General features: G+C 70.4%; 53 protein-coding genes, 1 tRNA gene and 2 pseudogenes (2 of these 56 running past the window's edge). 17 read left to right on the top strand and 39 right to left on the bottom strand.

Annotated elements, in window-relative coordinates; all coding sequences use genetic code 11:
* Nucleotides 1-3,689 carry the 3' portion of an ATP-dependent RNA helicase HrpA gene (hrpA, locus tag ACIO52_RS12570; RefSeq protein WP_402643712.1) on the top strand. The gene continues 523 nt to the left of window position 1, outside the view, so only the last 3,689 of its 4,212 coding nucleotides appear in the window; its start codon lies beyond the left edge, outside the window; it ends in the stop codon at nt 3,687-3,689.
* 10 nt (nt 3,690-3,699) lie between these two features.
* On the opposite strand, the gene nrdR is transcribed toward hrpA, so the two are convergent.
* From nrdR to ACIO52_RS12555, 3 genes are all read right to left on the bottom strand, one after another.
* Entirely contained in the window at nt 3,700-4,170 is a 471-nt protein-coding gene (nrdR, locus tag ACIO52_RS12565) for a transcriptional regulator NrdR (RefSeq protein WP_218716483.1), read from the bottom strand.
* A gap of 54 nt (nt 4,171-4,224) precedes the next feature.
* Complete coding sequence (locus ACIO52_RS12560; protein WP_402643708.1) at nt 4,225-5,445, bottom strand: hypothetical protein; 1,221 nt, start codon at nt 5,443-5,445, stop codon at nt 4,225-4,227.
* A gap of 150 nt (nt 5,446-5,595) precedes the next feature.
* The gene (locus tag ACIO52_RS12555) at nt 5,596-6,243 is read right to left on the bottom strand and encodes a hypothetical protein (protein WP_316575493.1); all 648 of its coding nucleotides are present in this window, start codon (nt 6,241-6,243) and stop codon (nt 5,596-5,598) included.
* Between the two features lie 305 nt (nt 6,244-6,548).
* Here ACIO52_RS12555 and lexA point away from each other — a divergent pair, with 305 nt between their 5' ends.
* Nucleotides 6,549-7,190, top strand: a complete 642-nt coding sequence (lexA, locus tag ACIO52_RS12550; RefSeq protein ID WP_374104813.1) for a transcriptional repressor LexA — start codon at nt 6,549-6,551, stop codon at nt 7,188-7,190.
* Nucleotides 7,191-7,209: 19 nt separating this feature from the next.
* Here the strand turns inward: lexA and ACIO52_RS12545 are convergent, their stop codons facing one another.
* From ACIO52_RS12545 to ACIO52_RS12515, 7 genes are all read right to left on the bottom strand, one after another.
* Nucleotides 7,210-7,953 carry a pirin family protein gene (locus tag ACIO52_RS12545; RefSeq protein ID WP_316575494.1) on the bottom strand — a complete coding sequence of 248 codons (744 nt, stop codon included), beginning with the start codon at nt 7,951-7,953 and terminating at the stop codon, nt 7,210-7,212.
* A 91-nt stretch (nt 7,954-8,044) separates the two neighbouring features.
* Nucleotides 8,045-8,902, bottom strand: coding sequence for a lysophospholipid acyltransferase family protein (locus ACIO52_RS12540; protein ID WP_308248318.1), 858 nt, complete (start codon nt 8,900-8,902; stop codon nt 8,045-8,047).
* Between the two features lie 142 nt (nt 8,903-9,044).
* Nucleotides 9,045-10,475, bottom strand: a complete 1,431-nt coding sequence (gene hflX, locus ACIO52_RS12535) for a GTPase HflX (RefSeq protein ID WP_255586520.1) — start codon at nt 10,473-10,475, stop codon at nt 9,045-9,047.
* Nucleotides 10,476-10,646: 171 nt separating this feature from the next.
* Nucleotides 10,647-11,528, bottom strand: coding sequence for a diaminopimelate epimerase (gene dapF, locus ACIO52_RS12530; RefSeq protein WP_218715885.1), 882 nt, complete (start codon nt 11,526-11,528; stop codon nt 10,647-10,649).
* A gap of 44 nt (nt 11,529-11,572) precedes the next feature.
* On the bottom strand, nt 11,573-12,409 hold the full coding sequence (locus ACIO52_RS12525; protein WP_402643704.1) for a TrmH family RNA methyltransferase: 837 nt from the start codon (nt 12,407-12,409) through the stop codon (nt 11,573-11,575).
* A complete protein-coding gene (gene miaA, locus ACIO52_RS12520; RefSeq protein WP_402643701.1) occupies nt 12,406-13,353 on the bottom strand; it encodes a tRNA (adenosine(37)-N6)-dimethylallyltransferase MiaA in 948 nt (315 codons plus the stop codon). Before miaA ends, ACIO52_RS12525 begins: the two co-directional genes overlap by 4 nt.
* Nucleotides 13,350-14,123, bottom strand: a complete 774-nt coding sequence (locus ACIO52_RS12515; RefSeq protein WP_402643698.1) for a hypothetical protein — start codon at nt 14,121-14,123, stop codon at nt 13,350-13,352. Before ACIO52_RS12515 ends, miaA begins: the two co-directional genes overlap by 4 nt.
* Nucleotides 14,124-14,386: 263 nt before the next feature.
* Between ACIO52_RS12515 and ACIO52_RS12510 the strand changes: the two genes are divergently transcribed.
* Nucleotides 14,387-15,766 (top strand): DUF349 domain-containing protein, encoded by a 1,380-nt coding sequence (locus ACIO52_RS12510; protein WP_218716475.1) that lies wholly within the window; start codon nt 14,387-14,389, stop codon nt 15,764-15,766.
* A 57-nt stretch (nt 15,767-15,823) separates the two neighbouring features.
* On the opposite strand, the gene ACIO52_RS12505 is transcribed toward ACIO52_RS12510, so the two are convergent.
* Complete coding sequence (locus tag ACIO52_RS12505; protein WP_218716474.1) at nt 15,824-16,399, bottom strand: hypothetical protein; 576 nt, start codon at nt 16,397-16,399, stop codon at nt 15,824-15,826.
* Between the two features lie 137 nt (nt 16,400-16,536).
* Nucleotides 16,537-17,997 (bottom strand): tRNA (N6-isopentenyl adenosine(37)-C2)-methylthiotransferase MiaB, encoded by a 1,461-nt coding sequence (gene miaB / locus ACIO52_RS12500; RefSeq protein ID WP_402644411.1) that lies wholly within the window; start codon nt 17,995-17,997, stop codon nt 16,537-16,539.
* 304 nt (nt 17,998-18,301) lie between these two features.
* Between miaB and ACIO52_RS12495 the strand changes: the two genes are divergently transcribed.
* From ACIO52_RS12495 to ACIO52_RS12480, 4 genes are all read left to right on the top strand, one after another.
* On the top strand, nt 18,302-19,030 hold the full coding sequence (locus ACIO52_RS12495) for an amino acid ABC transporter ATP-binding protein (protein WP_218716479.1): 729 nt from the start codon (nt 18,302-18,304) through the stop codon (nt 19,028-19,030).
* A 31-nt stretch (nt 19,031-19,061) separates the two neighbouring features.
* On the top strand, nt 19,062-19,898 hold the full coding sequence (locus ACIO52_RS12490; RefSeq protein ID WP_218716473.1) for a glutamate ABC transporter substrate-binding protein: 837 nt from the start codon (nt 19,062-19,064) through the stop codon (nt 19,896-19,898).
* Nucleotides 19,899-19,988: 90 nt separating this feature from the next.
* A complete protein-coding gene (locus tag ACIO52_RS12485) occupies nt 19,989-20,660 on the top strand; it encodes an amino acid ABC transporter permease (protein ID WP_218716472.1) in 672 nt (223 codons plus the stop codon).
* A complete protein-coding gene (locus tag ACIO52_RS12480) occupies nt 20,657-21,550 on the top strand; it encodes an amino acid ABC transporter permease (RefSeq protein WP_218716471.1) in 894 nt (297 codons plus the stop codon). Before ACIO52_RS12485 ends, ACIO52_RS12480 begins: the two co-directional genes overlap by 4 nt.
* Before the next feature lie 57 nt (nt 21,551-21,607).
* On the opposite strand, the gene ACIO52_RS12475 is transcribed toward ACIO52_RS12480, so the two are convergent.
* From ACIO52_RS12475 to ACIO52_RS12430, 10 genes and pseudogenes are all read right to left on the bottom strand, one after another.
* Nucleotides 21,608-23,374 carry an oleate hydratase gene (locus ACIO52_RS12475; RefSeq protein WP_316575498.1) on the bottom strand — a complete coding sequence of 589 codons (1,767 nt, stop codon included), beginning with the start codon at nt 23,372-23,374 and terminating at the stop codon, nt 21,608-21,610.
* A gap of 37 nt (nt 23,375-23,411) precedes the next feature.
* Complete coding sequence (locus tag ACIO52_RS12470; RefSeq protein ID WP_218716469.1) at nt 23,412-24,272, bottom strand: 3-hydroxyacyl-CoA dehydrogenase; 861 nt, start codon at nt 24,270-24,272, stop codon at nt 23,412-23,414.
* A gap of 174 nt (nt 24,273-24,446) precedes the next feature.
* The gene (locus tag ACIO52_RS12465; RefSeq protein WP_402643690.1) at nt 24,447-25,427 is read right to left on the bottom strand and encodes a glycine betaine ABC transporter substrate-binding protein; all 981 of its coding nucleotides are present in this window, start codon (nt 25,425-25,427) and stop codon (nt 24,447-24,449) included.
* A complete protein-coding gene (locus tag ACIO52_RS12460) occupies nt 25,424-26,197 on the bottom strand; it encodes an ABC transporter permease (protein ID WP_218716478.1) in 774 nt (257 codons plus the stop codon). Before ACIO52_RS12460 ends, ACIO52_RS12465 begins: the two co-directional genes overlap by 4 nt.
* A gap of 304 nt (nt 26,198-26,501) precedes the next feature.
* The gene (locus tag ACIO52_RS12455; protein ID WP_218716467.1) at nt 26,502-27,680 is read right to left on the bottom strand and encodes an ATP-binding cassette domain-containing protein; all 1,179 of its coding nucleotides are present in this window, start codon (nt 27,678-27,680) and stop codon (nt 26,502-26,504) included.
* Nucleotides 27,673-28,323 (bottom strand): ABC transporter permease, encoded by a 651-nt coding sequence (locus ACIO52_RS12450; RefSeq protein ID WP_218716477.1) that lies wholly within the window; start codon nt 28,321-28,323, stop codon nt 27,673-27,675. The genes ACIO52_RS12455 and ACIO52_RS12450 overlap by 8 nt, the downstream gene beginning before the upstream one ends.
* Nucleotides 28,324-28,731: 408 nt before the next feature.
* Nucleotides 28,732-28,890 (bottom strand): annotated as a pseudogene (locus ACIO52_RS12445) (recombination regulator RecX); the annotation flags it as partial.
* A 303-nt stretch (nt 28,891-29,193) separates the two neighbouring features.
* Nucleotides 29,194-29,736 (bottom strand): annotated as a pseudogene (locus tag ACIO52_RS12440) (regulatory protein RecX); the annotation flags it as partial.
* A gap of 420 nt (nt 29,737-30,156) precedes the next feature.
* Nucleotides 30,157-31,194: a recombinase RecA gene (recA, locus tag ACIO52_RS12435; RefSeq protein WP_189024126.1), complete on the bottom strand. Its 1,038-nt coding sequence runs from the start codon at nt 31,192-31,194 to the stop codon at nt 30,157-30,159.
* A gap of 178 nt (nt 31,195-31,372) precedes the next feature.
* The gene (locus tag ACIO52_RS12430; protein ID WP_218716466.1) at nt 31,373-31,822 is read right to left on the bottom strand and encodes a nuclear transport factor 2 family protein; all 450 of its coding nucleotides are present in this window, start codon (nt 31,820-31,822) and stop codon (nt 31,373-31,375) included.
* Nucleotides 31,823-31,949: 127 nt separating this feature from the next.
* On the opposite strand from ACIO52_RS12430, the gene ACIO52_RS12425 reads away from it, so the two are divergent.
* Nucleotides 31,950-32,465 carry a CGNR zinc finger domain-containing protein gene (locus ACIO52_RS12425; protein ID WP_218716465.1) on the top strand — a complete coding sequence of 172 codons (516 nt, stop codon included), beginning with the start codon at nt 31,950-31,952 and terminating at the stop codon, nt 32,463-32,465.
* A 13-nt stretch (nt 32,466-32,478) separates the two neighbouring features.
* On the opposite strand, the gene ACIO52_RS12420 is transcribed toward ACIO52_RS12425, so the two are convergent.
* The 3 genes from ACIO52_RS12420 to ACIO52_RS12410 form a co-directional block, all read right to left on the bottom strand.
* Nucleotides 32,479-33,705, bottom strand: coding sequence for a phosphotransferase (locus ACIO52_RS12420; protein WP_402643684.1), 1,227 nt, complete (start codon nt 33,703-33,705; stop codon nt 32,479-32,481).
* A 7-nt stretch (nt 33,706-33,712) separates the two neighbouring features.
* On the bottom strand, nt 33,713-33,904 hold the full coding sequence (locus ACIO52_RS12415; protein ID WP_218716463.1) for a DUF3046 domain-containing protein: 192 nt from the start codon (nt 33,902-33,904) through the stop codon (nt 33,713-33,715).
* A 76-nt stretch (nt 33,905-33,980) separates the two neighbouring features.
* Nucleotides 33,981-35,132: a glycosyltransferase gene (locus ACIO52_RS12410; protein WP_218716462.1), complete on the bottom strand. Its 1,152-nt coding sequence runs from the start codon at nt 35,130-35,132 to the stop codon at nt 33,981-33,983.
* Between the two features lie 127 nt (nt 35,133-35,259).
* Between ACIO52_RS12410 and ACIO52_RS12405 the strand changes: the two genes are divergently transcribed.
* Complete coding sequence (locus ACIO52_RS12405) at nt 35,260-35,967, top strand: HD domain-containing protein (RefSeq protein ID WP_402643680.1); 708 nt, start codon at nt 35,260-35,262, stop codon at nt 35,965-35,967.
* Here the strand turns inward: ACIO52_RS12405 and ACIO52_RS12400 are convergent.
* Together ACIO52_RS12400 and ACIO52_RS12395 are read right to left on the bottom strand one after the other, a co-directional pair.
* Nucleotides 35,892-36,602 (bottom strand): PIG-L deacetylase family protein, encoded by a 711-nt coding sequence (locus ACIO52_RS12400; protein ID WP_218716460.1) that lies wholly within the window; start codon nt 36,600-36,602, stop codon nt 35,892-35,894. The two genes, ACIO52_RS12405 and ACIO52_RS12400, sit on opposite strands and share 76 nt — an antisense overlap.
* 28 nt (nt 36,603-36,630) lie before the next feature.
* Complete coding sequence (locus tag ACIO52_RS12395) at nt 36,631-36,804, bottom strand: hypothetical protein (protein WP_218716459.1); 174 nt, start codon at nt 36,802-36,804, stop codon at nt 36,631-36,633.
* A 173-nt stretch (nt 36,805-36,977) separates the two neighbouring features.
* Between ACIO52_RS12395 and ACIO52_RS12390 the strand changes: the two genes are divergently transcribed.
* Nucleotides 36,978-37,673: a maleylpyruvate isomerase family mycothiol-dependent enzyme gene (locus tag ACIO52_RS12390; RefSeq protein ID WP_218716458.1), complete on the top strand. Its 696-nt coding sequence runs from the start codon at nt 36,978-36,980 to the stop codon at nt 37,671-37,673.
* A 72-nt stretch (nt 37,674-37,745) separates the two neighbouring features.
* Nucleotides 37,746-39,233: a carboxylesterase/lipase family protein gene (locus tag ACIO52_RS12385; protein ID WP_402643676.1), complete on the top strand. Its 1,488-nt coding sequence runs from the start codon at nt 37,746-37,748 to the stop codon at nt 39,231-39,233.
* A gap of 96 nt (nt 39,234-39,329) precedes the next feature.
* Here ACIO52_RS12385 and ACIO52_RS12380 read toward each other — a convergent pair whose 3' ends face one another.
* From ACIO52_RS12380 to pgsA, 5 genes are all read right to left on the bottom strand, one after another.
* A complete protein-coding gene (locus tag ACIO52_RS12380; RefSeq protein ID WP_255586907.1) occupies nt 39,330-40,184 on the bottom strand; it encodes a hypothetical protein in 855 nt (284 codons plus the stop codon).
* A gap of 158 nt (nt 40,185-40,342) precedes the next feature.
* Nucleotides 40,343-41,167 carry a PspA/IM30 family protein gene (locus ACIO52_RS12375; protein ID WP_218716456.1) on the bottom strand — a complete coding sequence of 275 codons (825 nt, stop codon included), beginning with the start codon at nt 41,165-41,167 and terminating at the stop codon, nt 40,343-40,345.
* 195 nt (nt 41,168-41,362) lie between these two features.
* Nucleotides 41,363-41,815: a helix-turn-helix transcriptional regulator gene (locus ACIO52_RS12370; protein WP_316575506.1), complete on the bottom strand. Its 453-nt coding sequence runs from the start codon at nt 41,813-41,815 to the stop codon at nt 41,363-41,365.
* A gap of 91 nt (nt 41,816-41,906) precedes the next feature.
* On the bottom strand, nt 41,907-42,398 hold the full coding sequence (locus ACIO52_RS12365; RefSeq protein ID WP_218717794.1) for a CinA family protein: 492 nt from the start codon (nt 42,396-42,398) through the stop codon (nt 41,907-41,909).
* Nucleotides 42,395-43,051, bottom strand: coding sequence for a CDP-diacylglycerol--glycerol-3-phosphate 3-phosphatidyltransferase (gene pgsA, locus ACIO52_RS12360; RefSeq protein WP_218717793.1), 657 nt, complete (start codon nt 43,049-43,051; stop codon nt 42,395-42,397). The genes ACIO52_RS12365 and pgsA overlap by 4 nt, the downstream gene beginning before the upstream one ends.
* A gap of 256 nt (nt 43,052-43,307) precedes the next feature.
* Between pgsA and ACIO52_RS12355 the strand changes: the two genes are divergently transcribed.
* Entirely contained in the window at nt 43,308-43,943 is a 636-nt protein-coding gene (locus ACIO52_RS12355; RefSeq protein WP_255587521.1) for an amino-acid N-acetyltransferase, read from the top strand.
* Between the two features lie 36 nt (nt 43,944-43,979).
* Nucleotides 43,980-44,264: a YciI family protein gene (locus tag ACIO52_RS12350; protein WP_218717792.1), complete on the top strand. Its 285-nt coding sequence runs from the start codon at nt 43,980-43,982 to the stop codon at nt 44,262-44,264.
* Between the two features lie 57 nt (nt 44,265-44,321).
* Here the strand turns inward: ACIO52_RS12350 and ACIO52_RS12345 are convergent, their stop codons facing one another.
* Nucleotides 44,322-45,302, bottom strand: a complete 981-nt coding sequence (locus ACIO52_RS12345) for a TerC family protein (protein WP_218717791.1) — start codon at nt 45,300-45,302, stop codon at nt 44,322-44,324.
* A gap of 424 nt (nt 45,303-45,726) precedes the next feature.
* Here ACIO52_RS12345 and ACIO52_RS12340 point away from each other — a divergent pair.
* Nucleotides 45,727-45,800 (top strand) — tRNA-Leu (locus tag ACIO52_RS12340).
* 161 nt (nt 45,801-45,961) lie between these two features.
* Here ACIO52_RS12340 and ACIO52_RS12335 read toward each other — a convergent pair.
* On the bottom strand, nt 45,962-48,523 hold the full coding sequence (locus ACIO52_RS12335; protein ID WP_218717790.1) for a DNA translocase FtsK: 2,562 nt from the start codon (nt 48,521-48,523) through the stop codon (nt 45,962-45,964).
* 297 nt (nt 48,524-48,820) lie between these two features.
* Here ACIO52_RS12335 and ACIO52_RS12330 point away from each other — a divergent pair, with 297 nt between their 5' ends.
* A complete protein-coding gene (locus ACIO52_RS12330; protein ID WP_218717789.1) occupies nt 48,821-49,204 on the top strand; it encodes a DUF4189 domain-containing protein in 384 nt (127 codons plus the stop codon).
* 37 nt (nt 49,205-49,241) lie between these two features.
* Complete coding sequence (locus tag ACIO52_RS12325) at nt 49,242-49,796, top strand: hypothetical protein (RefSeq protein ID WP_402643668.1); 555 nt, start codon at nt 49,242-49,244, stop codon at nt 49,794-49,796.
* 57 nt (nt 49,797-49,853) lie between these two features.
* Here the strand turns inward: ACIO52_RS12325 and ACIO52_RS12320 are convergent, their stop codons facing one another.
* Nucleotides 49,854-51,893 carry an RNase J family beta-CASP ribonuclease gene (locus ACIO52_RS12320; protein WP_316575509.1) on the bottom strand — a complete coding sequence of 680 codons (2,040 nt, stop codon included), beginning with the start codon at nt 51,891-51,893 and terminating at the stop codon, nt 49,854-49,856.
* Complete coding sequence (gene dapA, locus ACIO52_RS12315) at nt 51,890-52,798, bottom strand: 4-hydroxy-tetrahydrodipicolinate synthase (protein WP_218717787.1); 909 nt, start codon at nt 52,796-52,798, stop codon at nt 51,890-51,892. The genes ACIO52_RS12320 and dapA overlap by 4 nt, the downstream gene beginning before the upstream one ends.
* Before the next feature lie 149 nt (nt 52,799-52,947).
* On the opposite strand from dapA, the gene ACIO52_RS12310 reads away from it, so the two are divergent.
* A complete protein-coding gene (locus ACIO52_RS12310) occupies nt 52,948-53,394 on the top strand; it encodes a toxin-antitoxin system HicB family antitoxin (protein ID WP_218717786.1) in 447 nt (148 codons plus the stop codon).
* A 4-nt stretch (nt 53,395-53,398) separates the two neighbouring features.
* Here ACIO52_RS12310 and ACIO52_RS12305 read toward each other — a convergent pair whose 3' ends face one another.
* The 3 genes in view from ACIO52_RS12305 to ACIO52_RS12295 are tightly spaced (at most 40 nt apart) and all read right to left on the bottom strand, a layout consistent with a single transcriptional unit that may run on beyond the window.
* A complete protein-coding gene (locus ACIO52_RS12305) occupies nt 53,399-54,598 on the bottom strand; it encodes a winged helix-turn-helix domain-containing protein (RefSeq protein ID WP_402643663.1) in 1,200 nt (399 codons plus the stop codon).
* A 40-nt stretch (nt 54,599-54,638) separates the two neighbouring features.
* A complete protein-coding gene (locus ACIO52_RS12300) occupies nt 54,639-55,664 on the bottom strand; it encodes a hypothetical protein (RefSeq protein WP_402643660.1) in 1,026 nt (341 codons plus the stop codon).
* Nucleotides 55,657-56,337, bottom strand: the 3' portion of a protein-coding gene (locus ACIO52_RS12295) for an ATP-binding protein (RefSeq protein ID WP_316575511.1). 540 nt of this gene lie beyond the right edge of the window; 681 of the gene's 1,221 nt are visible here — the last part of the coding sequence; its start codon lies beyond the right edge, outside the window — the gene reads right to left on this strand; it ends in the stop codon at nt 55,657-55,659. The genes ACIO52_RS12300 and ACIO52_RS12295 overlap by 8 nt, the downstream gene beginning before the upstream one ends.

Below are 56,337 nucleotides of genomic sequence, written 5' to 3'. Positions count from 1 at the left end.
AGCGCGACCGGCTGCTGCGCCGCTACGACACGATCATCATCGACGAGGCGCACGAACGCAGCCTCAATATCGACTTCCTGCTCGGGTACCTCAAACAGCTGCTGCCCCAGCGCCCCGATCTCAAGGTGATCATCACCTCGGCCACCATCGATCCCGAGCTGTTCGCCCGCCACTTCGCCGACGCGCAGGGCACGCCCGCGCCGATCGTCGAGGTGTCGGGCCGGTCGTACCCGGTCGAGCTGCGCTATCGCCCGTTGTCACTGGAACTGCCCGGCACCGAGGACGACGACGAGGACACCCGCGTCGTCGATCGCGACCCCACCGACGCCATCGCCGACGCGGTCACCGAATTGTTCGCCGAGGGCGACGGCGACGTGCTGGTCTTCCTGTCCGGCGAACGCGAGATCCGCGACACCGCCGACGCCCTGCGCGATCTGAAACTCCCCCGCACCGAGATCGTGCCGCTCTACGCGCGCCTGTCGGCGGCCGAGCAGCACAAGGTGTTCGCCCCGCACACCGGCCGCCGGGTGGTGCTGGCCACCAACGTCGCCGAGACCTCGCTGACCGTGCCCGGCATCCGCTACGTGGTCGACCCCGGCACCGCCCGCATCTCCCGCTATTCGATGCGCACCAAGGTGCAGCGGCTGCCGATCGAACCGGTCTCGCAGGCCTCGGCGCGGCAGCGCTCGGGCCGCTGTGGCCGAGTCGCCGACGGCATCTGCATCCGCCTGTACTCCGAGGACGATTTCGAGTCGCGGCCCGCGTTCACCGAACCGGAGATCCTGCGCACCAACCTCGCCGCGGTCATCCTGCAGATGACGGCGCTGGGGCTGGGCGACATCGAGAGCTTCCCCTTCGTCGAGGCACCCGATCGCCGCGCCATCCGCGACGGCATCGCGCTACTGGAGGAACTGGGCGCGCTGGCCCACGGCAGCGCGAAAGCGGTGGACGGCGAAGCGGATTCGGGTGGCCGTCTCACGCTCACCCCGATCGGCCGGGAGATGTCGCAGCTGCCGGTCGACCCCCGGATGGCGCGCATGCTCGTCGAAGCGCATCGCAACGGGTGCCTGGACGAGGTGCTGGTGATCGTGGCGGCGCTGTCCATCCAGGATGTGCGCGAGCGACCGGTGGACCATCAGCAGGCCGCCGACACCCAGCACGCGCGCTTCACCGTCGACGGTTCGGATTTCCTGGCCTACCTGCGCCTGTGGGACTACCTGACCGAGCAGCGCAAGTCGTTGTCGTCCAACCAGTTCCGCCGGATGTGTCGCGACGAGTTCCTGCACTACCTGCGGATCAGGGAGTGGCAGGATCTGCACGGTCAGCTGCGCACCATCACCCGCGGGCTCGGCTGGAACGCCGCGGGCACGCCTCGCGAGAATGCCGTCGTCGCGGTCGAGGACGGTGCGACCCCGAACCGGAGTCGTCGCGGACGCGGACGCGCCGACCGCGCGCTACCGAAGTCGACCGCCGAGGACGGGCAAGGCGAGCAGTCATCGAGTCGGCCCGGCGGCGGCTCCGCCCGAGGCGGGCGCGGCGCAGCGGCATCGCGGCCCGGGCGGAATTCGATCACGAGCGCCGCGACGGCGAAAGGCGGTCGCGAAGCTGCGGATTCGGCGGCTGAGGCGGCGATGCCGTGGCCGAGCGCGCAGATCCATCAGTCCCTGCTGGCGGGCATGCTCTCGCATATCGGTGTGCGCGAGGCGGAGTCACGGGAGTTCCTGGGCGCGCGCAACGCGAAGTTCATGATCTTCCCCGGATCCTCGCTGGCCAAGAAGCCGCCGCGCTGGGTGATGGCGGCCGAGCTGGTGGAGACCTCGCGGCTGTGGGGCCGCATCGCGGCGAAGGTGGAGCCCGAGTGGGCCGAGCGGCTCGCGGGCGATCTGGTCAAACGCACCTACTCCGAACCACATTGGTCGTCCAAGCGCGGCGCGGCCCGGGCCTACGAGCGGGCCACGCTCTACGGCGTGCCGCTGGTCACCGGCCGTCCCGTCGACTACGGGCGCATCGATCCGGAACTGTCGCGCGAGCTGTTCCTCCGGCACGCCCTGGTCCAGGGCGAATGGCAGACCCGGCACGGCTTCTTCGCCCGCAACCGCGCGCTGATCGACGACGTCGCCGATCTCGAGCATCGCGCCCGCCGCCGCGACATCCTCGTCGACGACGAGGTGCTGTTCGAGTTCTACGACCAGCGCATCCCCGCCGACATCGTCTCGGTCCGGCATTTCGACAGCTGGTGGCGCAAGGCCGAACGCACCGACCCCGCCCTGCTCGACTTCGCCACCGAGACCGTGGTCAACGCGGGGACCGCCGCGCTCGACCCGACCGATTTCCCCGACGCCTGGCGCCAGGGTGAGCTCAGCTTCCCGCTGACCTACCAGTTCGAACCCGGCCAGGACGACGACGGCGTGACCGTGCGCATCCCGGTCGAACAGCTCGCCCACGTGCGGGCCGTCGGCTTCGACTGGCTGGTTCCGGGCATGCGCGAGGAACTGGCCGCGGCCTTCATCAAGACCCTGCCGAAGACCTTGCGCCGCCAGGTCGTTCCCGCGCCCGACTTCGCGGCGGCCGCGCTGCGCGAGCTGGTCCCCCGGTCCGAACCGTTGCGCACCGGGCTGGCCAGGGAGCTGTCGCGGCTGGGTTCGGTCACCATCACCGCCGACGATCTCTCGCCCACCGCGCTTCCGGATCATCTGCGGATGACCTTCGCCGCCGTCGACGGCCGGGGCACCGTCCTGGCCACATCGAAGAACCTGGCCCAGCTGAAAACCCAGCTGGCCGCGCAGGTTTCGGCGTCGGTGGCCAAGGCCACGGCGGGCGCCGAACGCCCGGCCACGACGGTGTGGACCTCCGAGTCGCTGGGCTCGGTGGCGCCGACGGTGCGCCGGGAGGTGGCCGGGCAGACCGTGACCGGGTATCCGGCGCTGGTGCCCGAGGGCGAGGGGGTGGCCGTGCGGGTGCTCAGTTCCCCGGCCGAACAGGCCGCCGCCATGCGCGCCGGCGTGCGCACCCTGCTGCTCGCCGCGATCCCGACCTCCACCCGCGCCGTCACCGCCGGACTGCCCGCCGCCGACCGCCTGGCGCTGAGCCAGAACCCCGACGGATCGCTGGACAAGCTGGTCGAGGACTGCCGGGTCGCCGCCGCCGACGAACTCATCGCCGCCGCGGGCGGGCCGGTCCGGACACCCGAGGAGTTCGACGCGCTGGTCGCCACCGTCCGGCCACAGCTGGCGGGCGCGGTGACCGGACTGATCCGGGCCGTCGCGCCGGTCCTGTCGGCCGCGCACCGGGCCCGCGCTGCCCTGGCCGACACCACCGAGGCCGACATCGCCGACGATGTCCGTCAGCAGCTCGACGACCTGCTGTTCCCCGGTTTCGTCGCCGAATGGGGTCGGGCCAGGCTACGCGAACTGCCCCGCTATCTGCTCGCCGCGGCGCAGCGCCTGGAATCGCTGCCCGGCTCGGCGGTGCGCGATCGCCAGGGCATGGTCGAGGTCGACCGGATGCTGGCGGCCTACGACAAGCTGGTGCGAAGTCTGCCCGAGGGCCGCAAGCATGCCCGCGACGTCACCGAGATCTGGTGGATGATCGAGGAACTGCGGGTGAGCCTGTTCGCGCAAAAGCTCGGCACGCCGTACCCGGTGTCGGTCAAGCGGATCGAGAAGGCGATCGGCGCGATCCGGCGGTGAGCGGGGCGCGTCAGTCGGTCGTCGCGACGGCCGCCGCGCGCGCCTTGCGCATCTCGGTGATCTCGCGTTCGAAATCGGCCGCGCTGGTGAAGGATCGGTACACCGAGGCGAAGCGCAGGTAGGCCACTTCGTCCAGGTCCCGCAGCGGGCCCAGGATGGCCAAGCCGACCTCGTGGCTCGGAACTTCGGGAGAACCCTTGGCGCGCACCGCGTCCTCGACCTGCTGGGCCAGCAGGTTGAGCGCGTCGTCGTCGACCTCGCGGCCCTGGCAGGCACGGCGGACACCGACGATCACCTTCTCGCGGCTGAACGGCTCGGTGACGCCGCTGCGCTTGACCACCGACAGGATCGCTGTCTCGACGGTGGTGAACCGGCGACCGCAGGACGGACACGACCGCCGACGGCGGATCGCCGTGCCCTCCTCGACTTCACGCGAGTCCACGACTCGCGAGTCAGGGTGTCGGCAATACGGGCAATGCATCCGAGGGTTCCTTCGTCGAGGCGCACTCCATGGCACTTGACAGAATACCTGTCACTACTGCACCACCTGCCACTGCGTGGTCAGGTCCGCGATCAACTCGGGTAACCGGGCGAGCATCCGGCCGCGGGTGAGCTTGACGGGGAAGGGTTCGGCGAACACCGACACAGCGCGGGCCGCGTCGGCGGTGAGGTCCAGATGGCGCGGCACCAGGTCGGCGGTGATGTAGGCCCAGCGGTCGTCGCGGTCGGCCCAGTTGAAGTCGGGCAGCGGCGTCCGCAGGCCGAGTCCGCCCGCGCGCACCGTCGCCGGGGCGTACACCCCGGGCGCGCGGACGCCGGGCACCGCCGGTTTGCCCGCCACGGTGGTGACGTAGGTGAGAACCCGGCCCATGCCGTCGCGACCGGCCGCGGTGACGTCCCATTGGTCGGCGACGATGTGGTTCTGTTCGCGGTCGGTCATCCGGACCAGCGCGTCGGCCCGGCCCGCCGCGGTGCCGCCGTCGATACCCGCCCAGGCGGTGCGCATGCTCTCGTCGATCACGCCGGCGGCGAACAGCTCGTCGATGCCCGCCATCCCCTCGGCCAGATAGACCTCGTGCTGCGGAACCAGGTCGGTGAAGATGTGCTTCTGCATGATCATCAGCCGGGTCTGGTACCAGGCGAGGTCGGCGGCGGTCAGGCGCGGGCCGTGCAGCGCCAGCCCGGTGATGTCGGCGGGCACCTCGGCGACGAGCTCGGGCGGGGTGGCCCGCAGCAGTTCGGCGACGGCGGTACCGAGTTCGTGGATCCCACCGACCGAGAGCACCGCGCCGATGTCACCGACGTCGAAGAAGCCGGAGGCGAACGAGCCACCCGCGATGCCGGCCAGGCCCGCCCAGTAGAAGTCGGGCCGGGCGGCGGCGATGCGGAAGTAGTTGACATACACCTGGCTGAAGGTCGCCGAGTTGGCGGCCACACCGCGAGAGGGCTCCCAGGCAGCCAGATCGATGGCCGCGTTGCCGGTGGAGACGACCAGCCAATACTGGTGCAGCAGGGCGGCATAGCGCGGGGGCGCGATCCCGTCGGCGCGCGCGGCGTCCAGCGCGGCGCGCAGTGGAGGTTCGCTCAGGGGCAACGCCGGGTGCAGACCGCCGCCGAATTCGCCGTCGGCGTTGAGCGCGGGGAGATCGAGATAGTCGGCGTAGCCGGGGGTCGCGTGGGCCGGTGGCGTCAGCACCGCACCCAGGAGCAGACCGAGCAGCACAACGATCGAGTAGCGGCGCACATGACCTCGCATCCGGTTACGCCGAGGCCCCTACCCGCCTCGGTTCAGGATGCCCGTCACCGTAACAACACGTTCTAGTTCTGGGGCGCTTTTCGGGGACGCGGCCGATCTTCACGGTCGCCGAAACTACCCGAAAACCCGTTCTGTTCAGGCATTTTCACCTCAGCGAACTGTCCCGGACAGTCCACCCGCGCCCGCGTCCACCGACTGCGAGATCCCCGGCTCCGCCGGTTCGAACCGGTCACCGAAACTCCCCGCGCGCAGGTGCGCCAGGCCGAGGAAGGCCACGACGACGAGCGCGGTCACCAAGGCCGCCACCGCCAGCGCGGCGAAACCGATCTGCGCCTGTTCGACCCGGCGCACCGGATGCACTCCCCCGGCCCGCCCGACCCCGGACACCCGGGCGTACAGCGCCGCCTCGGCGGGACGGCTCGCCTGCCGCGGCCCGCGCTCGGTCCGGACCGGCTCACGCGTGCGGCGCGGCGAATCCGTCTGCGGCACCGTGGCGAAGGCGAGGTCGAGCTCGGCGTCGGCGGGCCGCTGCGACGCCGCCGCCAGTACGCCGCGGGCGACGGCCAGACCGTCGGCCCCGTAGGCGGCGAACACCTCGGCAGCGGGCCCGCGCGAGACCTCGGGTCGCGGCGGCAGCGGCGGCGGCACCGGCGCGGGCCGACGGACGATCGAGCCGGCGCCGACGCCGCGCACGAGCGAGAACGGCCGTCGCGCCCGGGCGTCGCGGCGGCGCCGGACGATCGGCTCGGGGTAGGCGGCGTGGTCGTGGGAACGCAGGGCGCTGGTCGCTGTGCTCATCGGAAGAACCTCCGGGGTGGTGTGCTCCGCTGCTGAAGGAAGTGCTGGTGAAGCCGCTGTGTCACACTTTGTTCGAACACCTGTGCGACGAACTGATGTTCGATTTCTACCACGCCGCGGAGACGATGTCAGCACGAAACGCCCGACATGCTCGAACAGATGTTTGATACTTCGGCGTGGCACGACTAGCCTCGGAAAGGCGAAATCGACCAGCGGAAGGGCGGGACACGGTGACCCACACAGACGACACGGGTGACGAAAGCGCTACCGGCACCGTCACATCGGGATCCGGTGCGGATCTCACCGTGCGTCAGCGCACGGTCCTCGACGTCATCCGTACCTCGGTGACCGAACGCGGCTATCCGCCCAGCATCCGCGAGATCGGGGACGCGGTCGGGCTCACCTCCACCTCCTCGGTGGCGCATCAGCTGCGCGCGCTCGAGCGCAAGGGGTACCTGCGTCGCGACCCGAATCGTCCGCGCGCGGTGAATGTTCGCGGTCTCGACGAAGCGGTCCGCTCGGTGACGACGCTGCCCGTCGACGCGCCCGACGAGGTGGACGCGGCCAGGCCGACGCCGACCTTCGTTCCGGTCCTGGGCCGAATCGCCGCCGGTGGGCCGATCCTGGCCGAGCAGGCCGTGGAAGACGTCTTCCCGCTCCCCCGCGAGCTCGTCGGCGACGGCTCGCTGTTCCTGCTGAAGGTCGTGGGCCAGTCCATGGTCGACGCGGCCATCTGCGACGGCGACTGGGTCGTGGTGCGGCAGCAGAACGTCGCCGAGGGCGGTGACATCGTCGCCGCCATGATCGACGGCGAGGCGACGGTGAAGACGTTCAAGCGCACCGGCAAGGACGTGTGGCTGATGCCGCACAACCCGCACTTCGAACCGATTCCGGGCAACGACGCGCAAATTCTCGGCAAGGTCGTCACCGTCATCCGCAAGATCTGAGATCCGGCCGCCCCGGCGCTCAGTCGCGCACGGCGGCGTCCATCTCCCAGATCAGCAGTTCGGCGGCGGTCGACGCGGTAACGCGGTGGCCGCCGGCGGCGGTCAGACGCACCGCGTCGCCCTGCGCCAGCGCGCCGTGGTCCTCGAACTCGACCGAGCCGCGCGCGACGAAGACGTGCCCGTACAGCGCGTCCGGCACGGTGATCGAGCGGCCCGGATCCAGCCGCGCCACATGGAACGTGGCGTGCCGGTTGCCGATGCCGATCGCGGCGTGGTCGCGGTGGCGCGGCATGCCGGAGGCGACGGGCAGCAGGGTGTTGCGGCGCAGCTCGTCGGCGATGTCGAGTTCCTGGTAGCTCGGCGTGACGCCCGGGGTGTCCGGCGGGATCCACATCTGCACGACGTGCAGGCGCTCACGCTCCCGGTAGCCGGCGCCGTTGCGTTCGGAATGCCGGATGCCGGTGCCCGCGCTCATCCGCTGGGCCAGGCCCGGGTGGATCACGCCGGAATGCCCGGCGGAATCCTGGTGCACGACGGTGCCCTCCAGGACCCAGGTGAGGATCTCGGTGTCGCGGTGCTGATGGGTGTCGAACCCTTCGCCCGGGCCGACGGTGTCCTCGTTGTGCACCAGCAGCAGCCCGTGGGCGTTGTCCTCGAGCACGAAGTTGCCCGTCGCCGGGAAGGACTGCCGGGAATCGAGCCAGGCGTTCCACCAGTGCGCGCGCCGCGCACCCGGAATGACCTGAACCTGCGCCGTCGCCATCGTCATCACCTTCCGCCATCCGGACTAGGGTCCGCATAGCGGGTAACGCGGTGGGCGCCGCGGGCATTCCACGGCGCTCCACCCGCGAAGGTCAGAAGGGCAAGGCGTTGCGGAGGCGGCCGACCAGGGTGCGGCCGGAATCGCGCTCGCGTTCGTTGAACAGGAACTGGAGTTCTTCCTCGAGCCCCTTGCGGACCACGTCACGCAGATCGGCCGCCGCGGCGTCGACATCGTCGGCCTCGAGCCAGGGCGTCGGGTCGATCGGCGTGCCCGCCGAGAAGTAGAACCGCTCCGGGCGCGGCACCGGCGTCGGGCCGATGCCCTTGACCAGCGGCGGGTTCAGTTCCGGGTTGATGCCGAGCAGGCTGCACGTCCAGCGCAGCGGGCGCATCACCGGGTGCTGGCCGTCGAAGACGATGTCGAACGCGTCGTCGATGCCGATCATCGCCAGCGGCACGATCGGCACCCCCGCCTGGATCGCCATCCGCGCGAAGCCGGTCCGGCCCTCCCACTTGAGCACGTACTTCTCGCCCTTGCGGCGGATCGCCTCCCGGCCACCGCCCGGGAACACGACCACAGCCTCGCCCCGCTCCAGCAGCGCCAGGCAGTTGCCGCGGGTGCCCCGCACCGCGCCGAAGCGATGCAGGATCTCCCGCACGCCCGGCACCATCAGCACGTGCTCGGCCAGGCCGCGCACCAGGCGCCCGCGCTGACGCAGGATCTCCGGCATCAGCAGCGGCGCGTCGATCCCGCCGAGCAGATTGTGATTGGCCACGATCAGCACCGGGCCCTCGGCCGGGATGTTCTCCAGGCCGTAGAACCGCGGACTGGTCCACGCGCGCACCGGCGCGAAGAACGCCTCGAACGCCCGGATCTCCCATTCGCTCGGCGTCGGATTCAACGGCGCGTTGTCGGAGAGGATCCGGTCGCCCTGCTCGACCGATCCCACCCTGTTCTCGTTCACAATCGCTGGACCCCGCTGGTCATTCGACATAACACCCTCCTGCTGTCGACAATCGACCATAGCGCCCGAAAATGGCTGTGTCGCATCGACGTTGACCGCTACCCCGCGGCAAACCCTGCTGGTCGGATCAGTTCGGCACGGCCTCGGCCGGGCCCGAATGGGCATATTCCGACAGTGCGGCGGCCAGCGCGTGCGGTACCCGCGCGCGGACCCTGGTGCCGCCTTCCTCGTGCTCGGAGGTGATGATCCGGCCGTCGGCGTGGATGCGCGCGAGCAGGTCGCCGCGGCTGTAGGGCAGCAGCACACTGATGTCGACATCGAGCCCGCCGAGCACCTCCGAGAGCCGCTCGCGCAGCTCCTCCACCCCGGCGCCGGTCTGCGCCGAGACGAACGCCGCGTCGGGCAGCATCCCGCGCAGCCGGGTGAGCTCGTTCGGGTCGGCCGCGTCGATCTTGTTGACCACCAGCAGTTCCGGCGGCGCGGCGGTGCCCTGCTCCTTGATCACGTCGGTGATCACCTCGCGGACCGCCTTGATCTGTTCGAGCGGCAGCGGATCGGAACCGTCGACGACATGCAGCAGCAGGTCGGCGCCGGTGACCTCCTCCAGCGTCGAGCGGAACGCCTCGACCAGCTGGGTGGGCAGGTGCCGGACGAAGCCGACGGTATCGGTGAACACCATCTCGCGGCCGTCGTCGAGCGCGGCCCGGCGAGTGGTCGGATCGAGGGTGGCGAACAGCGCGTCCTGCACCAGCAGGCCCGCTCCGGTCAGCGCGTTCATCAGGCTGGACTTGCCCGCGTTGGTGTAGCCGACGATCGCGATCGAGGGGACCCCGCTGCCCGCGCGGCGCGCGCGCATGGTGTCGCGCGCGGTCTTCATCTCGCGGATCTCACGACGCAGCTTGGCCATCCGCTCGCGGATGCGGCGACGGTCGGTCTCGATCTTGGTCTCACCGGGACCACGCAGACCCACACCGCCGTTGCTGCCCGCGCGACCACCGGCCTGCCGCGACATCGACTCACCCCAGCCGCGCAGGCGGGGCAGCATGTATTCCATCTGGGCCAGCGCGACCTGGGCCTTGCCCTCGCGGGAGGTGGCGTGCTGGGCGAAGATGTCGAGGATCAGCGCGGTGCGGTCGATGACCTTCACCTTGACGACCTTCTCCAGCGCGGTCAGCTGCGCCGGGGTCAGCTCACCGTCGCAGATCACGGTGTCGGCGCCGGTGTCGAGAACCACGGTGCGCAGTTCCTCGGCCTTGCCGGAGCCGATGTAGGTGGCCGGGTCGGGCTTGTCGCGACGCTGGATCAGGCCTTCGAGGACCTCCGAGCCCGCGGTCTCGGCGAGGGCGGCCAGCTCGACCATGCTCGCCTCGGCCTGGGCGGAGCTGCCGGTGGTCCACACACCGACCAGCACGACCCGTTCCAGGCGCAGCTGCCGATATTCGACCTCGGTGATGTCGGTGAGCTCGGTGGACAGTCCGGCCACGCGGCGCAACGAGGAACGCTCGTCGAGCTGCATCTCGCCGACGGTGGGTTCGGGGGACCAGCCGGGCTGCCGCATGCGGGCCGCGTGGCGGGCCAGCGCGTCGTCGACGTCGCCGCGATCGGCGGCCACGTCGGGCTCGGCCGCGGTGGTGTGCTCGGCCGAGGGGGTGTCTGTGGGGGTTTCTGGTTTCGTCATACGCCCTCCATGCTGCCACGTCACGGTGACAGGGCGCATCCGGTTATCCCGCTACTGCGCGTCCCACCAGTCCCGCGACAGCGTTCCGGTGGCCACCAGCACCGACGGGCCACGCAGCTGGGCCCGGCCCCGGTCGACGGTCACCCGCACCTCGCCGCCGGGTACCCGCACCGTCACCGCACCGGATCCGGTGCTCACCGAGACACCGGCGGCGGTCAGCGCGGCGGCCGCCGCGGCCACGGTTCCCGTTCCGCAGGACCGGGTCTCGCCGACGCCGCGTTCGTAGACGCGCATGTCGACGGCGTTGTCGGGGCCGAGCGCGGTGAGGATCTCGACATTGACCCCGTGCGGGAACAGGTCGGGGTCGAAGCCGGGCGAGACCGCCAGATCCAGCTTGGCCAGCGCGTCCGCGGTGAGCCCGGGGTCGACGCAGGCCAGGTGCGGATTGCCGACATCGATGCCGATGCCCGACAGCGCCCAGCCGCCCAGGGTGGCGGTCGAGGGCCCGAGTTCGCGCACAACGCCCATGTCGACGGTGACCTCGCCCTCGACCGGTCCGGCCGCGTGCACCACGACCGGCCGGGCGCCGGCCCGGCTGCCGACGACGAACTCCGTGCGCGATTCCAGCCCGGACGCGGCGAGGTAGTGCGCGAAGACCCGCACGCCGTTGCCGCACATCTCGGCGATCGAGCCGTCGGCGTTGCGGTAGTCCATGAACCAGTCCTCGGCGCCGACACCCTCGGGCAGCGCGGTGAGCACGCCCGCTTCGACCAGCGCGCCCGTCTTCGCCACCCGCAGCACGCCGTCGGCGCCCAGCCCACGCTGCCGGTCGCACAGCGCGGCGATCCGGTCGGCGGTCAGGTCGAGCCGGACCTGGGGGTCGGGCAGCACCACGAAGTCGTTCTGGGTGCCGTGGCCTTTGCTGAATTCGATGTCGGACACGTTCGTCATTCTCCTCTGCGCCGCCGGGGACCGCGTTACCGGGCGAAGGTGCGCCGCTGGCGGGCGATCTCGTACAGGCTGATCGCGCCCGCCGACGGCGCGCCGAGCGAGCTGGCCGTGCCGCCCATCGGGATGGTCACCAGATCGTCGCAGGCCTCGGCCCAGGCCGAACTCATCCCGGTCGTCTCGTTGCCGACCACCAGGATGGTGGCCTCGGTGAAGTCGTAGTCGTAGATGGTGCTGGGCGCGTCCTCGTCGGTGCCGACGATGCGGGTGGGGATGCCGCGGGCCACCTGGCGATCGCGGAACTCGAGCACCTGGGCCGGGCCTGCCGCGCGCAGCACCGGGACCGCGAACAGCGAGCCGGTGGAGGCGCGCACGGCCTGCGGGTCGAACTGGTCGGCGCCGTGGCCGGTGACGATCACGCCCGAGGCGCCGAAGGCGTCCGCCGAACGGATCAGGGTGCCCAGGTTGCCCGGCGAGTTCGGGCGATCGAACACGACGACGACCGGCGCGTCCTCCCCCGGTTCGCCCGGCGCGTAGTCGGCCAGGTCCGGCTGCCGCGACACCGCGACCGCGACGATCTCCGGCACGCTCGCCGCCTTCTCACCCAGCTCGGCCATCAGCTCGGGCACGAGTCCGACCTGCGGCACGTCGGCGGTGTCGAGCACCTCGCGCGCCCAGCTCGACAGTTCGGGGGTCCCCAGCCGGTAGAGCAGCGTCTCGAGGGGCCAGTCGTTGGCCAGCGCCTGGGTGATCGGGCGCACGCCCTGCACGAGGAACCGGCCGTCACGATGACGTTTCGTCCGGTTGTTGAGGTAGGCCTGCCACACCTGCACCGAGGCGTTGCGGGTACTCACTCGTCGCGTCACTGCGCTGTCCGTCCTGTCGGGTCTGTCTGGTGCGTGGTGAGCCGGGCCAGCGCGGTCGCGGCGAGCTCGGGGTCGGCGCCGTCGACCCAGGTCACCCGGGGATCGCGGCGGAACCACGACCGCTGCCTGCGCACATACCGGCGGGTGCCGATCAGCGTGCGCTCGCGGGCGTGGGCGAGGTCGTAGTCACCGTCGAGGTGGGCCAGCACCTGGGCGTAGCCGATCGCGCGGCGGGCGGTCTGGCCGTCGCGCAGGCCGACCTCGATCAGGGCGCGCACTTCCTCGACCAGACCGGTGTCGAACATCAGGGCGGTGCGGGTCTCGATCCGGGCGTCCAGAGCGGCGGTCTCGCGGTCGACGCCGAGGATGGCCGTGTCCCAGCGGGGGGCGCCGATCGTCGGCGCCGAGGCCGCGAAGGGCTGGCCGGTCAGCTCGACGACCTCGAGCGCGCGCACCATCCGGCGACCGTCGGTGGGCAGGATGGTGGCGGCCGCGACCGGATCGGCCGCGCGCAGCGCCGCGTGCACGGCGGCCACGCCGCCTTCGGCGAGCAGTGCCTCCCAGCGGGCGCGCACCGCCGGGTCGGTGGCCGGGAAGTCCCACTGGTCCAGCAGTGCCTGCACGTACATCATCGAGCCGCCGACGATCACCGGAGTGCGCCCGCGCGCCATGATGTCCTCGACGATCGCGCTCGCCTCGCGCTGGTAGGCGGCGACCGTCGCGGTCTCGGTGACCTCGAGCACGTCGAGCAGGTGATGCGGGATGCCGCGGCGCTGGTCGAGCGGCAGCTTGGCGGTGCCGACGTCCATTCCGCGGTAGAGCTGCATCGCGTCGATGTTGACGATCTCGCCGTCGAGCCGTTCGGCCAGGTCGAGCGCGAGGTCGGACTTGCCGGTGGCGGTGGGGCCGACGACCGCGATGGGGCGCCCGGGCCAGCTCGTCACTCGTCGCTACCTTCCTGTCCACCGGGTTCCCACACGCTCACGTCGTAGCCGACACCATAGGGTGCGCCCTGATAGAGGGTACGCACCCGTGGATCGGCCGAATCGGTGGCGAACAGACCGCCGAGCACCTGGTAGGCGGCCCGCCCGTCGAGCAGCAGTTGCGCGCACAGCGCGGGGTCCAGGACCGCCAGCCCGGTCCGTGAGCCGGCGCGCAGGGCGGCGTCGAGCGCGTCTTGGACCGGTGCCGCCCGCTCGTCCAGATATCCGGGCGCCGCGACCGTGAGCGTCGCCGCGCCGTCGGCGACGACGAGCACCCCGTGCGGGGCGGGGTCGGCGTCGAGTTCGGCCCGCAGCGCCGCGCCCGCCCCGGCACAGTCCGCGGGCGTGGTGTCGGCGGCCAGCAGCCGCGCCGTCACCGAGATCCCGGGGGCGACCTGCTCGCGCAACCATCCGGCGACCAGGACCGGCAGGGGAAGCTGGGGGTCTGCTGGGGCCGCGTCCGGCCCCGCCGGGCCGAGCCCGACGACGACGTCGGCGCCGAAGCCACGGAACGTCCCTCTGGTCGTGGACGCGAAGTTCTGGTCGCGCGCGCCGACGCCGACGACCGTCCAGCGGTCGGTCGCGGCGGCGAGCGTGGCCACGGCGTCGAGGGCGGCGGCGCGCAGCACCGCGGTCGGGTCGTCGGGATCACTGCCCGCTGCCACCCGGCGCCCGCACAGTTCGGGCACCAGCATCGGCGGCGACGGGACCAGGGCCGCTATCGAGAACACGCGGTAACCGTAGCCGTATCGCGCGCCGGGGGCCGCACCCGCCGCACCGCGACCGGGCAGCCGTCTGCGAGTGTCCGGCGCGGTGATGCCCGCCGAGATTGCTAGTGTTTTCAGGTGCGACTACCCACGTCGTCCGGGACGAAATCCCAGGAAATCCGGCATCCGATCACTCGGATCGATGGTTTCCTCGGCTCCGACCGGGTTCAATGGGATGTGCTAGGGCGTAACCAGGCAGCCGTGACGCGCGGCAGGGACGGAGAGCAATGACCGACAGCAACGGAACCGCGAAGCCCACCCCCGGTCCGGGCCCGCGACCGTCCGGTACCCCCAAGCCCGGCGGAAAGTCTCCGCGTCCGCCGAAGCCACACGCCGTGAAACCGGCGCCGGGCCCCGATCAACCCCATCCGCATCCGGTCGTCGTGCCGACGGTCACCGACCCCAGCAAGTGGGGCCGGGTCGACGAGGACGGCACCGCGTGGGTCAAGACCGCCGACGGCGAGCGGATCATCGGGTCCTGGCAGGCGGGCGACGCCGCCGAGGGACTCGAGCACTTCGGCCGCCGCTTCGACGACCTGGCCACCGAGGTGGCGCTGCTCGAGGCCAGGCTGGCCGCGGGCGCCGACGCCCGCAAGACCAAGGCGGCCGCACTCGCGATCGCCGAGACACTGCCGACCGCGGCCGTCATCGGCGATATCGACGGTCTGGCCGTGCGTCTGCAGGCGATCACCGAGCACTCCGAAGAGGCCGCCGCGCACGCCAAGGAGGAGAAGGAGCGCGCCCGGCACGAGCACACCGAGCGCAAGGAAGCCCTTGCCGCCGAGGCCGAGCAGATCGCCGCCGAGTCCACCCAGTGGAAACACGCGGGCGACCGGCTGCGCGAGATCCTCGACGAGTGGAAGTCCATCCGCGGGGTCGACCGCAAGGTCGACGACGCCCTGTGGAAGCGCTATTCCAAGGCCCGCGAGGCGTTCAACCGCAGGCGCGGCGCGCACTTCGCCGAGCTCGACCGCGAGCGCGCCTCGGCGAAGACGCGCAAGGAAGAGCTGTGCGTACGCGCCGAGGAACTGTCGGGCTCGACCGACTGGACCGGCACGGCCGCGGTATTCCGCGACCTGCTCACCGAGTGGAAGGCGGCGGGCCGCGCCCCGCGCGAGGCCGACGAGGCGCTGTGGCGGCGGTTCAAGAGCGCCCAGGACGTGTTCTTCGCCGCCCGCAACGCGGCGGTCTCCGAGCGCGACGCCGAGTTCGAGCACAACGCCACCGCCAAGGAGGAGTTGCTGCGCGCCTACGCGCACATCGACCCGGCCACCGGGCTCGACGCCGCCCGCAACGCCCTGCGCGAGCTGCAGGACAAGTGGGACGCCGTCGGCAAGGTGCCGCGCGAGCGCATGCAGGAGCTGGAAGGCAAGCTGCGCGCCATCGAGAAGCGCGTGCGCGACGCCGCCGACCAGCAGTGGCGGCGCACCGATCCGGAGGCGGTGGCGCGCGCCGCGCAGTTCCGCGAGCGGGTCGCCCAGTTCGAGGAACAGGCCGCCAAGGCCACCGCGGCGGGCAAGAAGCGCGACGCGGAGAAGGCGCTCGAGCAGGCCAAGCAGTGGCGTGAATGGGCCGAGGCCGCCGAAGGCGCGGTCAGCAACCGCTGAGCTCGCGAAACGAGTGAACCCCCGACCGGGTGGTCGGGGGTTCACTCGTTCCGCGGGCTATTCGCCGGTCAGGCGCTTACGGTCGCGTTCCTCGGCCTCGCGCGCGGCGTTGCGGCGCTGCTCCTCGGCGGCGAGCTGCACGGCGGTGCGGCTCCAGACCACGCGAATCCAGTGGAAGGTGAGCACCATGATCGCGATGGTGCCCAGGATCAGGCCGATGCCGGGGCCGGCGCCCTCGTAGTTGCCCAGGCCGGGGGTCTGCCGGTGCCAGATCGACAGCACGCCGAACACGCTGCCGACCGCCGAGCCCGCGCAGGCCAGCCAGGCCAGCACCCAGCGGCGGGTGGTCAGCGCCAGCAGCGAGAAGCCGACACCGAAGACGATGACCAGCCAGACGAAGATCCGCGAGGGCAGGCCGATGTGCTCGACCCCCGCGGCCTCGGTGTTGAGCAGCACGTCGAACCCGCGCGCGGTGCCCGCGGTCGGCAGCACCAGCGAGATCAGCAGCGCGAAGACCGCGCCCGCCACGACCAGCGCCCGCGCGCCGGGATCGATCTCGCCTGCGATGCGGCGTTCCACCGCGTCGAGTTCGCCGCGGAACTGTTCGAATTCCTTGTCGTCCACCCGGTTCACCGCGTTGTCGCTCCTGTTCGCAGGCTGATCGTTGCTGGTCTCGTGTGTGCCGGGCTCTACTGTGCCATCACCGTCCGCGCCGTCGGCACCCGACCCACTACGACCGGTAGTAGGTTCGGGGTCCTCCGGCGTCGAGCTCACGAGCAGCCGGTCGAGCAGCCACTGGTGACCGGCTCGACCGCGGGCGCGCCGATCCGCGGCAGCCCCAGGCCGACGCCGATCGGTTCGGTCTTCGGCGTCACGCCGCGCTCGTGCGCGTCGCCCGCCCTGGTGCGCCGGTGCGCCTTCACCGCGCCGTCGGCGATCAGGTGGTGGGGCGCGGCCTCGGTGATGTCGACGACGACGATGTCGCCCGGGCGGATCCCCGTGTCGGTGCCGGGCCGGAAGTGCACCAGCCTGCCGTCGCGCGCGCGACCGCTCATCCGGGCGGTGGCGGCGTTCTTCTTGCCCGCGCCGTCGGCGACGAGCAGTTCCACCTCGGTGCCGATCAACGCCTGGTTGGCTTCGAGCGAGACCTGCTCCTGCAGGGCGATCAGCCGGTCGTAGCGCTCCTGCACCACCGCCTTGGGCAGCTGGTCGGGCAGTTCGGCGGCCGGGGTTCCCGGCCGCTTGGAGTACTGGAAGGTGTAGGCGCTGGTGAACCGCGCCCGGCGCACCACGTCCAGGGTCTCCTGGAAGTCCTCCTCGGTCTCGCCGGGGAAGCCCACGATGATGTCGGTGGTGATCGAGGCGTGCGGCATCGCCGCGCGCACCTTGTCGATGATGCCCAGGAAGCGCTCCTTGCGGTAGGAGCGACGCATCGCCTTGAGCACCCGGTCCGACCCGGACTGCAGCGGCATGTGCAGCTGCGGGCAGACGGTCGGGGTCTGCGCCATCGCCTCGATGACATCGTCGGTGAACTCGGCCGGATGCGGGGAGGTGAACCGCACCCGCTCGAGGCCTTCGATCTGTCCGGTCGCGCGCAGCAGCTGGGCGAAGGCCCCGCGATCACGCGGCTGTTCCGGGTCCACGAAGTTCACGCCGTAGGAGTTGACGTTCTGGCCGAGCAGCGTCACCTCGAGCACGCCCTGATCGACCAGCGCCTGCACCTCGGCGAGCACGTCACCGGGGCGGCGGTCGACCTCCTTGCCGCGCAGCGCGGGCACGATGCAGAAGGTGCAGGTGTTGTTGCAGCCCACCGAGATCGACACCCAGCCGGCGTAGGCCGATTCCCGCTTGGCGGGCAGCGTCGAGGGGAACGCCTCGAGCGATTCGAGGATCTCGACCTGGGCTTCCTCGTTGTGCCGGGCCCGCTCGAGCAGCACCGGCAGCGAGCCGATGTTGTGTGTGCCGAACACCACGTCGACCCAGGGCGCCTTGCGCACGACGGTCTCGCGGTCCTTCTGCGCCAGGCAGCCGCCGACGGCGATCTGCATGCCGGGCCTGCCCTGCTTCACCGGCGCCAGGTGGCCCAGGGTGCCGTAGAGCTTGTTGTCGGCGTTCTCGCGCACCGCGCAGGTGTTGAACACCACCAGGTCGGGGGTGTCGGTGGGCGCGGCCTTCACATAGCCCGCGTCTTCGAGCAGGCCGGACAAGCGTTCGGAGTCGTGTACGTTCATCTGGCAGCCGAAGGTGCGGACCTCGTAACTGCGCGCCTGCGTCACCGCGCGCTCCGTCGCGTTCTGTCCGTTCGAATCCACCCGTCCAGGGTACGGCCCGCCCCTGATGTGGTCTGCGTCGCGTCCGGGAGTCGCCCGTGGTACCGGCAGGTTACCGGCCGGTGTCGTTTCGGCGTGCCGTGGCGGCGAGTCACGGAAAGCCGGGCAAATCTCCGAAGAACGCCTAAGGTTTCTGACCATGACCGACGACGCCGCACCCGCGACCGGGAAAGCCGACGCCGCCGCCACTGCTGGCGCGCCGCCGATGATCTCGATGCGCAACGTGGACAAACACTTCGGTGAACTCCACGTTCTGCGCCACATCAACCTGGAAGTCCCCCGCGGGCAGGTCGTGATCGTCCTCGGCCCCTCGGGCTCGGGGAAGTCCACCCTGTGCCGCACCATCAACCGGCTCGAACCGATCGACTCCGGCGACATCGCCATCGACGGCGTCGCGCTGCCCGCCGAGGGCAAGGCGCTGGCCGCGCTGCGCGCCGAGGTCGGCATGGTGTTCCAGTCGTTCAATCTGTTCGCGCACAAGACGATTCTCGACAACGTCATGCTCGCGCCGCTGAAGGTGCGCGGCATCAAGAAGGACGAGGCGCGCAAGCACGCGCTGGCCCTGCTCGACCGGGTCGGCATCGCCAACCAGGCCGACAAGTACCCCGCCCAGCTCTCCGGCGGCCAGCAGCAGCGCGTCGCGATCGCCCGCTCGCTGGCGATGGACCCGAAGGTGATGCTCTTCGACGAGCCCACCTCCGCGCTGGACCCGGAGATGGTCAACGAAGTGCTCGAGGTGATGGTCTCGCTCGCCAAGGAGGGCATGACGATGCTCGTCGTGACCCACGAGATGGGCTTCGCCCGCCGGGCCGGCGACCGCGTGCTGTTCATGGCCGACGGCGAGATCGTCGAGGACACCGCGCCGGAGACCTTCTTCACCGCACCCGCCTCGGACCGGGCCAAGGACTTCCTCGGCAAAATTCTCAGTCACTGACCACCACCCATCACCAGGAGAAGGACACTCGATGAGGATCAATCGTGCGATGCGGGTCGGAATCGGCGCCGCGGCACTGGCATTGGCTGCCACGCTCACCGCGGGCTGTGGCGGCGGTGACGAGGGGTCGGTGCTCGACCACGCCAAGGACGGCAAGCTGACCGTCGGCATCAAGTTCGACCAGCCGGGTCTGGGCCTGCGCAACACCGACGGCACCTACAGCGGCTTCGACGTCGAGGTGGCCAAGTACGTGGCCGACAAGCTCGGCGTGAAGCCGGAGAACATCACCTTCAAGGAGTCGCCGTCGGCGCAGCGCGAGACGCTGCTCGAGAACGGTCAGGTCGACTACGTCGTCGCGACCTACTCGATCACCGACAAGCGCAAGGAGAAGGTCGACTTCGCCGGCCCGTACTACATCGCCGGTCAGGACCTGCTGGTGCGCGCCGACAACACCGACATCACCGGCCCGGACTCGCTGGCGGGCAAGAAGGTGTGCTCGGTGAAGGGCTCCACCCCGGCCCAGAACATCAAGGACAAGTTCCCGCAGGCGCAGCTGCAGACCTACGACACCTACTCGCTGTGCATCGAGGCGCTGCGGGGCGGCGCGATGGACGCGGTGACCACCGACAACGTCATCCTCGCCGGTTACGCCGCGCAGTCGCCGGGCTCCTACAAGCTGGTCAACAAGCCCTTCACCACCGAGAAGTACGGCATCGGTATCAAGAAGGGCGAGACCGAGGCGCGCACCAAGATCAACGACGCGATCGAGGCGATGATCGCCGACGGTTCGTGGAAGGCCGCGCTGGAGAAGTCCTTCGCCGGCACCGGTTTCGCGATCCCGCAGCCGCCGACCGTCGACCGCTACTGATCACCGCCGCGGTGGCGGTCCGGGAGTCCCGGGCCGCCACCGCGGTCGAGTCCTGCTGGCCCTTACACATCGATCGGAGGACGCGCGTCCGTGTTCGACCTGATCTCGAGGTACGACTCCGAAATCCTCGACGCCTTCTGGGTGACCATCAAGCTGACGTTCTTCTCCGCGATCGGCGCGCTGCTCCTCGGCACCCTCGTCGCCGCCATGCGCGTGTCCCCCATCCCGGTCGCGCGCTGGGTCGGCTCCGCCTACGTCTCGATCTTCCGCAACACCCCCCTGACGCTGATCATCGTGTTCTGCTCGCTGGGCCTGTACACGACCCTGGGCTGGAAGCTGGCCGGTGATTCGCTCTCGGACAACAACTATCGCTGGGCGATCGTCGGCTTGAGCGTCTACACGGCGGCCTTCGTGTGCGAGTCGCTGCGCTCGGGCATCAACACGGTGCCGCTGGGCCAGTCCGAAGCGGGCCGCTCGCTCGGCTTCGGCTTCGCGCAGAACCTGCGCCTGGTGGTGCTGCCGCAGGCCTTCCGCGCGGTCATCGCCCCGCTGGGCAGTGTGCTGATCGCCCTGACGAAGAACTCGACCATCGCCTCGGTGATCGGTGTCGGCGAGGCCGCCTTCCTGATGAGCGAGATGAACGAGAACGAGGCCGCGCTGCTCGCGATCGGTGCGATCTTCGCCCTCGGCTTCGTCATTCTCACCCTGCCGACCGGCCTGTTCTTCGGCTGGCTGGCCAAGCGATTCGAGGTAGCCCGATGAGCGCAGCTTCGGTCCTCTTCGACGCGCCGGGCCCCCGCGCGCGCCTGCGGCATCACCTCTACTCGGTCCTGGTCGTGCTCGCGCTGGCCGGTTTCGGCTGGCTGCTGTTCGACGCGTTCGACGAGCAGGGTCAGTTCACCGCGGCCAAGTGGAAGCCGTTCCTGGAAGCGGGCGTCTGGGAGACCTACCTGCTGCCCGGTCTGCGGGGCACGTTGACCGCGGCGGTCATCTCGATCGTGTTCGCGCTGATCTTCGGCATGATCTTCGGCATCCTGCGGCTGTCGGATCACAAGTGGATCCGCTGGACCGCGGGCGCGATCGTCGAGCTGGCCAGGGCGATCCCGGTGCTGATCCTGATGATCTTCCTGTTCGCCGTCTTCGGCGAGTACAAGGTCTTCCGCTCCGACGACCTGGCGCTGGCCGCGGTCGTCATCGCGCTGGTGATCTACAACGCCTCGGTCATCGCCGAGATCGTGCGCGCGGGTATCCGGTCGCTGCCCAAGGGCCAGACCGAGGCCGCGGTGGCGCTGGGCCTGCGCAAGACCCAGCTGATGCGCCTGATCCTGCTGCCGCAGGCGGTCACGGCGATGCTGCCCGCCCTGGTGTCGCAGATGGTGGTCGTGCTCAAGGACACCGCGCTGGGCTACCAGATCACCTATGTGGAACTGGTGCGCGCCGGTCAGCAGGAGGGTGCCTCGCAGCAGAACACCATCCCCGCGCTGATCGTCGTGGCGCTGATCATGATCTCGCTGAACCTGGCGCTGACCTTCCTGGCGACGACGCTGGAGAAGCGGCTGCGGTCGCGGCGCAAGCGGGGCGGCGGCGCCGTGCTGGCCGCCGACTCGATCGTCACCGACGCCGCTCCCGGCGTGGACATCACCAAGAACTAGCTCAGCGAACACGCCGCGGGGCCCGGTCCGGACGGATCGGGCCCCGCGTTGTGTCCCCTAGTCCTCGCCGACGAGGCCGAACTCGCGCAGCAGCGGCCCGATCTCGGTGTCGTCGAGCTTCTTCAGCAGCCGGTGCCGGACGAAGTCCGGTCCGGGCAGGCTCATCTCCTCGCCGTCCCGCAACCGGCTGGTCGCCGCCAGTAGCGAGCGGATGTCGTAGGTGGAGGCGTACACCTCCGGCACCCCACGTTCGATGTCGAGCAGCCGGTAGGCCGCCTCCATGCCGGTGCGCACCGAGTACTCGGTGGTGAAGATGCAGTCGCGGGTGGTCTCGGCGAACTGGCCGATGAAGGCGAAGTTCACCGCGCCGGCGGGCACCACGTCGGGCCGGTCGCCCGCCTGGCGCGGCATGAAGAACGCCGTCACGTACGGCATCATCACCGGCACGCAGGTCGCCGCGTCGGCGGCCATCTCCGGGATCTCCGCCTCGGGCACGCCCAGGTGGTAGAGCCATTCCTGGGTGATCTCCGCCCCGGTGCAGTCCTGCATCGACTTGCGCACGAAATCGCCGGGCTTGTCGGCGAAGAGCGCGTACACCCACACCACGATCTGGTCGGCGGGCTGTTGTTTGAAGTGTGGCTGCCGGTTCACCGTCCAGCTCATCAGCCAGGACGAGTCCCGCACCGTCACGATGCCGCCGGTGACGACCTTGCCGCTGAACGGGTCCCGCTTGCAGATCTTCTGGATGTAACGCGGAATCCGCTCGTCGAGGGTGGTGACCGTGGCCGATTCCCATTTGGTCTCCGGGATGTGGCCGCCGAAGACGTCGGGATGACCGAACGCGGGGTCCTTGGCCGCGATCCGCCGCCACAGATCCCAGGCCGGGGCCGGGCCCTCGTCGAGTTTCGCGGGCGTGTGCTGATCGCCTTCGTCGGAGTTCTCGGTGAGCGAGCCGATGGTGACGAACAGCAGATCGTTCGCCGTCAGATCGACGCCGCCGTCGACGCCCTCGGACACCCAGCGCAGCCGGGTGGCTTGTTTGCGCGGCCCGGTGATGTCGAAATCGACGTCGGTGACCTCGGTGTCGAAGCGGAACCGCACACCCTGGTCGAGCAGCCACCGATACAGCGGCAGCACCAGCGACTCGTACTGGTTGTACTTGGTGAACTTCAGCGCCGAGAAGTCCGGCAGGCCGCCGATGTGGTGGATGAAGCGGTGCAGGTACAGCTTCATCTCGAGCGCGCTGTGCCATTCCTCGAACGCGAACATCGTGCGCCAGTACAGCCAGAAATTGCTGGCCAGGAAGTCCGCGCCGAACACCTCGTCGATGCGCTTGTTCTCCATCTGCTCGCGGGTGGCGAGGAACACCTTCACGATGTCCTTCTGCGCGCGGTCGGTGAGGGTGAACAGGCCGTCGGTGTGCGCGTCCTGGCCGCGTCGCACGGTGGCGCGCTGGAGCGAGAAGTTCGGGTCGTCCTTGTTGAGCCAGTAGAACTCGTCGAGGACGCTGGCGCCCTCTATCTCCAGGGACGGCACCGAACGGTAGAGATCCCACAGACATTCGAAGTGGTTCTCCATCTCGCGCCCACCGCGGATGACAAAGCCCTTCTTCGGTTCCCTGATGCCGTCGAGCGCACCGCCGGGCAGCTTCAGCCGCTCCAGCACGGTGATCCGGTCGCCGGACATCTGCCCATCCCTGATCAGGAAGGCCGCGCCCGACAGCGACGCCAGGCCTGCGCCGACGAACCAGGCCGACTTGTCTTCCACCCCTTGGGGTTTGCGCGGACGGGCGAACGCTTCGTAGTTGCCACTGCTGTAGTACATCCGACTCCTCTGTCCGTTCCGGCGATGTCGAGCGGGACTACGCGGTGTAGCGGTAGAACCCCTCCCCGGTGGCGGCGCCGAGCTTGCCCTTGTCGATGTAGTTCTCCTTGAGCCAGGCCGCGAGCTTCTTGTGCGCGTCGCTGCCGTTGATCAGGATGTTGTAGGGGGTGGTCAGGCCGACGATGTCGAGGATCTGGAACGGGCCCATCGGGGCGCCGGTGGCGATGCGCCAGGTCTCGTCGACCGCGGCGGGTTCGGCGTACCCGCCCGCCGCCAGCTCGATGCCGGAATTCAGGAACGGCACCAGCAGCGAGTTGAGAACGTAACCGGCCTTCTCCTTGTGCAATTCGATCGGCACCATGCCGATGGCCGTCGCGAACGCGACCACGGCCTGGAACACCGCCGGATCGGTCCGCTCGGTGCCCATGACCTCGGCAGTGTTGAACTTCCAGACGTGATTGGCGAAGTGCAGCGCCAGGAACCGGTCGGCGCGGCCGGTGTAGTCGACGATGTCGCTGGGCAGCAGCGTCGAGGAGTTCGTCGCGAACACGGTGCGTTCGGGCGCCAGCGCCCCGAGCTTGCCGTAGAGGTCGCGCTTGATCTCGAGCACCTCGGGCACCGCCTCGATGATCAGGTCCGCCTCGGCCGCCGCGGCCGCCAGATCGGTGGTCAGCGTGATGCCCGTCGCGGTCGCTGCGGTGTTGCTCGCGTCGGCGCCTTCGACGTCCTGCTGATACACCTTGGCGAGCTCGTCGAATCGGCCACGCGCCGCGGTGATCGCCTTGTCGTCGATGTCGTAGGCGGTCACGTCGAACCCGTGGAAGGCGGTCTGGAACGCGATCTGGGATCCGAGCACCCCCGTCCCCAGGACGGTCACCTTGCGGAATTCGATCGTCATGCGTCATCCTCCCAGTCGGGAAGCGGACCCCCACGCCGCTCCGCGTTTCGGTTGCCGGTGTCACCACCGTCGTCCATCATGGCCCGGGAAGCTGAGCGTGCGGTGTGAAGGACTCCCGCGTTTCGGACATCTCGGGCGAAGCCCGGTAACAGTTCGGCAAACCGTCGCGAGGGGTCAGCCGACGGTGACCAGCCCCTCGGCGACCATCCAGTCGCGCGCGACGTCGGCCGGTTCGCGACCGCCGATGTCGACCTGGCGGTTGAGCTCGGTGATCACCGCGTTGGTCAGGCGGGCGGAGATGGGTGCCATGAGCGCGGCGACCTCGGGGTGCGCGTCGGCGAAGGGTCCGTGCATGACGAGCGCGGCGTTGTACTTGGGGAAGAAGCCGCGGTCGTCGTCGAGCAGTACCAGATCCAGCGCCGGGATGCGGCCGTCGGTGGCCGCGACCGAGCCGAACCGGCACTGCTCGGCGTCGGCGGTCGCCTGATAGACCAGCGCGTCCTGGACGATCTGTTTCTGCACCGCACCGACATCGATGCCGTACTTGCGGGCCATCCCCGGGTAACCGTCCTGGCGGACGTTGAACTCGGTGCCCACGCAGGTGGCGGCCGCGGCCGGGTCCTTCGCGATCAGCGCCGCATAGTCCGACAGCGTGCGCACGCCGGTCTCCTCGGCGGTGCGCCTGCTCGCGACCAGGGCGTAGGTGTTGTTCATCGGCGCCATCGCGGCCCACACCATGTCGTGCTCGGCGCGATCGGCGTCCCGGACGAGTTCGAACTGGCGCACCTCGTCCGGTTCGGGCGTCTCGTTGCCCAGGTAGTTGATCCAGCCGGTGCCGGTGTAGTCGTAGGCGATGTCGACCTGACCGTGCAACTGGGCGTCGCGCAGGCTGTTGGAGCCCTGGATATTGGTCAGGTCACGCACATCCGCGCCCGCCGCCGTGAGCGCGAATTCGATCAGATAGCCGAGGATATTGGCCTCGGTGAAGTCCTTGGAACCCACGGTGACGGCGACGCCGTCGAGGGCGGGCACGGCCACGATGCTGCCCGGTCCCACCGGCAGCGGCACCGAACCGCCCGACTGCAGACCGCAACTCGCGATCAGCAGCACACCGGCCACGGGCGCGAGCCCACGCAACCATCGGGTGATCCTCACCGCAACCCCCTCGGTCCGAGGAACTGCTCGGCCAGCGCGCCCAGCCAGTCGACCAACAGGGCCAGGGCGACGGCCAGCACCGCGCCCACGGTCAATGTGACGGTGTCGCGCAGCTTGTACCCGGTATCGATGAGGATGCCGAGGCCGCCCGCGCTCACCAGGAACGACAGCGTCGCGGTGCCGACGGCCAGCACCAGTGAGGTGCGCAGGCCGGCCAGGATGTAGGGCACCGCGAGCGGGAACTCGATGCGCCGCAGCACCTGCACCGACGACATCCCTTGCCCGCGACCGGCGTCGACGAGCGTCGGATCCACCTCCTGGTAACCCAGGATCGTGTTGCGCAGCACCGGCAGCAGCGAACAGAACGCGATCGGCGCGACCCCCACCCAGAATCCGGTGGTCCGGGTGACCAGGTAGCACAGCACGATCAGGCCGATGGCGGGCGCCGAGGCACCGATATTGGCGATGCCGACGAAGATCGGTGCGAGCCCGCGGAATCCGGGCCGGGTCAGCAGCGTGCCCAGCGGCACCGCTACCGCGACGACGATGATCACCACCGCCGCGGTGATCAGGATGTGCTGCCAGGTGACCTCGGCGATATTGCCGACGCTGATGCTCGCCTGCTGGGTGAGCGTGAGATCGCGCCGGAACGCCCACACCAGCACCCCGACGGTGAGGATCAGCACGATCACGGGCTGGACCAGCAACCGCAGGAACTCGGCGCGCCGCTGCGCGCCCGGTACGGCGACGGCGGCCGTTCCGTCCGTCATCGAACGCGGCGGGGCGGGAACAGGATTCGTCATTCGAACCTCCGAGGCCGCGGTGTGGGGCCTGCGGCGGCGCCGTGGACGGCGAACACCCGGTCGAACACCGGCCGGTCGGCGGACGAACCGTCGGCACGACGCGCCGTCCGCAGCACGACGGGCACGGCCGACGGTCGGGCAAGCCCGTCGCCGACCGGAAGCCGTCGGTGTCCGCGGTGTTCGGTCCTCCCGCCGGGCCGGTCACCGACCTGTCGAGTGCGAGTGCTGTCGACCGGCCGAGCAGCGCACCGGAGCGCGACCTGCGCCGCGCTCATGCCCGCGCCGTTTCGGCGGCCCCGGCGGCGGCCAGGTGGCTGATCAGAGTGTCGACGGTGACGACGCCGGCGAACGCGCCGGTGCCGTCGACGACCACGGCCGAGGCGGTGCGTTCGGTCAGCAGGATCGCGAGGGCGTCCTGCAGGGTCGCGTCGGTGGGCAGCGTGGTCTGGATCGGGGTGCCGAGGTCCCGCAGCGAATCCGCGTGGGCGAGTTCACCTGCCGCGATCCGGCGGATCGGGGTCCGGTCGGCGGCCAGGACGATGCCCCAGTCCTGCCGCGCCGTGTGCAGGCGGTCGGTGAGGTCGGCCGGGGCGGTGTCCTCGGCGACGGCGATGCCCTGGTCCAGGTCGAGATCGGCCAGCACGGCCAGGCCGAGGCGGTCGATGGTGGCGGTGTTGCCGACGAAACCGGCGACCGTCTCGTCGGCAGGCGCGGCCAGGATCGCCGCCGGGGTGTCGTACTGGAGGATGCGGGACCGGTCGCCCAGGACCGCGATCCGGTCGCCCAGTTTCACGGCCTCACCGAAATCGTGGGTGACGAAGACGATGGTCTTGCCGAGTTCGCCTTGCAGGCGCAGCAATTCGTCTTGCAGCAGCGCGCGGGTGATCGGGTCGACGGCGCCGAACGGCTCGTCCATCAGCAGCACCGGCGGATCGGCCGCCAGCGCCCTGGCCACCCCGACGCGCTGTTGCTGACCGCCGGAGAGCTGGCGCGGATAGCGACCGCGATACACGGCGGGGTCGAGGCCGACGAGGGCGAGCATCTCGTCGACACGGGCTCGGGTGCGTGTGCGGTCCCAGCCGAGCAGGCCGGGGACCGTGGCGATGTTCTTGGCGACGGTCAAGTGCGGGAACAGGCCGGCCTGCTGGATGGAATAGCCGATACCGCGCCGCAATTCGTCGGCGTCGATGCCTGCGGCGTCGCGGCCGCCGATCGTGACGGTGCCGGAGGTCGGTTCGATCAGCCGGTTGATCATCCGCATGGTGGTGGTCTTGCCGCACCCGGAGGGGCCGACCAGGACCACGATCTCCCCCGCCGGGATGGTCATGCTGACCTCCTCGACCGCCGGATCCGGCTGGTCGGGATAACGCTTGGTGACCCGGTCGAGGACGATCTCGACCCCGGAGACCGCGGATGCGGCGGCGCCGGTGCTGGTTTCGGTGTCAGTCACGAATTCCCCTCGAGATGGTGAGGCGGCCGAGCAGCAGCAGGACGCCGTCGAGCGCGAGCGCGAGCACGACGATGAGCACGGTCCCGGTCAGCGCCTGCGGCACCGCGTTCGGGCTGCCCAGGCGCGAGAGCCCGGAGAAGATGAGGTTGCCCAGGCCGGGGCCTTTGGCATAGGCGGCCAGGGCCAGAATGCCCATGATCATCTGGGTGCTGACCCGCATTCCGGCGAGGATCGACGGCCAGGCCAGCGGCAGTTCGATGGTGCTCAGCAGCCGCAGCCGGTTCATCCCGACGCCGCGCGCGGCGTCGATCACCGCCGGATCCACCGACGACAGCCCGAGCACGGTGTTGCGCAGGATAGGCAACAGCGCGTACAGCACCAGCGCCACGATCGTCGGCCCGACGCCGAGCCCGAGGAAGGGGATCAACAGCCCGAGCAGCGCGAACGAGGGCACCGTGAGGATCGCTCCCGCGGTCGCGGTCGCGGCGGCCGAGCCGAGCGGGCTCCGGTACACGAGCACCCCGACCAGCACCGCGACGATCGTCGCCAGCGCCAGCGACTGCACCACCGCCGACACATGCAGATACGAATCGACCAGCAGCTGCTCGCGCCGGTTCACCACGAACGACCACAACGCGTCCAGGGTCCACCTCCCCGTAGTTCGGCGGCCACACCAGGCCCTGTCCCCCGGAATGCCCACCCCGACCACAGGTGAAACACCCGGTTACCACACCCCCGCCGCATTCTGCGGCGCTCGAATCCGCCTGCGCGAAAACACGTTTCACCGGCGCGAAGTCATCTTACGCGCCGGACCTCCCACACGGAGCCGTTCCCGCCACCGGACTCACAGCCGGCACGACCCCCCACACATACCGCCGGCCCGCGGCAATTCCCCGGGACAAGCACGATCCCCGCACCGCCACCCTCGCGCCCATGCCCCGGGGGCAGCACGATCCTCGCGCCGTCGCCCTCACGCCGCCTAGCGGCGACATCCTCGCGGCGATGCCCAACTGCCGAAGTCGAGCAGCACTCGGAAAGCTCGTCACCTGGCTCAGCGATCGGCCTCGGCCAGTTCGGCTTTGACGACCGCGTAGGCGATGGCGGGGCTGTAGCCGCGGCGGGCGAGCATGTCGACCAGGCGGCGGGTGGCCTTGGCGCGGTCGAGGTCGGTGGGCATGCCGCGGAGTTTGCGGCGGACCAGGTCGGCGGCGGCCTGCTCGTCACCGGGGACCGGGCGGCGCGGCGCGCGCCGGTCGGTACTCCGGTCCGGGGGGTCGGTGTCGGTGTCTCCGGGAGCTTCGCTGTCGGCCGATGTGCTGACCGCGCGTGACCATCGGGAGCGGTTCCGGCGCGGGAGCCCCTCGGCGGGGCTGTCCGAGTCCGCCTCGATCGCAGGATCGGCGTGCGATATCGGATCGCCCGGTCGTCCGGGTCGTCGGTGATCGTGGGACGGCTCGTCCGGGTCCGGATCGGGCTTGCTCGCCCCGCGTGGCCGCGCGGGCGCCTGGGTGAATCCCGCCTCGGCGAGTTCCGCGGTGACGACGGCGAAGGCAGTCGACTGGTCGTAGCCGCGGCGGGCCAGCATGCCGACGAGACGGCGGACGGCCTTGTCGCGGTCCAGGTCCCGGGACAGGGTGGTGAGTTTGCGGCGGACCAGGTCGGTGGCGCGGGCGCGTTCGGCGTCGTCGGTGACGATCGCCAGCGCGTTCTCGGCATCGGCGGGAGCGACGCCCCTGTCACGCAGTTCGCGCTGCAGGGCCCTCTTCCCCCGGCCGGAGTACGTGTGGCGCTCGTGCACCCACTGTTCGGCGAAGGAACTGTCGTCGACGAGGCCGACTTCGGCGAGCCGGTCGAGCGCGGCCGCGGTCACCTCGAGCCGGAAACCCTTCTCCCCGAGACGTTTTTCCAGCTCGGCCCGGCTGCGGGCGCGCACGGCCAGCAGATTGAGGCAGGCGTCCTTGGCCTGGTCGATCGTCGCCTTCGGACGGTCGCCCGGGGCGAGCCGGCGTGTGCCGGCCCGCCTGTCGGGCTCTCCCGGCTGGGATCCGGCCGCCACCGGATCCACCTGCCGCCCGTCGTCACCACCGACGCCGGTCGACAGGGAGTCTTTCTCGCGCCGGCCGGACCTGCGTCCGCGCCGGGCGCCACGGGGACGCGCCCCGCTCCCCCACTCTTCATGATCATCCCCAGTCCGCGCAGCGGAATCGTGTGGTTGATCATCATCGGCGAATCCGGTCGGGTGCGCGCGCTGCGGATCGCCCGCACCCGACCGAATTCCCCTGGCGTCCAGTTCGGCCCGGTGTGCCCGAGCCGGCCGGACGAGTTCGGTGTCCGCGGTGTCGCGGTGGCGGTCTCGCCGCTCCGGCGCTTCCGGCGCCACCTCGATACCGAGGCGGGCCAACTGCCTGCGCATGTCCTCGACCGGATCCACCCCGCCACGAGGCGCACGGCCGCCGGAGATCGGCGAGCCCATCGGCTAGAAGTCGGCGGGTGCGTCGGCCTCGGCGGTCAGGTCGGCGCCGATGCCCAGCTTCTCCTTGATCTTCTTCTCGATCTCGTCGCGCACGTCGGTGTTCTCCAGCAGGAACTTGCGGGCGTTCTCCTTGCCCTGGCCCAGCTGGTCGCCCTCGTAGGTGTACCAGGAGCCCGACTTGCGGATGAAGCCGTGCTCGACACCCATGTCGATGAGCGAGCCCTCCTTGGAGATGCCCTGGCCGTAGAGGATGTCGAACTCGGCCTGCTTGAACGGCGGGCTGACCTTGTTCTTGACGACCTTCACGCGGGTCCGGTTGCCGACCGCGTCGGAGCCGTCCTTGAGGGTCTCGATGCGGCGCACATCCAGGCGGACCGAGGCGTAGAACTTCAGCGCCTTACCGCCGGTGGTGGTCTCCGGCGAGCCGAACATGACGCCGATCTTCTCGCGCAGCTGGTTGATGAAGATGGCGGTGGTGCCCGAGGTGTTGAGCGCACCGGTCATCTTGCGCAGCGCCTGGCTCATCAGGCGGGCCTGCAGGCCGACGTGGCTGTCGCCCATCTCGCCCTCGATCTCGGCGCGCGGCACCAGGGCGGCGACGGAGTCGATGACGATGATGTCGATGGCGCCGGAACGCACCAGCATGTCGGCGATCTCGAGCGCCTGCTCACCGGTGTCGGGCTGGGAGACCAGCAGCGCGTCGGTGTCGACGCCCAGCTTGCGGGCGTAGTCGGGGTCCAGGGCGTGCTCGGCGTCGATGAACGCGGCGACGCCACCCGCGGCCTGGGCGTTGGCCACCGCGTGCAGCGCGACGGTGGTCTTACCCGAGGATTCCGGGCCGTAGATCTCGACGACGCGACCACGCGGCAACCCGCCGATGCCGAGCGCGACGTCGAGCGCGATGGAGCCGGTCGGGATGACGGAGATGGGCTGGCGGGCCTCCTCGCCCAGGCGCATGACCGCGCCCTTGCCGAAGCTCTTCTCCACCTGCGCCAGTGCCAGCTCCAGCGCTTTGTCGCGATCGTAGGCCTGCGGTGCCATGATGTGGTCCCCTTCTCGAGGTGAGTGTCTCTCTGGTTGGCGCCCACAGTAGAGGCCGGCACCGACAAGTTCTGGCGCCCAGATTAGTCGAACACCCATTCGAGTCAAGCGACGCGCCCGCCCAACACGCGAGGACTCGCAAACCCGTCGCACATCGACGGCACCGCGGGCCCGTCGGCTACCGCTGCGGCAGCACCGAGTCGTCGCCCTCGGCGCGCGGCCCGAAGATCCGGCGCTCGGATTCGTCGATCCGCACGTCGTTGATGCTGGCCTCGCGCCGCGCCATCCGCCCGTCCGGCGCGAACTCCCACTGCTCGTTGCCGTAGCTGCGCCACCACTGACCGGACTCGTCGTGCCACTCGTACTGGAAGCGCACGGCGATGTGGTTGTCGTGGAAGGCCCACAGATCCTTGCGCAAGGCGTAGCCGTTCTCGGTCGCCCACTTGCGGGTCAGGAAGTCGACGATGGCGGCGTGGCCGGTGAAGAACTCGTCGCGGTTGCGCCACACCGAGTCCTCGGTATAGGCCGCGGCGACCCGCTCGGGATCGCGGGTGTTCCAGGCGTTTTCGGCGGCGAGCACCTTGGCGCGCGCGGAGTCGAGGTCGAAGGGTGGCAGTGGCGGTCGCACGGGGGACCCCTTCCGGAATGTTAACTATCTATTCAGCGTTGACAGGTTAGACAGTAGGGTGGCCGGGCGACACCGTCAACCCGTGAAATCGTGACAGTGGTTAGGAGATGAGTTGGTAACCTCAGGCATGCGCGATCCCCGTCCGCACACCGGCGAACCACCGGCTCTGGACCTGCTCAATACGCGATGGGCCGGCGCCACCCCCGGTGACCTGCTCACCGATCTCGACGGGCTGCGGCTGTGGCTCGAGCTCACCGGACTCGCCGACCGCGTTCCCGCCGACGAGCACACGCTGACCGCCCTGCACGCCGCCCGCGACGCCGTCCACGCGGCGGTCACCACCGCCGACCCCACCGCGCTCAACCAGGTCCTCGACCGCGGCCGCCTGCGCCGGGAACTCACCGCCGACGGCCCGCGCGATATCCCCGAGGTGGCCGATCCGGCCTGGCTGCCGGGCTGGCTCGCCGCCGACAACCTGCTGCACCTGATCGCCGAGGCGCCGCACCGGATCCGCCAGTGTGCCCACCCGGACTGTGTCCTGTTCTTCTACGACACATCCAAGAACGGCACCCGGCGCTGGCATTCCATGGCGACCTGCGGCAACCGCACCAAGGCCGCGCGCCACTACGCCAAGACCAACTGAGCGCCGGGGCGCCTCAGAACAATTCGTCGAGCAGCCGGTAGTACTCGAGCTTGGCGCGGTCGGGCCCGGTCAGCCCGTAGGCGGTGAAGAACGCCGCGACCGCGTCGATGCCGAAGTCCTCGGCCAGGTCGCGTTCGGCGAGGGCGAGATCGCGATAGCGGTCGGCCACCCCCAGCCCGCCGACATCGATCAGCACCCCACCGGCGAGCACATTGCCCGGGGTGAAGTCGCCGTGCGCGACGACGAGATCCTCCTCCGACGGCCGCTGGGCCACCAGGTGCTCGTGGATCGCCGCGGGCGTGAGGTCGCGGTGGTCGGCGTCGAAATCGGCGGTGTCGACGAACTCTTCGACGACGTTGCGGCGGGCCTGCGTGAGAGTCACCTCGAGGCGTCCGTCGAACGGGCAACCGGTCACCGGCAGCGCGTGCAGCGCGCGCAGAGCCTGCCCCATCACCGTGCCGACCTCGGCCGGATCACCGGCCAGGTCGGTGAGCGAGCGGGCTTCGGCATCCGCCAGCACCAGGATGTCCTCGGCGAAGGCGGCCACCGTCGGCACCGCGATGCCGTTGTCGCGCAACCAGTTCAGCCGATCATGCTCGGCGACCGCGCGCGGCCCGCGCTTGATCCAGTACCCGCCCGAGCGCACGAGGTTACCGCCGCGGCCCTCGTGCTCGTCCGACCACGCGGGCACCGGCCCGAGCAGCTCGGCGACCGGGGGCGGCAGCGGCAGGGCCAGTTCGTCGAGGTGGTCCAGGGCCGCGCGGGTGGACTCGATGAGTTCGGAATCGCCGTCGGCCACCCGCAGCCGCATCGCCTCGTTGAGCAGCTCCCGCGCCTCCCGCGGCCGATGCTGCTCGGCCAGCGACTTACCCAGGTGATGGGCGGCGAAGGAGACCAGCTCCGGATCGAGCGCGCGGCTGGCATCGAGGGCGCGCCGGTACAGGATCTCGGCGGGCGCGGGCTCGCCCTGGTAGCGGTACACGTCGGCGAGGTTGATCCACACGGTGATCCGGCGCCGTTCGGTATCGGCCAGCTCCAGCGCCTGGTCGAGCCGGTCGAGAGCCTCGTCGTGGCGCCCGAGCAGCATCAGCGCGATGCCGAGCCGGCGCAGACCGCCGAAATCGTGGGGATCGGCGACCGCGACCCTGGCCGCGAGGGTCTCCGGGTCGACCGGGATCATCCGCAGCCGCTCGTCGAACCGATACGGCCGGGTGTCCGGGTTCTGCGCTGTCACAGCCATGACCTGCTCACCATCGGGTTCGGGGAACATCGAAGTCGGCGCAGAGGGCGCGCCACACGTCTCGCGGGTCGACGCCCGCCTCGATCGCGGCGGCACCGGTCCGCCCGAGCGCCGGTATCACGTGATCGGCCAGCATGGCGTCGGCGCGCGCCACGCCGAACTCGGTGTGCATCAGCTCCTGGAATTCGGTCAACCGCACGCTGCCCAAGATACTCGCGCTCGGCGACACCCGACAGAGCCGCCGGTGGCGGACCCCACCGCCCGATCCGGCGGCGTCAGCGCGTCGCGGCCTTGTGACAGATCTCCACCGGATCCTCGACCTCGGCCTGCCCGGCAGCGGCCCGGCGGGCCGCGGCCGCGTAGGCCGGGTCGTCGAGCACCTGGCGCACCGCGGCGCCGACCGCCTCGGGTGTCAGCGGGCGCACCAGCACCGAACTCCCCTGGCGCACCGCACGATTGGCCAGTTCCCACTGGTCCCCGCCGCCGGGCACGGTCACCACCGGCACGCCGGCGGCCAGGGATTTCGCGAGCAGGCCGTGGCCGCCCCCGCCGACGACCACCGCGGCCTCGGTGAGCAGGACGTCCTGGCGTCCCAGTCCGGCACTCGCCCAGTCGGGCAGGTCCGCAGGTGGGGTGTCGAGCATCGAGACGGCCGCGCGCACGCCGAGCCCGGCCAGTCCGGCCAGCACGGTGTCGGCCATGGCGTCCACCCCCGTATGCGCGGTGGACGGCGCCACCATCACCAGCGGCGCGTCCCCGGGCGGCACCGGCAGGAGCGCGTCGGTCGGTTCCCACAGCAGCGGCCCGACGACGTGGGTGTCGGCGGGCCAGTCCGGCCGGTCCACCTCCAGCGCGGGCAGGGTCGCGACGAGCCGCGCGGTGGGGCCGGGATCCTCGGCGGGCAGACCGATGCTCTCGCGCGCCGCCGAGCGCTGCCGGTTGCCCGCCTTGACCGCGCGGGCGGTCATCGTGCGCAGTACGCCGTCGCGCACCCGGCCGCGCACGCCCTCCCCCGGCGCGAGCCCACTGCCGATCGGCGGCAACGCTTTCGAAGGCAGATACAGCGGATGCGGGGACAGTTCGACCCACGGCAGGCCGAGTCGTTCGGCCGCCATCCCGCCGCCCGCCGTGAGCACGTCCGAGACGACCAGGTCCGGCAGCATCGCGCCGAGCTCGGGCAGGTTCTCGGTCGCGATATGGGCGGCGCGCTCGTGGATGCGCGCGCCCGCGTCGGCATCGTTGTCGGTGGGGCGCGGCGCGAGACCCTTGAGCCTGCGCACACTGATGCCAGCGGCTCTGGCCGCGTCGAGCCAGCGCGGGCCGGTGAACAGCACCGGCTCGTCGCCCGCGGCGAGCAATCGCAGACACAACGCGATCGCGGGAAACGCATGCCCCGGATCGGGCCCGGCCACCACAGCTACTCGCATGTCGCCAGCGTGCCATATCGCTCGGCATGGTTCGCCGTGCCCAGCCTGCTACCGGCTGGTCGGCTACCGTCACGACGAGACCCGGGCGCAGCCGGTTGCCCGTCGAATCGCGAGGAGTGACCCCGCCGTGCGGCCCGAAATCCCCACCCCCGACCCGGACGCGGGCGACCTCGACCGGGCAGACGATCACGACACCATCCGCCCACCGGTCTCCAGCGGCGCGATCACGACCGTCGACGCCCTGTTCGCGCTGCTCGCCCGCTGCGCGGACGCCTGGGACACCGCCGACCGCACCGGCGATCCGGTCGACATCCTCGATCACGACCGCCAGTGCGCCGAACTGCTGCGCCGCGACCACCCCGACGACCCGGAACTCCAGGTCGCGGGCCTGGTCCACGACATCGGCCACGTCCTGGTCCCCGGTGACGACGCGGGCCACGGCCACCACGGCGCAGACGCGGTGCGGGCGCTGCTCGGTGAGCGGGTCGCGCGCCTGGTGGAGTTGCACGTGGTCGCGAAACGCTTTCTGGTGGCCACGGATCCGGCGCACGCCGCTGGCTTGTCCGCCTCGAGCCTGCGCACCCTCGTCGCGCAGGGCGGGCCGATGTCCCCGGAGGAGGCGCGGGCCTTCCGCGCCGACCCGGATTTCGCCGCCGCACTCGCGTTGCGCCGCGCCGACGACGCGGGCAAGGTCGTCGGCTTGTCCGTGGCGCCGCTGTGGGATTGGCGGCCGACGGTCGAGCGCGTCGCCGCGTCGAATCAGCCCGCGAAGGTGAACAGTTCGAACCCGACCGCGTGCGCGGCGGGGAATCCGTCCTTGGGACCCGTTGCGTAGGAGACGATCTCGTCCACCTGCTGCTCGACCGGCACCGGGCTGAGTACCTGGAGGTAGCGCCGGTGCGCCGCGAGCGAGGCCCGCGCCTTGTCCAGCTGTTCGCCGACGTCCACCGCGTGGGTCATGACCGGACCGACCACGGCGGCCCAGCGCGCCGACCACGGTGCCAGGTCGGCGATCTCGGGGAAGATCCATTCGTTGCCCGCGTCGGAGACGGCGTCCATCGCCGAGCGGCCCACCGCCCGATGATCGGCGCTGTTGACCATGCCGGGCGCCCAGGTGTCACCGAAGTTGAACAGCACCACCATTTCCGGGCGATGCCTGCGGATCGCGGCGGCCAGTTCCCGCCGCAGCGCCAGGCCCTCCTCGATCCGCCCGTCGGGGTGGTCGAGGAATTCGACGGTGTGCACACCCACCTCCCGCGCGCCCGCGAGCTCCTCGATCTCCCGCAGCGGCCCGGCCTGCGCGGGCGGCATGCCCGCGATGCCCGCCTCGCCGCGGGTGACGAGCAGATAGCGGATGTCCTTGCCCTGTCCGGTCCACCGCGCGACCGCGGCGGCCGCACCGTATTCGATGTCGTCGGGATGCGCGACGATCACCAGTCCGCGCTGCCAGTCCTCGGGTATCTGTTCCACCCGGCCATGCTAAGCGCAGACGCCGCGATCACGGCTTGGTCAGCGTGGTCTTGTCGGACCCGGACACCGCCTTGTACAGCAGGTACACCCCGGTACCGATCGCGGCGATCACCAGGACCGGCAACAGCGCCTCGATCAGCGCCCCGATGATCCAGAACGCGATCAACGCGACCACGACGATGCCGATGACTTTCCAGACCATGATGTGCTCCTCGCCAGTTCCGTGACCGCCCTCCGGCGATCCGACACCTTCGATGCTCCCACCCACGATCCGATAAATCACCAGGTCAGCATGGAAATCGGGGGCGATCTCAGGGTTCACCCCGAGGCCGGATCAGCGCATCGCCCGCCCGCGCGGCGACTACCGTGGGCGGTATGGACTACCTGGCTGTGCTGCGCGCGGGGCTCACCTCCTTCGGAGAATTCGTCACCGCGGACGCCGACCTCGCCACTCCGGTCCCTTCCTGCGGCAGCTGGACGCTCTACGACCTCGTCGACCATGTCGGCCGCGGGAACATGTGGGTCGTCACCGCGGTGACCGAACTGCGCGGCGACGACGAGGGCGATCCCGCGCCGAAGGACATCGCGGCACTGCGTGATTGGTACGAAGCCACCGCGGACGCCCTGGTCACCGCGCTGTCGGCCGATCCGGACCGAGAGGCGTGGACTTTCACCCGCACCATGCCCCGCACGGTGGGGTTCTGGCGCCGCCGACGCACACACGAGACGCTCATGCACCTGTGGGACGGCCACGCCGCGCTCGGCACGGCCGCGCCGTTCGACCCTGAGCTCGCGGTCGACGGCATCGACGAGGTCTTCGAGCTCTTCGCGCCGCGGATGATCCACCGCGGCCTGGCCACCGCGCCGGAGGTCGCCCTGCGACTGCGCGCCACCGACACCGACGGCAGCTGGACCTACGGTCCGGGTGAACCGGTTGCCGAGCTCGCGGGCACCGCGTCGGATCTGCTGCTCGCGCTGTGGGCGCGCCGACCTGCCTCCGATCCCGCACTGACCTGGACCGGCGACAGCTCGGCGGGCCGCCGAATACTGGCTGGGCCGCTGGTCCCCTAGCCGCTGCAGGCCGAACGACTGACGCCGACCGGGGCACGCGCCCATAATCGGGGCGTCAGCGAGGAGAAATCCATGGAACCCATCGTCAGGATCGCCGGCGGCGCGGTGCGCGGCCGGACCGAATCGGGTGTCACCCGTTTTCTCGGGGTGCCCTACGCGGCGGCCCCGGTCGGCGCGAAACGCTTCCAGCTGCCCGAACCCGCGCCCGCCTGGGACGACGTGCGCGAGGCGACGCAGATGGGCGCGACCTGCGTCCAGTCGCCGTATCCGGCGCCGATCCACGCGCTGATCGGCAGCGACGGCATTCCCGGCGACGAGTACCTCAACGCGAACGTCTGGACGCCGGATCCGGGCGCGAGCGGGCTGCCGGTCCTGGTATGGATCCACGGCGGCGCGTTCGTGCGCGGATCGAACGCGCGCGCCATCTACGACGGCACGGCCTTCGCGCGCGACGGCGTGGTGCTGGTGTCGATCAACTACCGGCTCGGGATCTCCGGGTTCGCCGCGCTGGACGGCGCCCCGCTCAATCGCGGTCTGCACGACCAGCTCTTCGCGCTGCGCTGGGTGCGCGACAACATCGCCGCCTTCGGTGGCGATCCGGACAATGTGACCGTCTTCGGTGAGTCGGCGGGCGGGATGAGCGTGGCTGCGCTGATCGCCGCGCCGCAGTCGAGCGGACTGTTCCGCCGGGCGATCATGCAGAGCGGCAACGGCGCGGTCGCCGCCGACGCGCAGGACGCGCGCACGGTGGCCGCCGCGCTGGCCGCGGAACTCGGGATCACCCCGACCGCCGCCGATTTCGGCGAGCTCGGTCACGACGCATTGCGCACCGCGCAGAACGCGGTCGCCCTCGCGGTGATGACCGACCCCGACCCGCAGCGCTGGGGCGCCTCGGTGATCGAGCAGGGCATGGGCATCATGAGCCTGTTCCCGGTGATCGACGACGACATTCTCCCCGGCGCGCCGACGGCGGTGCTGGCCGCCGACCCTGACCGTGCGGTGCCGCTCATCGCCGGCACCACCGCCGACGAGTTCCGGTTCTTCACCGTCCCGACCGGCATCACCGCCGCCGTCACCGCCGGCACCCTGCCGTTCGTGCTCACCCGCTACGGGATCGATCCCGCGGTGGCGCAGACGTATTCGGCGCAGCGCCCCGATGCCACCCCAGCCGAGATCTTCAACGCGATCCTGACCGACTGGTGCTTCCGAGCGGGCACGGTCGACTTCGCCGAGGCCAACGCCGTGGGCGCACCCACCCATGTCTACGAATTCGCCTGGCCCACCGATCTTCCCGGCCTGGGTGCCTGCCACGTGCTCGAGGTACCGTTCGTCTTCGACGCGCTCGCCGGGGCGCACTCGCTGACCGGCCCGCACCCGCCGCAGGCACTGGCCGACGAAATCCACGCGGCCTGGGTGAAGTTCGCGACCGACGGCGACCCGGGGTGGGCGGCGTTCGACAGCGAGCGCAAGCGGGTGCGGATCTTCGACGCCCCCGCGTCGTCGACGGTGGAGAATCCGCGCTCGGCCGAACTCGACGCCCTGCGCCAGACCATCGCCTGACCCGAGGCCGGAAGGCGTCGGGGCCGGAAGGCGTCGGGGCCGGAAGGCGTCGGGGCCGGAAGGCGTCGGGGCCGGAAGGCGTTGTCCGCGTTCGAACTAGCGCGGACCGGGGACGGGACGGTCGGCCAGGTCGGTGAGCGCCTGCGCCCAGCCGTCGAGCCGGTCGGCGGCCTCGCGCAGATCGGCGACGATGCCGTTGAACTGGTAGGCCACCACGGTGTCCTCGGGGACGGCCAGAATGCGCGCCGCCGCGGCGACGAGCTGTTCGTACTCCATGACGCCGGTCTCCAGGCGCGCGAGCACCCCGTTGACGGTGACTTTCAGCGCGGCGACGGTCTCGGGGTTGGCTCGTCCGACGGTGTCGGCGGCCTGTTCCATCGCCACGATGTCGGTGGCCAGCGCGTGCAGCGCGGCCGCGCCGGAGCGGGCCGTCTCGAGCAGATCGCGCAGTTCGTCCTCGGGCAGTCGCCGGGTGCGGGCGATCTGGGTGCCGAGTCCGTGCAACGCGCGTTCGGCGCGGATCAACCGCTGGATCGGACCGCGGGCCACCGAGCGCAGCCCCGGGGTCTTGCGGGCGACGAAGGCCGCCTGCGGCAACGGCTGACCGCGCAACTGCAGATACCGGCGCGCGCTCAAGGCGGTCCCGGTCACGAAAGCGACCGCGCCACCGCCGATCACGACGACCGCCCAGGCCGGCGCCGACACCACGGCCAGGCCGACCGCGCCGACGGTGGTGATGCCCGAGGCGGTGCCGAGCTGGAAACTGCGCCGGCGAGCACGCCGGCGTCGACGCAACTCCCGTTCGCGCGGATCGGCCCAGCGACGCACGGCCACCATCGCCTGCTCACCGACCTCGCGCAGGGTCGCGGGCACACCGCCGGTCGCGGTGGTTCGCACCAGCTGCGCCGGATCGATGATCTCGGCTCGCTCGCGCCGTGTTCTCCCGCTCATCCCTCATCCTTTCGTCGCCACGGACCAGTGTCGCAGCAGACGACGACAAGTTCCCACCATCACGCGCCCGCGACCCGGGAAGCGGCGACCGAAAACGCCGACCGGGTCGCCGGTCGATGCCTACCGGCGACCCCAGGGCCGCGAACCCGCGCGCCGACCTACTGCTGGGCCGCCTGGCCCTTGTTGATCTGCGGCGCCTGCGCGGGCTGCTGCTGCGCCGGATCGATCGCCGCGGCGTTGTTGCCGGTGGGCAGCGCGTCACCGCGCATCGAGGCCCGGATCTGCTCGAGCTTGCTGTGGCCCGCCATCTGGATGCTGGCCTGCTGGACCTCCATCATGCGGCCCTGCACCGTGTTCTGCGCCAGCTCGGCGGCACCGAGCGCGTTGGCGTAGCGACGCTCGATCTTGTCGCGCACGGCGTCGAGGCTGGGGGTGGAGCCGGGTGCCGACAGAGTGGAGTCCATCTGCTGCAGCGAGGCCGAGACCTGCTCCTGCATCTTGGCCTGCTCGAGCTGGCTGAGCAGCTTGGTGCGCTCGGCCACCTTCTGCTGCAACATCATCGCGTTCTGCTCGACCGCCTTCTTGGCCTGTGCGGCGGCCTGCAGGGACTGGTCGTGCAGCACCTTGAGGTCTTCCACCGACTGCTCGGCGGTGACCAGCTGGGCGGCGAACGCCTCGGCGGCGTTGGTGTACTGGATCGCCTTCTCGGTGTCGCCCGCAGCGGCCGCCTGATCGGCCAGGGTGACGGCCTGACGGGCGTTGGCGTTGAGCTTCTCGACCTCGTCGAGCTGGCGGTTCAGCTTCATCTCCAGCTGACGCTGGTTGCCGATCACCGACGCTGCCTGCTGCGACAGCGCCTGGTGCTGACGCTGCGCCTCCTCGATAGCCTGCTGAATCTGGACCTTCGGATCCGCATGCTCCTCGATCTTGGAGTCGAAGAGGGCCATCATGTACTTCCAGGCCTTCACGAACGGATTAGCCATCGATTGATCCCGCCTCCATCTGTGCGTCGCTCGTGCGACTGGTGGTGCGCGACCGTCACGCACCAGATATGTGCTTATCCTTCACCATGCGGCACCCGGGCCGGTGCGACCGGCCCGATCGACGCCTGATGAGAATCTATCCGTTCTCACCAACAGTGCGCAGCGTCTCGCCCGTCGAGCACGTGGTTCGCCGCGTCACATTCCCTTCACCAGTACCAGCATCTCGGCCCTGGGCGCCGGGATGACGATCCGGGTGTCCTCGGCGATGCCGATCCGGGCGCCCTGTTCGGCCGACATGCTCGCCGCGGCGCCGGCCTCCGGCGCGGCGGCGGGTTCGGCGGGGGCGGGTTCGGCCGGGGCGGCCTCGCGCTCGGCGGCGGGGCCGGTCAGCGCGGGCTCGCGCGGCGCGGAGCCATCCGCGCCGGCCATGATGGTGCTCACGTCCCACAGCACCCGCGACAGCGGCACGTCCAGTGCCTCGCAGATGGCGGCGAGCAGTTCACTGGAGGCTTCCTTGCGGCCGCGCTCCACTTCCGACAGATAGCCGAGGCTCACACGCGCCGAGGTCGACACCTCGCGCAGCGTTCGATGCTGGGCGAGACGCGCACGCCGCAGACTGTCCCCGATTGCCTCCCGCAGCAGCGTCATCTCGTTCTCCTCCACCTCGTGTCACCGCCGCAGCGGTGCTCACCTCTTTCTGGCACAACGTCGAGCATCGGCCGGTGGTTCCCGGACGCGGCTAGTTCGTCGTCACACAGCGCAGCAACTCCCGCACCGCGCTGTGCACCGCACCGATCCTGATCGTCCACCGGTCGCCGTCGAGTTTCAACCGGACCACTTCACTGTGCCGTGGACCGGCCAATCCGAGGTATACCGTCCCGACCGGGTGCCCGTCCTGGGAATCGGGTCCGGCGACGCCGGTCAGACCCACACCCCAGTCGGCGCCACAGCGCTGTCTGGCCCCCACCGCGAGCTGCTCGGCGGTCGAGGCGGCGACCGGGCCGTCGACCCGGAGGATGTCGTCGTCGACGCAGGCCAGGCGGCTTTTCAGGTCGGTGGCGTACACGATCAGGCCACCCCGCAGCACCGCGCTGGCGCCCGGCACCCCGGCCACGGTGGCGGCCAGCAGGCCCGCGGTCAGCGATTCGGCGGTGGCGACGGTCTGACCGGCCGCGGCCAGCGCCCGGACCAGTTCGGCGACCGGCGCCCCGTCGACGAGCGGATCGGTCACGAGCGGGACTCGCCGCGCGCGCGTCCTCCCGCCAGCCACAGGCGGGCCGCCTGGCCGACGTAGTCCAGGCCGGTGATCACCGTCAGCGCGACGGCCGCGTACATCAGCACCATGCCCGCGGTGGCGAAGGCGCCCGACAGCGGCAACAGCAGCAGCGCGATGGCGATCGACTGCACCAGGGTCTTGAGCTTGCCGCCGCGACCCGCCGGGATCACCCCGCGCCGGACCACGATCAGCCGCAGCACGGTGATGCCGAGTTCGCGTCCCACGATGACCGCGGTGATCCACCAGGGCAGATCACCCAGGACCGAGAGCCCGATCAGCGCCGAACCGATCAGCGCCTTGTCCGCGATGGGGTCGGCCAGCTTGCCGAAATCGGTCACCAAACCGTATTTGCGGGCCAGTTGCCCGTCGAAGCGATCGGTGATCGCCGCCAGCCCGAACACCGCCGCGGCGATGATCCGCCAGCGGGTGTCGTGCCCGCCTTCGGCGAACAGCGCCAGCACGAACAGCGGGACCAGCACGATCCGCGCGATGGTCAGCACGTTCGCGATATTGAGCACCGGGACCTGCGCCTCGGCACGGTCGGGCGCCGTGCGCGGTGGCGCGGGCCTCTCCCACCCACGGTCGATCTCCTCGGGTCGCACGCTCATGCTGCGTCCATCCGGCCTGCTCGGGCGCTCTCCGTGGTTACGCAGGCTGCCTCCTCCGCGCGCTGACCTCTCATGCCCCGCCCTCTCGGCACTCACCGGCACTGCGCCGAAATCCACCCGTTTCGCGCGCGGTTTGCTCGCGCGGGCAATGCCGTCCGATCCGGTCGTCGAGCCCGGCGCGATGCGGTGAGCGGAACGACAGGATGTGCGGCACATGTTCAGACTATCGGTAACCCGGCCGACTACTGTGCACCCCATGACCTCACGGGGACCACTGGGTGGTTCGACCAGCGACGCGCATCCCGCCGCGCCCTCTGTGGCGCCTGTTTCCGCGGTGTCCGATCGCGGTGTCTCCGAGGGCCCTGCGTGGTCGCGCTCCGCTTCCGCCGCCGGGAACACCGACGTCGTCGTGCGACGAGCCCGAACCTCGGACGTCCCCGAGATCAAGCGTCTGGTCGACGAGTACGCGGGTCGCATCCTGCTGGAGAAGAACCTGGTCACCCTGTACGAGTCCGTCCAGGAGTTCTGGGTGGCCGAACTCGAGGGCCGCGTCGTCGGCTGCGGCGCGCTGCACGTGCTGTGGGCCGATCTGGGCGAGGTGCGCACGGTCGCCGTCGATCCGGTGGTGAAGGGCCGCGGCGTCGGCGGCGCCGTCGTCGATCGACTGGTCGCGGTCGCGCGCGAATTGCAGCTGCAGCGGCTGTTCGTGCTGACCTTCGAGGTGGACTTCTTCGGCAGGCACGGTTTCGTCGAGATCGACGGCACGCCCGTCACCGCCGAGGTGTACGCGGAGATGTGCCGGTCCTACGACACCGGCGTCGCGGAGTTCCTCGACCTGAGCTACGTCAAGCCGAACACCCTCGGCAACACCCGCATGCTGCTGACTCTCTGACCTGTCCGCAAGCCCACCGCGAGAAAGTGATCGACCGTGCCGATCTTCGCCGTCCACTACACCTACACCGAGGCCACCGCCGCCGAGCGGGCCACGCACCGCCCCGAGCATCGCGGGTGGCTCAACGCGCTCGTCGACGCGGGCACGGTGCTCACCAGCGGCCCGTACCCGGACGGTACCGGCGCGCTGCTGATCTTCCGGGCCGAGGACGCGCCGTCGCTGACCACGCTGCTGACCGAGGACCCGTTCGCGAAGCTGGACCTCATCGAGGCCGTGCGCGTCGTCGAATGGCTGCCGGTGATGGGCGCCTTCGCCGAGTGAGCGCCCGCTGACACAGCACTGCCCCGGACACCACGACGGTTCCGGGGCAGTGCGCGGTCAGGAGGAGGTGGTGCGGCGGGTCTTGAGCAGGCTCGCCACCGTGGCGATCACCAGGATGCCGATGATCACGCTCAGCGAGAACACGGTGGAGATCTCCGGCACGCTCACATGCTCACCGCCGTTGATGAACGGCAGCGTGTTCTCGTGCAGGGCGTGCAGCACCAGTTTGACGCCGATGAACGCCAGGATGGCGGCCAGGCCGTAGGACAGGTACACCAGGCGGTCGAGCAGGCCGCCGATGAGGAAGAACAGCTGGCGCAGGCCCATCAACGCGAAGGCGTTGGCGGTGAACACCAGATAGGGCTGCTCGGTGAGGCCGTAGATGGCCGGAATCGAGTCCAGGGCGAAGAGCAGATCGGCGAAGCCGATGGCCAGCAGCGCCAGCAGCAGCGGGGTCACCACACGTTTGCCGTCGATCCGGGTGACGAGTTTGTCGCCGTCGTACTGATCGGTGGTGGGCAGGATCCGCTTGGCCAGCGCCACGATGCGGCTGTCACGTTGCTGTTCGTGCTCGACCTCGTGTCCGCTCTCGCGCAGCAGGTTCACCGCGGTGTAGATCAGGAACGCGCCGAACAGGTAGAACACCCAGCTGAACGCGCTGATCGCGGCCGCGCCGACGGCGATGAACGCACCGCGCATCACCAGCGCCAGCACGATGCCGATGAGCAGCACCTTCTGCTGATAGATCCGCGGCACCGCGAAGGTGCTCATGATGATGAGGAAGATGAACAGGTTGTCCACCGAGAGGGCCTTCTCGGTGACGAAGCCCGCGTAGTACTCCCCGGCGTAGGTGCCGCCCCATTTCCAGGCGACGAACAGGCCGAACAGCAGTGCCAGGCCGATGTAGACGGCCGACCAGAAGCCCGATTCCTTGAAGGTCGGCTCGTGCGGTGTGCGGACGTGGGCGAAGAAGTCGAAGACGAACAAGGCGAGGATCACCACACCGGTGATCACCCACTCGAGCGTGGTCACCTGCATGTGGTGGTCCGATCGATGAAGTTCATGTCGTCCATCATGCCCGAAATGTCCGTTTCAGTCGGCTTTGCGGAACGCTTGCTCGTCATGATTTCACACACAGGCACCCTGACCTGCGCACGGGCCGGTCGGCGCGTCGGAAAAATCCGTTTCGCCGAACGTCGTGCGCTGCTACCGTCGACGCATCGTCACCCCACCGGTACCCCGAGAGGAGCTAGCCGTGAACGGATCCACCGCGAAGTACGAACGCCGTGTCGAGATGCACCGGCTACCCCTGGGTGCCGTGCGGCCGCAGCGCTTTTCGAGCGCCCGCGGCGACTGCTGACCGGCATCGTCCGGCCCTAGGCCGCTAGGCACCCCTCCCCCACCTCGGGCCGAGCGCCCGCGTACCCCTGCCCGCCCTGTGCGGTCCGGGGCGATCACCCATTCCCTCGTAGCCCAACTGGCAGAGGCACCGGTCTCAGGTACCGGCAAGTGCGAGTTCGACTCTCGCCGAGGGAACCGTCCACACTCCCGGCTCACGCAGGTGCCGACGGGCTGTCGAGGCCCGTCCCGCGCGGTTCGACTCCGCGGTGAGCCACGGTCCCTCCTCGTTCGTCGCCGTCTACTCCCGGCACGGTCAGAGCAAACCAGTATCGCGCGCCGACCGGCGTGCGTTCGACCTACTCGTCCTCGGCGCCGCCGGGGTCGCCACCCCGGATCGACCACAGCAATCCGTCCAGCTCGTCGGGCTTGATCAGCACGTCGCGCGCCTTGGAACCCTCGCTGGGGCCGACGACGCCGCGCGTCTCCATCAGGTCCATCAACCGGCCCGCCTTGGCGAAGCCGACGCGCAGCTTGCGCTGCAGCATCGAGGTGGAGCCGAATTGCGAGGTGACCACCAGCTCCACGGCCTGCAACAGCACATCCATGTCGTCGCCGATGTCGGGGTCGACGTCCTTGACCTCGCCGGCCTTGGCGGCCGTGACGCCCTCCTGGTACTCGGGCTCGGCCTGGGTCTTGCTGAACTCGACGACCGCGTGGATCTCCTCGTCGGAGATGAACGCGCCCTGCAGACGGGTCGGCTTGCCCGCGCCCATCGGCAGGAACAGGCCGTCGCCCATGCCGATCAGCTTCTCCGCGCCCGGCTGATCCAGGATGACGCGCGAGTCGGTCAGCGACGAGGTCGCGAAGGCCAGCCGCGAGGGCACGTTGGTCTTGATCAGGCCGGTCACGACGTCCACCGACGGGCGCTGGGTCGCCAGCACCAGGTGGATGCCCGCGGCGCGGGCCTTCTGGGTGATCCGCACGATCGCGTCCTCGACGTCGCGCGGGGCGGTCATCATGAGGTCGGCGAGCTCGTCGACGATCGCCAGGATGTACGGATACGGGCGGTAGACCCGCTCGCTGCCCAGCGGCGCGGTGATCTGGCCCGACTTCACCTTCTTGTTGAAGTCGTCGATGTGGCGGACCTTGTTGGCCTGCATGTCCTGATAGCGCTGTTCCATCTCCTCGACCAGCCAGGCCAGCGCGGCGGCGGCCTTCTTCGGCTGGGTGATGATGGGCGTGATCAGGTGCGGAATGCCCTCGTACGGCGTGAGTTCCACCATCTTCGGGTCGATCAGGATCATCCTGACCTCTTCCGGGGTGGCCCGGTGCAGCAGCGAGATCAGCATCGAGTTCACGAAACTCGACTTACCGGAACCGGTGGAACCGGCCACCAGCAGGTGGGGCATCTTGGCCAGGTTCGCCGAGACGAACTCGCCCTCGATGTTCTTGCCGAGCCCGATCACCAGCGGGTGATGGTCGTTGCGGGTGTGCGGCGACTTGAGCACGTCGGCCAGGCGCACCAGTTCGCGGTCGGAGTTGGGCACCTCGATGCCGACCGCGGACTTGCCGGGAATCGGCGCGAGCAGGCGCACGTTCTCGGTCGCGACCGCGTAGGCGAGGTTGCGGGCCAGCGCGGTGATCTTCTCGACCTTGACGCCGGGGCCCAGCTCCACCTCGTAGCGGGTGACCGTCGGGCCGCGCACGAAACCGGTGACCGCGGCGTCGATCTTGAACTGCACCAGCACCTCGGTGATCGCCTCGATCATCGATTCGTTGGCGGCCGAACGCTTCTTGGGCGGTTCACCGTCGAGCAGCAGGGTCAGCGGCGGCAGGGTGTAGTCGCCGTCGACGACCCGGTCGGTGACGAACTCCGGCTCCGGCGGGGCGGGCGGGGTCTGGTCGACGACCTTGGCGGGCGGGCGCTTGCGCGCCGGCTTCGGGGCGGGCTCGGGCGCGGGCGGTTCCTCGTCGAGGCGCAACTGCTTGGCTTCGCGCAGCGGGGGTTCGCCCAGCGATTCGGTGAGCGCGTCGGAGCCGCCGAACTCGTCGGGCGGGTAGTTGTCGTCGGGGGTACGGCCACGGCGACGGGTCCGGTTGCGGTGCAGCGGGAAACCGTCGTCGTCGTAGTTGGCCGGGTCGTACGGATCGTCGTCGCCGTCGTGCTCGCCGAGGCCGAAGTACTCCCGCAGCGCCGTTGGCACCTCGCGCACCGTGGTCCCGGTGAGCAGCAGGACACCGAACACCATGGCCAGCAACAGAATCGGTAGCGCCAGCCAGGGCGTGAGCCCCTGCCCGAGCGGACCGCCGACGGCGTAGCCGAGGAGGCCCGCCGCCCGCGAACGCCCGTGCGCGTCGGCGGGCGACCCGGCAGCCAGATGCCAGATGCCGAGCGCGGGCAGCACGACGAGCAGGCCGCCCAGCACCAGCCGGGGCCGGATCTCCGGATGCGGCTCGGTGCGCATGAGCACCACGGCGAGGGCGATGAACAACAGCGGAGCCAGTCCGCCCGCGGTACCCGCGACGGCGCGCACGACGTCTTCGAGGAAACGGCCGACGGGTCCGCCCGCCGAGAGCCACATGGCGGCGGCGATGACCGCGCTCACCGCGATGAGCGCCAGACCGATGCCGTCGCGCCGGTGTCCGTGCTCGATCTCCCCGGCGCGGCTCAGCGTGCGGGTCGTGGCGCCGACGCCGCGCGCCAGCATGGTCCAGCCGCTGCCGACGCCGCGCCCGATCACCGCCAGCGGCGCGGTGTTCGACGCGCGTTTGACCGGCCTGCGCGCGGGGGCGGTACGCCCGCGTGGCGCCGCCGACGCTCGCGGAGTCGTCGAGCGAGATCGCGGCGGCGGCGTCTGCCCCCGGCTCGATCCCGCCCGCGCCCGAGAGGTCGTGGTGCTGCGGGACTTACCTGCCATGACCATCAGGCTAGCCGCTCAGGCCCCGTCCGGACCATCCGCAACACTGGTCCCACCCCGGTTGCGACGGTGATCTCACCCGCAGGCGCAGGTCGCGGGCCCCCGGTCAGCGTGGGGAAAACTCGCGCGCGACCGCGTTTCGCGGGCCCGGACTTGTCGAATCCTTACCGAACTCCTGTATTTCGGCCCGTAGGCGGCGCTACGGCTGGCGCGCGCGAGGTGCCGCTCGGTACGTTGACTGCGCTCCATCGGGTCGGTTGACCCGTGCTTACGAAGGGGAAGCAACAAGTGAAGAGAATGCTCACCAGCGCGGCCGTGCTCGGTGCCACCACCGCGGCGTTGTTCGCGGGGCACATCGCTCCGGCCCAGGCGCAGTCGAGCAATTACGGTGCCATCGCGGTATCGATCAAACCGGGGGTCTACGGGTACGCCACCGACTACGGCAGCTATGCCGAGGCGGAGGCAGGCGCGATGGCGGCATGCCGGCGCGGCGGAGGCGGCGGCGGGTGCGATGTGAAGGTGTCGTATCGCAACGGCTGCGGCGCCATCGCGATCTCGCGCGGCTGGTGGAGCTACGGCTCGGCCTCGACCATCGGCGGCGCCAAACGCGAAGCGCTGAACAACAATCCGGGCAACGCCAGCATCAAGCACTGGAACTGCACCAGCGGTTACCAGCTCTAGCCCGACCCGTATCGAGAACAGTATCTGGGGAGTTGTAGTGACCAACCGTCCACTGAAGACCGCCACCGCCCTCGTCGCGATCGTCGCGGCGCTCGGGCTCAGCGCGTGCAGCAGCGATTCGGGCTCGTCGAGCGCGGGCGCGAGCAGCACGACCGCCACGGGCGGCGCCTTCGAATCGGGCAATACCAAGCAGGGCAAGGAAGAAGGCGGCGACCTCGCGGTCACCACCCCGCCCAACCTGCCCAAGCCGACCGCCGAGGAACTGAACAGCCGGATCAACAAGGCGCTGGCGGGCAAGCTCACCGGCGACGAGAAGAAGACCTACATCGAGGACGCCGATCAGGATCCGATGCTGGTCGACAAGTTCGTCGACGCCGCGAACAAGAACAAGGTGACCGTCGCGATCACCAAGGTCGGCGAGCCCGCCGACGGCAAGCTCAAGGCCGACGCCGATGTCACCATCGACGGCAAGCCGGTGCAGGACGCCTTCGTCGACTTCGTCGCCGAGGACGATTCCTGGAAGGTCTCGCACACCTTCGCCTGCAACATCGTGAAGTCGGCCAAGCTCGACTCCGCGGCCTGCCAGGCCTGACCCGCGACGACAACCGCCGGGCGACAGTGTCGCCCGGCGGTTGTCGGTCTCGGAAGGTCAGACGCCGATGACCGTCGGCACGATCATCGGACGGCGACGGTAGGTGTCGGCGACCCAGCGGCCGACCACCCGGCGCACGCCCTGGGCGATGCGGTGGGTGTCGGTGATGCCCTCGCCCGCCAGCCGCAGCAGCTCGGACTCCACCAGCTCGTTCGCGCCGTTGAGCGCGGTCGGGTCGTCGGAGAAGCCGCGGCCGTTGAGCTCGGTGCTGACGGCCTTGCCCGTGGTCGAGTCGATGACGACGGTGATCGAGATGAAACCGCCCTCGCCCAGGACCAGGCGGTCCGACAGGGTCGACTCGCCGACGTCGCCGACCGAGAGCCCGTCGACGTAGACGTGCCCGACCGGAACCCGGCCGACGATGGAGGCGATGCCGTCGACCAGGTCGACCACCACGCCGTCCTCGGCCAGCACGACCCGCTCCTCCGGCACGCCGGTGGCCACCGCGAGCGCGGCGTTGGCGCGCAGGTGCCGCCATTCGCCGTGCACGGGCATGGCGTTGGTCGGGCGCACCGCGTTGTACAGGTACAGCAGCTCACCGGCCGAGGCGTGACCGGAGACGTGCACCTTCGCGTTCTGCTGGGTGATGACCGTGGCGCCGAGCCGGGCCAGGCCGTTGACCACCGCGAATACCGAGTTCTCGTTGCCGGGGATCAGCGAGGAGGCCAGCACGATCAGGTCGTCGGCGCGGATGTTGATCTGGCGGTGGTCACCGCGCGCCATCCGGGCCAGCGCCGAGAGCGGTTCGCCCTGGGAACCGGTGGAGATCAGCACCAGGCGGTTGCCGGGCAGGTTCGCGGCCTGGTCCATCTCGACGACCACGTTGTCGGGCACCGTCAGATAGCCCAGATCCTGGGCGATCTGCATGTTGCGCACCATCGAGCGGCCGACGAAGCAGACCTTGCGGTTGTACTTCTGTGCCACGTCGACGACCTGCTGGATGCGGTGCACGTGGCTGGCGAAGGAGGCGACGATGACGCGGTTGCGCGCCTTGCCGATGACATTGTCGAGCACCCCGCCGATCTCGCGCTCGGGAGTGACGAAGCCGGGGACCTCGGCGTTGGTGGAGTCGACCAGGAACAGGTCGACGCCCTCGTCGCCGAGGCGGGAGAAGCCGGCCAGGTCGGTCAGGCGGCCGTCGAGCGGCAGCTGGTCGAGCTTGATGTCACCGGTGTGCAGCACGACGCCCGCCTTGGTGCGGATGGCGACCGCGATGGCGTCGGGGATCGAGTGGTTGACCGCGAAGTACTCGCACTCGAACGGGCCGTGCACGGTGGTCTCGCCCTCGGCGACCTCCATGAGCTTGGGCTGCAGCCGGTGCTCACGGCACTTGGCGGCGACCAGCGCGAGGGTGAACCGCGCGCCGATCACGGGGATGTCGGGACGGTTGCGCAGCAGGAACGGCACCGCGCCGATGTGGTCCTCGTGACCGTGGGTGAGCACGATGGCGACGATGTCGTCCATCCGGTCCTCGATGGGCCGGAAGTCGGGCAGGATCAGGTCGACGCCGGGCTGCTGGTCCTCGGGGAACAGCACACCGCAGTCGACGATCAACAGCTTGCCGTCGTACTCGAACACGGTCATGTTGCGGCCGATTTCGCCGATGCCGCCGAGCGCGAACACCCGCAGGCCGTTCTTGGGCAGCTTCGGCGGGGCGCCGAGCCGGTCCTGGGGCGCCTTCTCGCGCGGCTCGGCCACGGGCGCGGAACCCCGGCCACGGCCGCCGCCCTGCCGGCCACGGCCGCCGCCGCCACGGGACTGCTGCTGCGGGGCCTGCTCGGCGGCGGGCTTGCTCTTGGCGCGGCGCGAGGTCGCCTTCTTCGGCGCGGTGGCCTGCTCCTCGGCGACGCTGATCAGATCGGTGCCCACCTCGGCATCACCGACCAGGTTCGCCTCGGCGACGATCTCGGCGACCGGTTCGGTGGCCGGGGCGGCCTGCTTCGGCGGCGCGACCTGCTCGACCGGGGTGGGTTCGGGCGCGCCGGCGGCGCGAGAGGCGGACCGGCGACGCGGCTTGCGAGCGGTGGGTTCGGTCATGCCGACACCCCCGCGGCCTGCAGATCCAGCGCCAGCGCGTCGAGCTGCGCCTGCGTCGGCATCAGCTGGGGCAACCGGGGTTCCCCCACATCGACACCGAGCAATCGAAGAGCTCCCTTGCACATCGCCACACCTCCCAGGCGGGTCATGGCCGCGAACAGCGGCAACAGTGTCGCGTTGATCTCTCTGGCCCTGGCCACGTCACCGGCTGTGTAGGCCTGGTGGATCTCGCGCAGGCGTTCGGGCACGACGTGCCCGATGACGCTGATGAATCCGGTGGCGCCGACCGAGAGCCAGGGCAGGTTGAGGCCGTCGTCGCCGGAGTAGAACGCCAGACCGGTGGTCGCGATGAGATCGGCGCCGGAGACCAGGTCACCCTTGGCGTCCTTCACCGCGACGATGTTCGGATGGTCGGCGAGGCGGCGGATCGTGTCGATGGCGATCGGCACGATCGACCGCGGTGGAATGTCGTAGAGGGTCACCGGCAGCGAGGTGGCGTCGGCGACCGCGGTGAAGTGCGCGAGCAGGCCCTCCTGCGTGGGGCGCGAGTAGTACGGGGTCACCACGAGCAGGCCGTGCGCGCCGGCGTTCTCGGCGGCGCGCGCCAGTTCGATCGAGTGGGCGGTGTCGTAGGTGCCCGCGCCCGCGATCACGGTGGCGCGATCGCCGACCGCGTCGACGACGGCGCGCAGCAGCTCGGCCTTCTCGGTCTCGGTGGTGGTCGGCGACTCACCGGTGGTCCCCGAGATGGCCAGCAGATCGACGCCGCGGTCCACCAGGCGCGCGGCCAGAGCAACACCGGCATCGACGTCGAGCTTGCCCGCAGCGCTGAAGGGGGTCACCATCGCGACACCTACCGTGCCGGACGCGTGCAGCTCCGTTGGCGTCGATTCACCGTTCGTCATGGTCAGAAAGGCTACCCGGTCGCCAGATGAGCCTCGACACCCTAGCGGCCGATCCGGCTGCCGGTGGGTGTTTTTCGCCGTCACCCCCCGTCCGGGGTGACATCACGACCATCCTTGCGTGATGTCAGATATGACGCCACACTGATGTCATGGATCTGAACGCTCACACCGCGCGGCTGCGCGAGGAACTGATCGCCGCCGCCGCACTCGGCGACGAGAAAACGCAGGCCACCGCTGCCGCACTGGCCGCCGCGGTGGAGAGTTCGAGCAGGCTCGTGTTGCTGTCGGCACTGTCGGAGCTGGCCGCGGAGATCAGCACCGAACTCGGCGACCGCACCGTGCACGTCCGCCTCGACGGCACCGACGCGGTGGCCGACGTGCGCAAGAACACGCCGTCGGGCGCGGAGGAACCGCCGACCTTCGAGGAGATGACCGGTGACATCAGCCGCGTCACCCTGCGCCTGGTCGAGCAGCTCAAGTCCAAGGCCGAGGAGGCGGCGGCGCAGAACGGGCAGTCGCTGAACTCCTGGCTCTCGGGCGCGGTCACCAACACACTGCGCGATCAGATGCGCGGCCAGGGCCCGAAGGGCTGGTAGCCGGTCACAGCAGCGGGGCCAGGTCGCCGCGCTCGCCGATGACGACGTCGTCGAGTTCGAGCCAGTCGGCCATCTCCCGCAGCGCGCCGCGCAACGCGTGCGCGGTCTCGGCCGTCGCGTAGCCCGGTTCGGCGAACGCGCCGGGCGCGAGCAGCCTGCCGCTGCCCCGCTCGGCGCGCAGGTCGACCCGGCCGACGAGCGCACCGTCGAGCAGGAACGGGAAGACGTAATAGCCGTGCACCCGTTGGGGTTCCGGCGTGTAGATCTCGATGCGGTAGTGGAAGTCGAAGATCCGCTGCGTGCGTGGGCGGAAGAAGATCAGCGGGTCGAACGGGCACAGCAGGGCGGCGCCGGTGATCCGGCGCGGGGTGCTCGCCTCCGGATGCAGGTAGGCGGGCGCGTCCCAGCCGTCGACGTCGACCGGAATCAACTCGCCCGCGTCGACGAGATCGGCGATGGCGGGGGCGCTCTGGCGCCGGTTCAGGCGGTAGTAGTCGCGCAGGTCGGGCTCGGTGCCGATGCCGAGCGCGCGGGCGGACCGGCGCAGCAGCTCGCGGATGGCCTCGTCCTCGCCGATCTCGCGGTCCAGGACATCGGCCGGAACGACGCGTTCGGTCAGGTCGTACTGGCGGGTGAACCCGGCCCGGCGCGCGATGGACAGCTCGCCGGCGGCGAAGAGCTGCTCGCACACCATCTTGGTATCGCTCAGATTCCACCAGGTGCCCTTGGGGCGCGGTTTGTCCAGCTCCAGATGACGTTCGATCTCGCCCGCGCTGGACGCGCCGACCTCGGTGACGACATCGAGGATGTCCTTGCCCAGGGTCGGATTTCGTTCGATGACCTTGCGCATGCCCGACCACCGCCCGTGCCGGTACTCGGCCATCCGCCAGCGCAGCAGCGGCCAGTCCGCGACCGGGATGAGCGCCGCCTCGTGCGCCCAGTACTCGACCAGGCCGCGCCGGGCCCGCGGGCTGTCGCTCCATGCCGCCTTCTCCAGCAGCGTGCGGTCGTAGGGACCGATCCGGCTGAACACCGGCGCGTAGTGCGCGCGCACCACCGCCGAGACCGAATCCAATTGCAGCAGACGGGTTCTGGCGACGACGTCGAGGACGGAGCGCCGGTTCGGGTTGGCCGGGCGACGTTTGCCGAAACCCTGCGCGGCCAGCGCGATCCGCCGGGCCGTCGCCGCATTCATCCGCTGCATTCCCTCAGCCTGACACAGGGGTACGACAGGTGCGCGCGGCTCAGGTGGAGACCCGCACGACGCCCGCGGTGTCGATCTCGGTGCGCCGGTCACCGGCCGCGGCGGCGGCCAGCACGGTCGCCACCCAGCGCCGCCCGATCGGCAGCACCCGCACCGTGACCGCGCCCTCCTCGGCGCTGTCGAGGGCCTCGACCGCGGCATCGATGACGTTGTGGCGCACCCAGGTCGGCACGCCGCGGAAGCCACCGTCGTCGAGCAGGGTGACCTCCACGCCGCGCGCGCGAGCCGCGCGCGCGGCGGCGCTGAGCTGTTCGGTGACCAGTTCGGGCGCGCGCAGTCCGTCGCGCAGTTCGGCCTCGAGCAGTCGGCACTGTTCGCGTTCGTCGTCGGTGAGATGGGCGCCCTCGGCGATGCGCGCCAGTATCGGCCGGGCGAGCAGGTCCAGGCGGGTCAGCTGCCGGTCGCGTTCGGCGCCCGCCGCGGCCAGTGCCGCCTCGGTGGCCGCGCGCCGGTTGGCCTGGCCGCGCAATTCCCGCAGCGAGCGCTGGGTGGGCCGCACGATCGCCATGAACACCGTCACCACGCCGACGGTGGCGACCGGGGTCAGCGCCCGCACCACCGTCTCCGGATGCCAGGTGGTGAACACCCCCATCGTGACGAGCACCGTCGCGGCGGCCGCGACACCGAGCCAGGCCGACAGGATCCGCCCGCGCAGCACCAGCATCGCCAGCAGATACGAGGTCGGATAGGCGGTCCACAGCTGATGCGAGAACCCCGTGGGATTCTCGATCCACGGCACCGTCAGCGCCATCGCGGCCGGTCCCGCGCAGGCGACGTAGGCGGTGGCGGGCCACGGCAGCGGATCCACCGGGAAGACCAGCACGACCAGCGCGGCCACGGCCATCAGCACCAGCGCGACGGCGGCCGGGATCGGTGGGACGATGTCGAAGTTCACCCGCAGGTACATGACGATGGTGGCTTCGAAGATCACCACGAACAGCCAGGCCATGCCGTCGCTGAGGCCGAACAGGTCGCGCATGCCGAAGGGCAGGTCCCGCTCAGCCATGGCTGCCCCACACCAGGGTCACCACGGTGCCGGTGCCGGGGGCCGACTCGACGAAGGCCGCCCCGCCCGGCAGCGTGCGCATCCGGCCCAGGATGCTGCCGGCGATGCCCATCCGGTCGGCGGGCACCCGGGCCGGGTCGAAGCCGGCGCCGTCGTCGGAGAGCACCACCTTGATGCCGCCGGTGGCCACGGTGACGGCCACCTCGCGACGCACCCGCCTGCCCGCCACGTCGGCGTGGCGCACACTGTTGCGCACGGCCTCGCTCAGCGCCGCGCCCAGCACCTGCGCCGATTCCAGCGGCAGGCACAGATCCGCGCCGCGTCGCGCCGCCTGGACCGGCACGTCGGGATCGACCTCGCGCACCGCGGCGCGCAGGAACTCCACCGCCGCGGCGGCGTCGAGATGGTCGATTTCCGGTGCGCTGCGCGCCTGTTCGAGCTGGTCGAGGGTGCGGGTCGCCTGCGCGGACAGCGCCGCGGTGGAGCCCGTCGTGCGCGATGCCTCCAGCAGGGTCGACAGCACCGCGTCGTGGATGAGCGCGGCGAAGCGGGCGGCCTCGCGTTCCCGGGCCGCCGTCGCGGCGACTGTCGCCGCGCGTGAGCGCTGCCGGACGGCCTCCCTGTCGACCCGCTCGGCGGCGGTGCGCGCGTAGACCACGCACCACAGGAACAG

The organism is Nocardia sp. NPDC087230 (genome assembly GCF_044744725.1).
Lineage (GTDB): Bacteria > Actinomycetota > Actinomycetes > Mycobacteriales > Mycobacteriaceae > Nocardia > Nocardia canadensis.
Note: the sequence above shows the minus strand (reverse complement) of the source record. Positions and strands in the feature narration are given on the sequence as shown.

Coding starts and splice junctions, on each gene's coding strand:
- ACIO52_RS12555 (WP_316575493.1), bottom strand. CDS start 6,243: ATGAGCACAGCGACCAGCGCCCTGCGTTCCCACGACCACGCCGCCTAC.
- pgsA (WP_218717793.1), bottom strand. CDS start 43,051: ATGAGCGTGCGACCCGAGGAGATCGACCGTGGGTGGGAGAGGCCCGCG.
- ACIO52_RS12305 (WP_402643663.1), bottom strand. CDS start 54,598: ATGCAGCGGATGAATGCGGCGACGGCCCGGCGGATCGCGCTGGCCGCG.
- ACIO52_RS12475 (WP_316575498.1), bottom strand. CDS start 23,374: ATGTACTACAGCAGTGGCAACTACGAAGCGTTCGCCCGTCCGCGCAAA.
- ACIO52_RS12545 (WP_316575494.1), bottom strand. CDS start 7,953: ATGGCGACGGCGCAGGTTCAGGTCATTCCGGGTGCGCGGCGCGCGCAC.
- ACIO52_RS12495 (WP_218716479.1), top strand. CDS start 18,302: ATGATCTCGATGCGCAACGTGGACAAACACTTCGGTGAACTCCACGTT.
- ACIO52_RS12510 (WP_218716475.1), top strand. CDS start 14,387: ATGACCGACAGCAACGGAACCGCGAAGCCCACCCCCGGTCCGGGCCCG.
- miaB (WP_402644411.1), bottom strand. CDS start 17,997: ATGAACGTACACGACTCCGAACGCTTGTCCGGCCTGCTCGAAGACGCG.
- dapA (WP_218717787.1), bottom strand. CDS start 52,798: ATGACGAACGGTGAATCGACGCCAACGGAGCTGCACGCGTCCGGCACG.
- hflX (WP_255586520.1), bottom strand. CDS start 10,475: ATGCGGCAGCCCGGCTGGTCCCCCGAACCCACCGTCGGCGAGATGCAG.
- recA (WP_189024126.1), bottom strand. CDS start 31,194: ATGGCACCGCAGGCCTACGATCGCGACAAAGCGCTGGAGCTGGCACTG.
- ACIO52_RS12355 (WP_255587521.1), top strand. CDS start 43,308: ATGACCTCACGGGGACCACTGGGTGGTTCGACCAGCGACGCGCATCCC.
- ACIO52_RS12375 (WP_218716456.1), bottom strand. CDS start 41,167: ATGGCTAATCCGTTCGTGAAGGCCTGGAAGTACATGATGGCCCTCTTC.
- nrdR (WP_218716483.1), bottom strand. CDS start 4,170: ATGCATTGCCCGTATTGCCGACACCCTGACTCGCGAGTCGTGGACTCG.
- ACIO52_RS12300 (WP_402643660.1), bottom strand. CDS start 55,664: ATGGCTGAGCGGGACCTGCCCTTCGGCATGCGCGACCTGTTCGGCCTC.
- ACIO52_RS12390 (WP_218716458.1), top strand. CDS start 36,978: ATGGACTACCTGGCTGTGCTGCGCGCGGGGCTCACCTCCTTCGGAGAA.
- ACIO52_RS12345 (WP_218717791.1), bottom strand. CDS start 45,302: ATGCAGGTGACCACGCTCGAGTGGGTGATCACCGGTGTGGTGATCCTC.
- ACIO52_RS12395 (WP_218716459.1), bottom strand. CDS start 36,804: ATGGTCTGGAAAGTCATCGGCATCGTCGTGGTCGCGTTGATCGCGTTC.
- ACIO52_RS12410 (WP_218716462.1), bottom strand. CDS start 35,132: ATGCGAGTAGCTGTGGTGGCCGGGCCCGATCCGGGGCATGCGTTTCCC.
- ACIO52_RS12310 (WP_218717786.1), top strand. CDS start 52,948: ATGGATCTGAACGCTCACACCGCGCGGCTGCGCGAGGAACTGATCGCC.
- ACIO52_RS12470 (WP_218716469.1), bottom strand. CDS start 24,272: ATGACGATCGAATTCCGCAAGGTGACCGTCCTGGGGACGGGGGTGCTC.
- ACIO52_RS12330 (WP_218717789.1), top strand. CDS start 48,821: ATGCTCACCAGCGCGGCCGTGCTCGGTGCCACCACCGCGGCGTTGTTC.
- ACIO52_RS12425 (WP_218716465.1), top strand. CDS start 31,950: ATGCGCGATCCCCGTCCGCACACCGGCGAACCACCGGCTCTGGACCTG.
- ACIO52_RS12380 (WP_255586907.1), bottom strand. CDS start 40,184: ATGAGCGGGAGAACACGGCGCGAGCGAGCCGAGATCATCGATCCGGCG.
- ACIO52_RS12460 (WP_218716478.1), bottom strand. CDS start 26,197: ATGACGGACGGAACGGCCGCCGTCGCCGTACCGGGCGCGCAGCGGCGC.
- ACIO52_RS12490 (WP_218716473.1), top strand. CDS start 19,062: ATGAGGATCAATCGTGCGATGCGGGTCGGAATCGGCGCCGCGGCACTG.
- ACIO52_RS12420 (WP_402643684.1), bottom strand. CDS start 33,705: ATGGCTGTGACAGCGCAGAACCCGGACACCCGGCCGTATCGGTTCGAC.
- ACIO52_RS12320 (WP_316575509.1), bottom strand. CDS start 51,893: ATGACCGAACCCACCGCTCGCAAGCCGCGTCGCCGGTCCGCCTCTCGC.
- ACIO52_RS12385 (WP_402643676.1), top strand. CDS start 37,746: ATGGAACCCATCGTCAGGATCGCCGGCGGCGCGGTGCGCGGCCGGACC.
- ACIO52_RS12560 (WP_402643708.1), bottom strand. CDS start 5,445: ATGCGAGGTCATGTGCGCCGCTACTCGATCGTTGTGCTGCTCGGTCTG.
- ACIO52_RS12335 (WP_218717790.1), bottom strand. CDS start 48,523: ATGGCAGGTAAGTCCCGCAGCACCACGACCTCTCGGGCGCGGGCGGGA.
- ACIO52_RS12480 (WP_218716471.1), top strand. CDS start 20,657: ATGAGCGCAGCTTCGGTCCTCTTCGACGCGCCGGGCCCCCGCGCGCGC.
- ACIO52_RS12370 (WP_316575506.1), bottom strand. CDS start 41,815: ATGACGCTGCTGCGGGAGGCAATCGGGGACAGTCTGCGGCGTGCGCGT.